At 32.9% G+C, this 57,671-nt stretch carries 58 protein-coding genes and 1 tRNA gene (2 of these 59 cut by a window edge); 25 read left to right on the top strand and 34 right to left on the bottom strand.

Features of this window, described 5'->3' with window-relative positions; translation table 11 throughout:
- The 3 genes from VOI25_RS13610 to VOI25_RS13600 form a co-directional block, all read left to right on the top strand.
- On the top strand, positions 1-196 hold the end of the coding sequence (locus VOI25_RS13610; RefSeq protein ID WP_323789627.1) for an alpha/beta hydrolase. The gene continues 668 nt to the left of window position 1, outside the view; 196 of the gene's 864 nt are visible here — the last part of the coding sequence; its start codon lies off the left edge, out of view; it ends in the stop codon at positions 194-196.
- Positions 197-271: 75 nt separating this feature from the next.
- Entirely contained in the window at positions 272-1,195 is a 924-nt protein-coding gene (locus VOI25_RS13605) for a hypothetical protein (RefSeq protein ID WP_323789626.1), read from the top strand.
- Positions 1,196-1,239: 44 nt separating this feature from the next.
- A complete protein-coding gene (locus tag VOI25_RS13600; protein WP_323789625.1) occupies positions 1,240-2,160 on the top strand; it encodes a glycogen-binding domain-containing protein in 921 nt (306 codons plus the stop codon).
- On the opposite strand, the gene VOI25_RS13595 is transcribed toward VOI25_RS13600, so the two are convergent.
- Positions 2,161-4,479, bottom strand: a complete 2,319-nt coding sequence (locus VOI25_RS13595) for an ATP-dependent helicase (protein ID WP_323789624.1) — start codon at positions 4,477-4,479, stop codon at positions 2,161-2,163.
- Positions 4,480-4,616: 137 nt separating this feature from the next.
- Here VOI25_RS13595 and VOI25_RS13590 point away from each other — a divergent pair, with 137 nt between their 5' ends.
- From VOI25_RS13590 to VOI25_RS13580, 3 genes are read left to right on the top strand one after another with little or no spacing between them, the layout of a single operon-like run.
- A complete protein-coding gene (locus tag VOI25_RS13590) occupies positions 4,617-5,888 on the top strand; it encodes an amidohydrolase (RefSeq protein ID WP_323789623.1) in 1,272 nt (423 codons plus the stop codon).
- On the top strand, positions 5,889-7,466 hold the full coding sequence (locus VOI25_RS13585; protein WP_323789622.1) for an FMN-binding glutamate synthase family protein: 1,578 nt from the start codon (positions 5,889-5,891) through the stop codon (positions 7,464-7,466). It abuts the gene before it with no gap.
- Positions 7,467-7,484: 18 nt separating this feature from the next.
- Positions 7,485-8,003: a hypothetical protein gene (locus VOI25_RS13580; RefSeq protein WP_323789621.1), complete on the top strand. Its 519-nt coding sequence runs from the start codon at positions 7,485-7,487 to the stop codon at positions 8,001-8,003.
- A gap of 7 nt (positions 8,004-8,010) precedes the next feature.
- Here the strand turns inward: VOI25_RS13580 and VOI25_RS13575 are convergent, their stop codons facing one another.
- Together VOI25_RS13575 and VOI25_RS13570 are read right to left on the bottom strand one after the other, a co-directional pair.
- Positions 8,011-8,907 carry a patatin-like phospholipase family protein gene (locus VOI25_RS13575; protein WP_323789620.1) on the bottom strand — a complete coding sequence of 299 codons (897 nt, stop codon included), beginning with the start codon at positions 8,905-8,907 and terminating at the stop codon, positions 8,011-8,013.
- Between the two features lie 149 nt (positions 8,908-9,056).
- Entirely contained in the window at positions 9,057-10,433 is a 1,377-nt protein-coding gene (locus VOI25_RS13570; RefSeq protein WP_323789619.1) for a peptide-N-glycosidase F-related protein, read from the bottom strand.
- Positions 10,434-10,502: 69 nt separating this feature from the next.
- On the opposite strand from VOI25_RS13570, the gene recG reads away from it, so the two are divergent.
- The 3 genes from recG (at position 10,503) to VOI25_RS13555 (ending at position 13,857) form a co-directional block, all read left to right on the top strand.
- Complete coding sequence (recG, locus tag VOI25_RS13565; protein ID WP_323789756.1) at positions 10,503-12,641, top strand: ATP-dependent DNA helicase RecG; 2,139 nt, start codon at positions 10,503-10,505, stop codon at positions 12,639-12,641.
- A 105-nt stretch (positions 12,642-12,746) separates the two neighbouring features.
- On the top strand, positions 12,747-13,328 hold the full coding sequence (locus VOI25_RS13560; RefSeq protein WP_323789755.1) for a tRNA-(ms[2]io[6]A)-hydroxylase: 582 nt from the start codon (positions 12,747-12,749) through the stop codon (positions 13,326-13,328).
- Positions 13,329-13,344: 16 nt separating this feature from the next.
- Positions 13,345-13,857 carry a DUF3124 domain-containing protein gene (locus VOI25_RS13555; protein ID WP_323789618.1) on the top strand — a complete coding sequence of 171 codons (513 nt, stop codon included), beginning with the start codon at positions 13,345-13,347 and terminating at the stop codon, positions 13,855-13,857.
- A 56-nt stretch (positions 13,858-13,913) separates the two neighbouring features.
- Here VOI25_RS13555 and VOI25_RS13550 read toward each other — a convergent pair whose 3' ends face one another.
- Both VOI25_RS13550 and VOI25_RS13545 read right to left on the bottom strand, forming a co-directional pair.
- A complete protein-coding gene (locus VOI25_RS13550) occupies positions 13,914-15,017 on the bottom strand; it encodes a DUF2911 domain-containing protein (protein ID WP_323789617.1) in 1,104 nt (367 codons plus the stop codon).
- Between the two features lie 137 nt (positions 15,018-15,154).
- Positions 15,155-16,372 (bottom strand): TlpA disulfide reductase family protein, encoded by a 1,218-nt coding sequence (locus VOI25_RS13545; protein WP_323789616.1) that lies wholly within the window; start codon positions 16,370-16,372, stop codon positions 15,155-15,157.
- Between the two features lie 121 nt (positions 16,373-16,493).
- Between VOI25_RS13545 and pheT the strand changes: the two genes are divergently transcribed.
- Positions 16,494-18,920, top strand: coding sequence for a phenylalanine--tRNA ligase subunit beta (gene pheT, locus VOI25_RS13540; protein WP_323789615.1), 2,427 nt, complete (start codon positions 16,494-16,496; stop codon positions 18,918-18,920).
- A gap of 59 nt (positions 18,921-18,979) precedes the next feature.
- Here pheT and VOI25_RS13535 read toward each other — a convergent pair whose 3' ends face one another.
- Positions 18,980-20,263 carry an ammonium transporter gene (locus VOI25_RS13535; protein WP_323789614.1) on the bottom strand — a complete coding sequence of 428 codons (1,284 nt, stop codon included), beginning with the start codon at positions 20,261-20,263 and terminating at the stop codon, positions 18,980-18,982.
- 261 nt (positions 20,264-20,524) lie between these two features.
- Between VOI25_RS13535 and tpx the strand changes: the two genes are divergently transcribed.
- The 6 genes from tpx to ribB all read left to right on the top strand — a co-directional run bounded on the left by tpx (position 20,525) and on the right by ribB (position 28,212).
- Positions 20,525-21,025, top strand: coding sequence for a thiol peroxidase (gene tpx / locus VOI25_RS13530; RefSeq protein ID WP_323789613.1), 501 nt, complete (start codon positions 20,525-20,527; stop codon positions 21,023-21,025).
- Positions 21,026-21,103: 78 nt separating this feature from the next.
- Positions 21,104-21,475 carry a diacylglycerol kinase family protein gene (locus VOI25_RS13525; protein ID WP_323789612.1) on the top strand — a complete coding sequence of 124 codons (372 nt, stop codon included), beginning with the start codon at positions 21,104-21,106 and terminating at the stop codon, positions 21,473-21,475.
- Between the two features lie 97 nt (positions 21,476-21,572).
- On the top strand, positions 21,573-23,966 hold the full coding sequence (locus VOI25_RS13520; protein ID WP_323789611.1) for a DNA translocase FtsK: 2,394 nt from the start codon (positions 21,573-21,575) through the stop codon (positions 23,964-23,966).
- A gap of 35 nt (positions 23,967-24,001) precedes the next feature.
- Entirely contained in the window at positions 24,002-24,634 is a 633-nt protein-coding gene (locus tag VOI25_RS13515) for an outer membrane lipoprotein carrier protein LolA (protein ID WP_323789754.1), read from the top strand.
- 14 nt (positions 24,635-24,648) lie between these two features.
- Entirely contained in the window at positions 24,649-27,012 is a 2,364-nt protein-coding gene (locus VOI25_RS13510; protein WP_323789610.1) for an LptF/LptG family permease, read from the top strand.
- A gap of 39 nt (positions 27,013-27,051) precedes the next feature.
- On the top strand, positions 27,052-28,212 hold the full coding sequence (gene ribB / locus VOI25_RS13505) for a 3,4-dihydroxy-2-butanone-4-phosphate synthase (RefSeq protein WP_323789609.1): 1,161 nt from the start codon (positions 27,052-27,054) through the stop codon (positions 28,210-28,212).
- Here the strand turns inward: ribB and VOI25_RS13500 are convergent.
- The 4 genes from VOI25_RS13500 to VOI25_RS13485 all read right to left on the bottom strand — a co-directional run bounded on the left by VOI25_RS13500 (position 28,209) and on the right by VOI25_RS13485 (position 32,195).
- The gene (locus VOI25_RS13500; RefSeq protein ID WP_323789608.1) at positions 28,209-29,771 is read right to left on the bottom strand and encodes a family 16 glycosylhydrolase; all 1,563 of its coding nucleotides are present in this window, start codon (positions 29,769-29,771) and stop codon (positions 28,209-28,211) included. The two genes, ribB and VOI25_RS13500, sit on opposite strands and share 4 nt — an antisense overlap.
- A gap of 101 nt (positions 29,772-29,872) precedes the next feature.
- Positions 29,873-31,072: a DegT/DnrJ/EryC1/StrS family aminotransferase gene (locus VOI25_RS13495; RefSeq protein WP_323789607.1), complete on the bottom strand. Its 1,200-nt coding sequence runs from the start codon at positions 31,070-31,072 to the stop codon at positions 29,873-29,875.
- A 1-nt stretch (position 31,073) separates the two neighbouring features.
- The gene (locus VOI25_RS13490) at positions 31,074-31,496 is read right to left on the bottom strand and encodes a hypothetical protein (RefSeq protein WP_323789606.1); all 423 of its coding nucleotides are present in this window, start codon (positions 31,494-31,496) and stop codon (positions 31,074-31,076) included.
- 69 nt (positions 31,497-31,565) lie between these two features.
- Entirely contained in the window at positions 31,566-32,195 is a 630-nt protein-coding gene (locus tag VOI25_RS13485) for an NAD(P)H-dependent oxidoreductase (protein ID WP_323789605.1), read from the bottom strand.
- Positions 32,196-32,374: 179 nt separating this feature from the next.
- Here VOI25_RS13485 and VOI25_RS13480 point away from each other — a divergent pair.
- Both VOI25_RS13480 and VOI25_RS13475 read left to right on the top strand, forming a co-directional pair.
- Positions 32,375-32,459, top strand: a tRNA-Ser gene (locus VOI25_RS13480).
- Positions 32,460-32,734: 275 nt separating this feature from the next.
- Positions 32,735-33,748 (top strand): 2-hydroxyacid dehydrogenase, encoded by a 1,014-nt coding sequence (locus VOI25_RS13475; protein ID WP_323789604.1) that lies wholly within the window; start codon positions 32,735-32,737, stop codon positions 33,746-33,748.
- Here the strand turns inward: VOI25_RS13475 and VOI25_RS13470 are convergent.
- The 4 genes from VOI25_RS13470 to VOI25_RS13455 are packed head-to-tail and all read right to left on the bottom strand — an operon-like array spanning position 33,745 to position 36,551.
- On the bottom strand, positions 33,745-34,692 hold the full coding sequence (locus VOI25_RS13470; protein ID WP_323789603.1) for a L,D-transpeptidase: 948 nt from the start codon (positions 34,690-34,692) through the stop codon (positions 33,745-33,747). The genes VOI25_RS13475 and VOI25_RS13470 overlap by 4 nt on opposite strands.
- Positions 34,689-35,426 (bottom strand): peroxiredoxin, encoded by a 738-nt coding sequence (locus tag VOI25_RS13465; RefSeq protein WP_323789602.1) that lies wholly within the window; start codon positions 35,424-35,426, stop codon positions 34,689-34,691. The genes VOI25_RS13470 and VOI25_RS13465 overlap by 4 nt, the downstream gene beginning before the upstream one ends.
- Before the next feature lie 4 nt (positions 35,427-35,430).
- Positions 35,431-35,700: a heavy metal-associated domain-containing protein gene (locus VOI25_RS13460; RefSeq protein WP_323789601.1), complete on the bottom strand. Its 270-nt coding sequence runs from the start codon at positions 35,698-35,700 to the stop codon at positions 35,431-35,433.
- A 59-nt stretch (positions 35,701-35,759) separates the two neighbouring features.
- On the bottom strand, positions 35,760-36,551 hold the full coding sequence (locus tag VOI25_RS13455; protein WP_323789600.1) for a patatin-like phospholipase family protein: 792 nt from the start codon (positions 36,549-36,551) through the stop codon (positions 35,760-35,762).
- A 139-nt stretch (positions 36,552-36,690) separates the two neighbouring features.
- On the opposite strand from VOI25_RS13455, the gene VOI25_RS13450 reads away from it, so the two are divergent.
- From VOI25_RS13450 to VOI25_RS13435, 4 genes are read left to right on the top strand one after another with little or no spacing between them, the layout of a single operon-like run.
- On the top strand, positions 36,691-37,473 hold the full coding sequence (locus VOI25_RS13450) for an ABC transporter permease (RefSeq protein ID WP_323789753.1): 783 nt from the start codon (positions 36,691-36,693) through the stop codon (positions 37,471-37,473).
- A complete protein-coding gene (locus VOI25_RS13445; protein WP_323789599.1) occupies positions 37,470-38,231 on the top strand; it encodes an ABC transporter ATP-binding protein in 762 nt (253 codons plus the stop codon). The genes VOI25_RS13450 and VOI25_RS13445 overlap by 4 nt, the downstream gene beginning before the upstream one ends.
- A 2-nt stretch (positions 38,232-38,233) precedes the next feature.
- Positions 38,234-39,226 carry an MlaD family protein gene (locus tag VOI25_RS13440; protein WP_323789598.1) on the top strand — a complete coding sequence of 331 codons (993 nt, stop codon included), beginning with the start codon at positions 38,234-38,236 and terminating at the stop codon, positions 39,224-39,226.
- Positions 39,227-39,246: 20 nt separating this feature from the next.
- On the top strand, positions 39,247-39,735 hold the full coding sequence (locus tag VOI25_RS13435; protein WP_323789597.1) for a hypothetical protein: 489 nt from the start codon (positions 39,247-39,249) through the stop codon (positions 39,733-39,735).
- Positions 39,736-39,742: 7 nt separating this feature from the next.
- On the opposite strand, the gene VOI25_RS13430 is transcribed toward VOI25_RS13435, so the two are convergent.
- From VOI25_RS13430 to VOI25_RS13390, 9 genes are all read right to left on the bottom strand, one after another.
- Positions 39,743-40,834, bottom strand: coding sequence for a DUF6544 family protein (locus tag VOI25_RS13430; RefSeq protein WP_323789596.1), 1,092 nt, complete (start codon positions 40,832-40,834; stop codon positions 39,743-39,745).
- Between the two features lie 328 nt (positions 40,835-41,162).
- On the bottom strand, positions 41,163-41,660 hold the full coding sequence (locus tag VOI25_RS13425; protein WP_323789595.1) for a nicotinate-nucleotide adenylyltransferase: 498 nt from the start codon (positions 41,658-41,660) through the stop codon (positions 41,163-41,165).
- Positions 41,661-41,833: 173 nt separating this feature from the next.
- On the bottom strand, positions 41,834-42,346 hold the full coding sequence (locus tag VOI25_RS13420) for a flavodoxin domain-containing protein (protein WP_323789594.1): 513 nt from the start codon (positions 42,344-42,346) through the stop codon (positions 41,834-41,836).
- Between the two features lie 38 nt (positions 42,347-42,384).
- On the bottom strand, positions 42,385-42,843 hold the full coding sequence (locus VOI25_RS13415; protein ID WP_323789593.1) for a DinB family protein: 459 nt from the start codon (positions 42,841-42,843) through the stop codon (positions 42,385-42,387).
- 10 nt (positions 42,844-42,853) lie between these two features.
- Entirely contained in the window at positions 42,854-43,138 is a 285-nt protein-coding gene (locus tag VOI25_RS13410; RefSeq protein ID WP_323789592.1) for a hypothetical protein, read from the bottom strand.
- A 17-nt stretch (positions 43,139-43,155) separates the two neighbouring features.
- A complete protein-coding gene (locus tag VOI25_RS13405) occupies positions 43,156-43,620 on the bottom strand; it encodes a hypothetical protein (protein WP_323789591.1) in 465 nt (154 codons plus the stop codon).
- 86 nt (positions 43,621-43,706) lie between these two features.
- Entirely contained in the window at positions 43,707-44,474 is a 768-nt protein-coding gene (locus tag VOI25_RS13400) for a GNAT family N-acetyltransferase (RefSeq protein ID WP_323789590.1), read from the bottom strand.
- A complete protein-coding gene (locus tag VOI25_RS13395; RefSeq protein WP_323789589.1) occupies positions 44,471-44,875 on the bottom strand; it encodes a nuclear transport factor 2 family protein in 405 nt (134 codons plus the stop codon). Before VOI25_RS13395 ends, VOI25_RS13400 begins: the two co-directional genes overlap by 4 nt.
- 4 nt (positions 44,876-44,879) lie before the next feature.
- Entirely contained in the window at positions 44,880-45,950 is a 1,071-nt protein-coding gene (locus VOI25_RS13390; protein WP_323789588.1) for a hypothetical protein, read from the bottom strand.
- A gap of 227 nt (positions 45,951-46,177) precedes the next feature.
- Here VOI25_RS13390 and VOI25_RS13385 point away from each other — a divergent pair, with 227 nt between their 5' ends.
- The 3 genes from VOI25_RS13385 (at position 46,178) to VOI25_RS13375 (ending at position 48,148) form a co-directional block, all read left to right on the top strand.
- Positions 46,178-47,026 carry a C-GCAxxG-C-C family protein gene (locus VOI25_RS13385; protein WP_323789587.1) on the top strand — a complete coding sequence of 283 codons (849 nt, stop codon included), beginning with the start codon at positions 46,178-46,180 and terminating at the stop codon, positions 47,024-47,026.
- 64 nt (positions 47,027-47,090) lie between these two features.
- Positions 47,091-47,372: a 2TM domain-containing protein gene (locus VOI25_RS13380; protein WP_323789586.1), complete on the top strand. Its 282-nt coding sequence runs from the start codon at positions 47,091-47,093 to the stop codon at positions 47,370-47,372.
- A 104-nt stretch (positions 47,373-47,476) separates the two neighbouring features.
- Positions 47,477-48,148, top strand: coding sequence for a hypothetical protein (locus VOI25_RS13375; protein ID WP_323789585.1), 672 nt, complete (start codon positions 47,477-47,479; stop codon positions 48,146-48,148).
- Positions 48,149-48,170: 22 nt separating this feature from the next.
- Here VOI25_RS13375 and VOI25_RS13370 read toward each other — a convergent pair whose 3' ends face one another.
- The 11 genes from VOI25_RS13370 to VOI25_RS13320 form a co-directional block, all read right to left on the bottom strand.
- Positions 48,171-49,625: an RtcB family protein gene (locus VOI25_RS13370; RefSeq protein ID WP_323789584.1), complete on the bottom strand. Its 1,455-nt coding sequence runs from the start codon at positions 49,623-49,625 to the stop codon at positions 48,171-48,173.
- Positions 49,622-50,035, bottom strand: a complete 414-nt coding sequence (locus tag VOI25_RS13365; RefSeq protein ID WP_323789583.1) for an archease — start codon at positions 50,033-50,035, stop codon at positions 49,622-49,624. Before VOI25_RS13365 ends, VOI25_RS13370 begins: the two co-directional genes overlap by 4 nt.
- The gene (locus VOI25_RS13360; RefSeq protein WP_323789582.1) at positions 50,032-50,670 is read right to left on the bottom strand and encodes a class I SAM-dependent methyltransferase; all 639 of its coding nucleotides are present in this window, start codon (positions 50,668-50,670) and stop codon (positions 50,032-50,034) included. The genes VOI25_RS13365 and VOI25_RS13360 overlap by 4 nt, the downstream gene beginning before the upstream one ends.
- 363 nt (positions 50,671-51,033) lie before the next feature.
- Positions 51,034-51,552: a hypothetical protein gene (locus tag VOI25_RS13355; RefSeq protein WP_323789581.1), complete on the bottom strand. Its 519-nt coding sequence runs from the start codon at positions 51,550-51,552 to the stop codon at positions 51,034-51,036.
- A 43-nt stretch (positions 51,553-51,595) separates the two neighbouring features.
- Complete coding sequence (locus VOI25_RS13350; RefSeq protein WP_323789580.1) at positions 51,596-52,096, bottom strand: hydrolase; 501 nt, start codon at positions 52,094-52,096, stop codon at positions 51,596-51,598.
- Positions 52,097-52,100: 4 nt separating this feature from the next.
- Positions 52,101-52,322, bottom strand: coding sequence for a hypothetical protein (locus VOI25_RS13345; protein ID WP_323789579.1), 222 nt, complete (start codon positions 52,320-52,322; stop codon positions 52,101-52,103).
- Between the two features lie 29 nt (positions 52,323-52,351).
- The gene (locus tag VOI25_RS13340) at positions 52,352-52,804 is read right to left on the bottom strand and encodes a pyridoxamine 5'-phosphate oxidase family protein (protein ID WP_323789578.1); all 453 of its coding nucleotides are present in this window, start codon (positions 52,802-52,804) and stop codon (positions 52,352-52,354) included.
- 2 nt (positions 52,805-52,806) lie between these two features.
- Positions 52,807-53,325 carry a hypothetical protein gene (locus VOI25_RS13335; protein WP_323789577.1) on the bottom strand — a complete coding sequence of 173 codons (519 nt, stop codon included), beginning with the start codon at positions 53,323-53,325 and terminating at the stop codon, positions 52,807-52,809.
- 323 nt (positions 53,326-53,648) lie between these two features.
- Positions 53,649-54,527 (bottom strand): RsiV family protein, encoded by an 879-nt coding sequence (locus VOI25_RS13330; RefSeq protein WP_323789576.1) that lies wholly within the window; start codon positions 54,525-54,527, stop codon positions 53,649-53,651.
- Positions 54,528-54,801: 274 nt separating this feature from the next.
- Complete coding sequence (locus VOI25_RS13325; RefSeq protein WP_323789575.1) at positions 54,802-56,769, bottom strand: heavy metal translocating P-type ATPase; 1,968 nt, start codon at positions 56,767-56,769, stop codon at positions 54,802-54,804.
- A 23-nt stretch (positions 56,770-56,792) separates the two neighbouring features.
- Positions 56,793-57,671, bottom strand: the 3' portion of a protein-coding gene (locus tag VOI25_RS13320; RefSeq protein WP_323789574.1) for an efflux RND transporter periplasmic adaptor subunit. 267 nt of this gene lie beyond the right edge of the window; the window shows 879 of its 1,146 coding nt (coding positions 268-1,146); its start codon lies beyond the right edge, outside the window; its stop codon occupies positions 56,793-56,795.

Below are 57,671 nucleotides of genomic sequence, written 5' to 3'. Positions count from 1 at the left end.
AACAATACTATTTTATGGTGGTCTAGATCCTTTGGTTCCAACCTCTCAAGGTGTCGATATGAATGCTCAATTAGAAACATTAGGCATCATTCATGAATTTACGCTTTACGAAAATGAAGGTCATGGTTGGGTTGGTTTAAACTTGCTTGACACTTGGTCTAAATTAAAACTCTTTACTGAAACACATTTAGAATAATCCACTGTAACATCTTCTTAAAATAAGCGTCTATATAATATGCGGATTACTTTCTACATATTATTATTTTGCACGTTGCCATTATTCAGTTTAAACGAAGAGACATACCAAGTACTTTCGTTTCCACAGGCTGAATTATTAAATAGTAATACGACCAGAATTCCATTTAAACTAGTTGATCATCTTATTGTTATAGAAGCACAACTTCTAGATCAAAAAGGGAACTTTATTATTGATACAGGTTCTGAATCTCTTATCTTAAACAAAAACCATTTTAAAGGTCAGAATTCAAAATTAAATCCACTCAAACAGACTACAGGTGTTATTGATGTTATTGATAACCCATTAGAAAAACAATTACGAGAGTTTATTATTGAAGATTTAGTTATTCACAACATGCATTCAGATGTAATTGATTTATCACATATTGAACTTAGTAAAAAAATGCATCTCTTAGGTATTATAGGTTACGACATATTGAAAGACTACGAGGTTTTTATAGATATGTATCTTAATCAAATTACGCTTACTAAAGTAAATGCCCAAGGCGAAAAACTTGACGACTCTGTATACCTTGAAAAAATAATAGATAGTATCGATTTCAAACTAAAAAAACACACCATTGTTATAGAAGCATCCATTAGTAATCAATCTTTAAAATTTGGATTAGATACAGCTGCTGAATATAATCAGCTCAATAAAAAAATTAACAAAGAGGCGTTGAAACAATTTTTTCCTAAACGACGCATACAATTAATTGGCGCGAGTGGAAAAAAAATTGAGGTTTTGGCAGGAAAATTGTATCGTGTAAAATTAACTGAGACCATTTACTTTGGACCTATGCAAACGATTTTGACAAATCTCAACCAAATGAACCAAGCTTTTGGAACCAATTTAGATGGTGTTTTAGGATATGAATTTTTTAGGCAACAACGAACAATTATAAATTATAAAAAAGAAAAGCTTTACTTTGTAAAGAATCCTTTATACAGACAATGACAACAAAGTCTTTATATATTATCTTTCTCTTATTCGTTAGCACGATGTGCTCTACTTTTGCTCAAAATCTAAAAGGATATACCATCGAAAATGACAATGTTGTATTTACATTTCATAGATCCGATTACGACATATTATCACATGATTCTCACGGAAACAGAATTAGTTTTGATGACTTAACTGTTGAAAACGTGGTGGTGTCTGGAGAATTCAATAATTGGTCAAAGTACGATTGGAAAATGACCAAAATCGATGAAAACACCTATCAATTGCAAAAACCACTAAGCAAATTTGAAGGTGAATTTACTTGGCAGTTTAAGTTTGTTGTTAATAATGAATACTGGGCAGAACCAACACATTCTGCATCTAATACTGTTGATGCAAAAGGTGTTAATGGTGAGGATCTTCATGTTTACAATCTTAAAATGTTTCCGAATGCTTATCCTGACAATAATGGCAATGTGCGATTCAGATTAAGAGGTTATGATGATGCTAAGAAAGTTATTGTTTCTGGTTCTTTTAATAAATGGAATGAACATCTGTTTAAAATGTATAAAATTGAAAATGGCTGGGAACTAAAGGTTAAAATGAGACCTGGAGACTATGAATATCGATTTATAGTCGATGGGAATTGGATGGAAGACCCTTCAAATCCTGATAAAGTTAGAAATGAATTTGATGAATACAACTCTCATATAAACGTTGGTAAATACGAAACATTTCTCCTAAAAGGCTTTCAAGATGCCAATGTTGTGATCCTTTCTGGCACTTTTAATAATTGGAATGAAAGTGAATTTCAAATGACTAAAACCGATAACGGTTATTGGAAATATAGATTACCATTACCTGCTGGGAAACATCATTATAAATTTATTATCGATGGAAATTGGATTCTTGATCCTGATAATTCTGTGAAAGAGTATGATGGCGTAGGCAATGTCAATTCGGTATGTATGATTCGATAATTATCCTAATACATCCAACTTAGCAAATCGAAGTAATAGCTTTTTTACGCCTCCAACTTCAAAATTAATTTCCGCTTTTACATCTGCGCCTTTACCTTCTATTTTTAATACTTCGCCTTTACCAAAACGAGCATGCTCTACAACATTCCCAACGGCCAATTTGCCGTCAAATAGATTCGTTTTATCGTTAGAACCAGAGGATTTAGCAACTGGCTTTAAGTTTTTAGGCGCTACAAACTTTGGAGGCTTAGCTTCCGTTTTTCGTTTTATAGGTTTTTTAAATCGAATGCGATTAGGTTCAATATCTCCAAAAATATCAGCAGAGAGCATCGGGTTTTGTCGTGGTTCATGAATTGGTGTTAACACATCTACAAATTGATCATCTATTTCCTCAATAAATCGACTTGGTTCTGCATCTATCAATTTTCCCCAACGATAACGAGATAATGTATAGGTTAAATAGGCTTGCTTTTCTGCTCTAGTAAGCGCCACGTAAAATAATCGTCGCTCCTCCTCTAACTCACTTCTTGTATTCATACTCATGGCACTAGGAAACAAGTCTTCTTCCATTCCTACAATATACACATACGGAAATTCTAGTCCTTTCGCTAGGTGAATGGTCATCAAAGCCACATGATTTGGATCTCCTTTATCGCCATCTAAATCTGTAGCCAAAGCAACATCTTCTAAAAATTCAGCTAACGTATCTCCAGCGTCAGCAATTTCAATTTGACCCTCAACAAAATCCTTAATACCATTTAATAATTCTTCAACATTTTCTAAACGGACTTGTCCTTCGGGTGTGCCATCTTTATTGACCTCTCTAATTAAACCACTAGATTTAGTCACATGTTCGGTCAAATCAAAAGCATTTGCAGTTTGATTCATCACTTGATAACTTTCAATAAGCGTAACAAAATCTTTGAGTTTGTTTTTTGTACCCTTATTGATATTAATGTCAATTTTATCAATATTTTGAAGGACTTCAAAAATAGTTCTGTTATATCCATTTGCCGCAACAACTAGTCGATCTATGGTTGTTTGACCAATACCTCTTGCAGGATAATTAATCACTCGTTTTAGAGCTTCTTCATCTGCAGGATTTAATATCAAGCGTAAATATGCAGTAACATCTTTAATTTCCTTTCGTTGATAAAATGACAATCCACCATAAATACGATAAGGAATATCTCGTTTCCGAAGCGCATCTTCAATTGCACGAGATTGTGCATTAGTTCTATATAAAACCGCAAAATCACTATTTGGAAGCTGATGCTGCATCTTGTTCTCAAAAATAGAACTCGCTACAAAACGACCCTCATCACCATCTGTCATCAAGCGGTTAACTTTTACTTTTTCACCTTCTACATTTGCGGTCCAAACGATTTTATCTAATTTCGTTTTGTTATGTTCAATCACTGAATTTGCAGCACCAACAATGTTTTTTGTTGATCGATAATTCTGTTCCAGTCGATACACTTTTACGTCATCGTAGTCCTTCTGAAAATTTAGAATATTATTGATATTAGCACCACGAAACGCATAAATACTTTGCGCATCATCACCAACAACACAAATATTTTGAAATCGATCAGACAAGGCTCGTACTATTAAATATTGCGAATGATTGGTATCCTGATACTCATCGACTAAAATATATCTAAACTTATTTTGGTATTGAGCCAATACATTTGGAAAACGCGTCAATAGCTCATTTGTTCTTAGTAATAAATCATCGAAATCCATTGCTCCAGCTTTAAAACAACGGTCGACATAATTATTATAAATTTCACCCATTCTTGGTCGTCTTGCTGCAGTATCAGCTTCAATAAGTTCAGGGTTTTTAAAATAAGCCTTAACCGTAATCAAACTATTTTTATAGGATGAAATACGACTATAAACCTGTTTGGTTTTATAAATGTCTTTATCTAAGCCCATTTCTTTAATGATTGAGCCTAATAATTTTTGAGAATCTTGTGTATCGTAAATGGTAAAATTACTTGGAAAGCCTAAATGATGACCTTCAAATCGTAAAATCTTAGCAAACACAGAATGGAATGTTCCCATCCAAAGATTTTTAGCTTCACTATCACCTACAATATCTGCAATTCTGCCTTTCATTTCTTTGGCAGCCTTATTAGTAAAGGTTAATGCTAATATATTGAACGCATCCACACCTTGACTCATTAAATATGCAATTCTATAAGTCAATACCCGCGTTTTACCTGAACCTGCACCAGCAATTATGATCATCGGACCATCTTTTTGTAACGTTGGTGCTAATTGCGCGTCATTTAACTGACTTAAATATTTTTCCAATTCATTATCGTTTTTAGAATGATAAAAATAACTATTTGCAATAGGTTTTAGGTAGTGCTTTTATCAATAATTATAAACAATCATTGCAACTCTTCTTTTTTGATATATATTTAGGTTTTTAAACAAAAAACACAATTATGAAAATCCTATATGCCTTTCTCTTATTAGGAATTACAAGCACATTTGCCCAAAATGATTTAGAAACTCAATTTATTGACATAGAATCTAAACTCATTGAATGGCGTCGCGATTTTCATGAACATCCAGAGTTATCAAATCAGGAATTTAAAACTGCTGAAAAAATTGCCACGCATCTCAAGTCATTAGGATTAGACGTTCAAACTGGTGTCGCAATCACAGGAGTTGTTGGAATATTAAAAGGGAATCAACCAGGAAAAGTTGTAGCTCTAAGAGCAGACATTGATGCACTTCCTGTTACTGAAGACAACGATTTACCCTTTAAATCTAACGTCACAACTCAATTCTTAGGGAATGAAACTGGTGTAGCGCATGCTTGTGGTCATGATGGTCATACTGCAATTTTAATGTCTGTTGCTGAAATTCTATCAAAAAATAAGGATAAAATAAAAGGAACAGTGAAATTTATTTTTCAACCTGCAGAAGAAGGTCCTCCTCCAGGAGAAGAAGGTGGAGCCAAATTAATGATTAAAGAAGGTGTTCTTGAAAACCCAAAAGTCGATGTTATTTTTGGTTTACATTTAAGATCAATGGTAGAGGTTGGACAAATTCATTACAAACCAGGAGGCGCAATGGCAGCTGTAGAACGCTTTGTGATTAATGTAAAAGGAAAACAAGCGCATGGAGCTGCACCTTGGCTTGGTGTTGACCCAATATTAATTTCTGCAAAAATTATTGATGGATTACAAACTATTATTAGTCGAGAATCTAAGCTAATTAATGAAGCGGCAGTAATTACCGTTGGAAAAATAACAAGTGGTGTTCGATTTAATATCATTCCAGAAACTGCAGAACTAGTAGGGACAGTAAGAACTTTAGATCCAGAAATGAAAGCTTTAATTATTAAGCGTATGACTGAAATGACAGAAACAATTGCCAAAGCTTATGGTGGTGAAGCTACAATCTCGTTCAGAAATCAAACTGCAATTACTTATAACGATCACGATTTAGTTCGTGACATGTTACCAAGTTTAAAAAAAGCTGCTGGTGCTGATAAAGTGATTCAGATTAAAGCAGAAACCATAGGTGAAGATTTTTCATATTTTCAAGAAGAAATTCCTGGTTTTTATTTTTATCTTGGCGTTATGACCAAAGGTAATACTGAATCACACCCACATCACACACCTAGTTTTTATGTCGATGAAAGCGGTTTATTACTAGGTGTCAAAGCATTAACTCAAATGACAATAGATTATTTAAACCAACAATAAATGGATTTAATTTTAGAAACACTTTCAAATATTCCTTGGTGGTTATGGATTATAATTGTGTTAGCAATAATTGCTATTCGTGATATCTTTTTTCAAAGGAGACATACCATAAGCCATAATTTTCCAATCGTAGGTCATATACGTTATCTTCTTGAAAGCATTGGTCCTGAAATGCGTCAATATTTTGTATCCAACAATAGAGAAGAATTACCTTTTAATAGAATTGAACGCGGTTGGATTTATGCTTCAGCAAAAAAAGAAAATAATTATGAAGGCTTTGGAACAGATCGTGACATTTATGCACATCAGCATATCTTTATAAACAATGCGATGATGCCTTATAAAATTGATGAAAATCATCCTAATACTATTGATAAAACATTTCTACCATGCGCAAAAGTTATGGGAGCATATAATAAAAGGCGTAAACCCTACCGTCCAGCTTCTGTTATTAATGTATCTGCAATGAGTTTCGGCTCATTATCTGCCAAAGCTGTAGAATCTTTGAATAAAGGCGTTAAAATTGCTCATGCATATCATAACACAGGTGAAGGTGGCTTATCTCCTTATCATAAAAATGGTGGTGATGTAGTATTTCACTTTGGAACAGGCTATTTTGGGGTTCGTGCGGATGATGGTGGTTTTTCCATGGAAAAAATGGTAAAATTAGTAGAAGACTATCCGTTTATTCGAGCCATAGAAATTAAACTCTCTCAAGGCGCTAAACCTGGTAAAGGCGGTGTTCTTCCTGGTGCAAAAATTACGGAAGAAATTGCTGAAATTAGAGGTGTTGAAGTCGGTAAAGACGTCTTATCGCCACCAAATCACAAGGCCTTCTCCAATGTTCCAGAACTTTTAGATTTTATAGAAGATATCGCTGAACAAACTGGTTTACCTGTGGGCATAAAAGCTGCTATAGGAAAATTAGATGAATGGAAAGCGCTTGCAGATATCATGGAGAAAACAGGTAAAGGTCCAGATTTTATTACCGTAGATGGCGGTGAAGGTGGTACTGGTGCTGCTCCTCCAAGCTTTGCTGACCATGTAAGCTTACCTTGGGTATATGGTTTTGGTGATTTATACAAAGTGTTTCAAAATAAAGGACTAACAGACCGAATAGTATTTATTGGAAGTGGAAAACTTGGATTTCCTGCCAAGGCTGCTATGGCATTTGCAATGGGAGCAGATTGCATTAACGTCGCTCGAGAAGCTATGATGAGTATTGGTTGTATCCAGGCCCAAATTTGTCATACCAATCGTTGTCCATCTGGTGTTGCAACCCAAAGTAAATGGCTACAAAATGGAATCAATGTGCCATTAAAGTCTGAACGCCTAGCACATTATTTTAAATTTTTTAAAAAGGAGTTAATTGAAATCACTCATGCAGCTGGACACGAGCATCCTTGCCAATTTAATATGGACGATGTCGAAGTTAATGTTGAAGATCATAACTTATCCCAAGAGTTAAGTGCAACTTTTATGTACAACAAAACAATTGTTCCTTTTACAACTATGCAAGATTTAAAAGATTGCATATTTTTGGGAGGTAATTTAAAATATTCAGAAACCGTAAATTAAAAACACATAACACCAATTATGGAATTAGACATCTTAGGCTTATTATTATATTGCGTACCTGCAATTATTACAGGAGGAATTGCTTTTTTATTTTTTAGAGAACATGTTGAAAATGAAAATAATCGTCGAAATTTTCTTATACAAAAAGACCTGCAAAAAGATGCCTTACCAATGCGACTTCAAGCCTATGAACGCATCTCTCTTTTTTTAGAAAGGATAAAGCCTTCAAAACTACTTTTAAGAGTAAAGCCAACTTCTTCAAATAAAGCAGATTACGAATCATTACTTATAGCAAATATCGAACAAGAATTTGACCATAATTTAGCACAACAAATCTATGTTACAGACAAGTGCTGGAGCATCACTTCTACTGCAAAAAATGCAACCATTCAAATGATTAGAAAATCTACATTATCTGACAAAGTAGATTCAGCAGACAAACTCAGAGAAGTTATTTTGAGCGACATGATGGATAAGCGATCTCCAAGTGACGCTGCACTATCTTTTATAAAAGAAGAAGTTTCAGAAATCTGGTAACACCAACTTACTCGGGAACATGATTTTCATGCTTGCTTTTAGCATACTCATAGCCTTGTGCCCACCATTTAACCATTAAACGCTTACTAAAAATTAAAGAGTTTTCCGTAAGACTAGTAGGCGTATAATATAAATTGAGCTTTACACCCTTATTTTTGGCAGCAAGCTTACCTATTGCTATGTCATTTTTTTCAACTTGATCTAAAAGATGACCAAACAAACTCAGCATTAAAGAAAACGGATTTTTACCTAAGACTTTTTGTTTTTTCAAATTCTCAGACTCCAACACAATAGCGTCAACCTCTGTTGCGCCACGTTCAATAGCTTCGCGAATTGGAATTACACAACCCAACCCACCATCAGCATATTCATAGCCATTTACTTTAGCTAAAGACATAAACGGAATATAATTACATGAAATCCAAATCCAGTTACAAAACTCTTCGTAATCAAATTCTTTAATAGATTTATATTCGACACGATTCATAGATAAATTTGAAACCGTAACCACGACATCTTCCTTTGTTTCTCTAATTTTATCAAACTCCTCTTTCGTGAAGTTTCGTTTAATGTATCGCTTTAATGACTTACTCTCTCCAAATGTTCGCTTCATCCTGATAAATTGCCATAATGAATTCACAAAATCAATAGACACATATTCGCGATTACCTTTCTGGCGCTGAACAAAAGGACTAACACTAAAAATATCTCCTTGCTCTACATTGGTAAAAACATTATACAACTTACCTACATCATTAACTGCCAAATGCGGAACAAGTAAGCTTCCAGTTGAAGTCCCTAAAAACAAATCATAATTATGCCCTAAATCCTTGGTTAAGTATTGTGCAACACCTCCAGCAAAAGCTCCTTTACTTCCTCCTCCTGATATGACTAACGCTTTCATTTATACCTGAATTTTAATTTCAAAATAATCGAATCATTAAATATCTAAGCAAAATACAATATTTAAGCTCTTTACCATAAAAATATTAATCTTAACAAATCAAAAGAGCACTTTTAAAACGTGCTCTTTTGATTCTTATTAAATGCTATTTAATCTGAAACCACTGGCTTACTTATTGGCGTATTACTTTTTACTACCACAAAAGTTGATGTTGCATAAAAAGCATTACCACCAGCTATATCACTAATCCAGTCTTCATAATCATATTCAAAAGAAAATGAACTTCCAGCCATAGAAGAGTTAAACTGATTTAAACGTGCAGGTACAACCATTCCTGGGCACCAACCTGCTCTATCTGGTTGCCAATTTCCAGGATTCTGATTACTAACAGGATTAGAAGCACATCCTAAAGGCGATAAATTATGTTGGAACATTGGAGCTCCATCAATTTTCACGTCATGCGTTCTATAACACCATTCAGCACATGGTCTTCCATCAGAATCATTTGGTGTTGCATGACCCCAACCTGAGATTATTGTTCTCAAATGTGTACTTTCAGTATTCGCAGGAATTGACACAGATCTTGTTAGGTCAAAACTGTGAGCTACTCCATAAGGCACACCAGAAGATGACCAATCATCATAAGCCAATACTCTCGACACTGCATAATATGGATAATCTGGCGTTCCTTCAATATAATCGAATTCTACAGAAACCTCATAACCATTAGCATTCCAACATTCTGTCCTAATTCTCAATTCCGTCGAACCCGTTAGTAACGATTTGAAATCGGTTACATCGAACTCAAACCCTCTATTTAACTGACTATTATCATTCCAATAAGGCGTTATATATCGACCAATTTCATACAATTCACCTGAAGCATCATCTTTCACTTTCACATTGGCATACACATCCCATTCATCACAACCACCTGCAGGACACCTAAGCTTAACAAACATTTTTATAGTTTCAATACTTGTTAAATCATCATGTAAATTAAAGACTTGTGTTGAAGATTGACTAAAACCTCCTCCAAAAGCAAGTCGTTCTGACACAAACGTGGAATAATTATGAACGATTGGCAAGCCCACACCAGCCAACGATACAACAATATTATCTGTTTCAGAATTAGCTACAGTTAATGTTCCTGTAACACTTCCAATTGCCATTGGCGAAAATCTGACAAATACAGAAGTTTGACCATTTACAGATTCAGATGCAATTTGCAACGAATTAGAAAAAGTCGTTCCATCTAAAGACACTTGAAAACCTTCAGTTGATGTTATATTAATTAACGACTCTAAATTGTCGCCATTAACAAAAAGTATAAATGAATCTGAATTACTGGAAACTTGAGTGCCAACAAAATTAAAACTCATATTATTCACTGACATACTTGGTGTAATAATTTGTTGCTGAACCTCATTACTCGAAGTGTCGTCACCACTGCAATTAACAATAAACAATAAGCCTAGCACGAATACAAGTATTCCAAGACTCTTTTTTAAATTTCTAGTTGTCATAAATTGATTAGATTTTAATTACAAGGTAAAGATTAAATACTTTAATATTTCTGAAAACATAAAATTAGCATTAATACATTAGAAAAAAGTGATAATTTTGAAAGAATGAGTACCAATCTTCAAACTCCAATAGATTACCTTAAAGGTGTTGGTCCTAATCGTGCTGAATTACTTCGAAGCGAATTAGGAATTCATACGTATCAGGATTTGATAAATCTATTTCCAAATCGCTATTTAGACCGAACCAAGTACTACAAAATAAAAGATTTACAAAGAAATAGCGCTGAAATTCAAATCGTTGGAAAAATTACTGGATTCAAAGAGGTAGCACAAAAGCGTGGCAAAAGACTTGTTGGAACTTTTGAAGACGATACTGGACGCATGGAACTTGTATGGTTTCGTGGCCAAAAATGGATTAGAGATAGCATAAAAATCAACACACCTTATGTAATATTTGGTAAGATCAATTGGTTTAATGGCGTTTTTAGCTTACCTCATCCCGATTTAGAATTATTGAACGAACATGAGCAAAATCTTCGCTCGTCGATGCAAGCTATTTATCCTTCAACCGAAAAACTATCAAATAAAGGCATCACAAATCGCGTAATGACCAAAATTATGCAAAGCCTGTTTATAGAAACCAAAGGACGATTTGAAGAAACACTTTCCGAAAACCTAATTTCAGAGCTCAAATTACTATCGAAAAGTGAAGCGCTTTTTAACATACATTTTCCAAAAAATCAAGAGCTTTTAGCACGCTCAGAATTTCGTCTAAAATTTGAAGAATTATTCTACATTCAACTGCAATTAATTCTCAAGAATTTAATTCATAAATCTAAAATAAAAGGGTTTCCTTTTGAATCTGTTGGAAAATATTTCAACACCTTTTACAACGACCATTTGCCATTCGATTTAACCAATGCCCAAAAACGTGTTTTAAAAGAAATAAGAAAAGATTTAGGAAGTAATGCCCAAATGAATCGCTTACTACAAGGTGATGTTGGTTCTGGAAAAACAATAGTTGCCTTCATGTCAATGATAATGGCGCTTGATAATGGTTTTCAAGCCTGTTTAATGGCTCCGACTGAAATTTTGTCAGTCCAACACTACCAAGGATTACATGAATTATGTAACAAATTGAATATCAGTATTTCACTGCTAACAGGTTCAAGCACTACTTTAGAAAGGCGAAAAATTCACGAATCACTCGAAAATGGCAATTTACAGATCCTAATCGGCACTCATGCACTGCTCGAAGATAAGGTGAAATTTAAGAATTTAGGACTTGCAATTATTGATGAACAACATAGATTTGGAGTCGCACAACGTTCAAAATTATGGAAAAAAAACACTTCTCCTCCACACATTTTAGTGATGACTGCAACACCAATTCCGAGAACTTTAGCGATGTCTGTTTATGGCGATTTAGACATCTCAATTATTGACGAATTACCACCTGGAAGACAAGCCATAAAAACGGTACATCGATATGATAAAAATCGACTCAAAGTCTTACGTTTTATTCGTGATGAAATTGACAAAGGCAGACAGGTTTATATTGTTTACCCTTTAATTCAAGAAAGCGAAAAATTAGATTACAAAGATTTAATGGATGGTTATGAGAGTATTGTTAGAGAGTTTCCAATGCCAACCTATCAAATTTCAATAGTTCACGGAAAAATGAAGCCTGCAGATAAGGATTATGAGATGCAACGCTTCGTTAAAGGGGAAACCCAAATCATGGTTGCCACAACGGTTATTGAAGTTGGCGTTAATGTTCCTAACGCTTCTGTTATGATTATCGAAAGTGCCGAACGCTTTGGTTTATCACAGTTACATCAACTTAGAGGTCGTGTCGGTCGTGGAGCTGAACAGAGTTATTGCATTTTAATGACTGGACACAAATTAAGTCAGGATAGCAAAGTACGTTTAGAAACTATGACTAGAACTAGCGATGGTTTTGAAATTGCTGAAGTGGACTTAAGACTTCGTGGTCCAGGTGACATTATGGGAACCCAACAAAGTGGGATTTTAAACCTAAAAATCGCAAACATTATTAAAGACAAAGACATATTGCAAAGTGCTCGCTTTTATGCGAAGCGAATATTGAATGCTGACCCTTCCCTTGCCTTAAACGAAAATAAAATTATTCTATACACGTATAGACAACTCAGCAAGTACAAGAATATCTGGAATTATATTAGTTAGTTGTTTAAATAAAACTAACAAAGCACAATCAAATTCTCGATTAATATACAATCAACTATATAGAGATTTTCTATCTTTACACAACTTAAATAGCAAAGAATGAGCATGCTACACCTAAAACTAGAAACCGATCCTCGTTGGGCTACTATTGCCGAAGATAATATTGAAGAAATCCTTACAGATCACGCTTGGTGCGAACAAAAAGCTGCAACTAATGCCATTACTATTATCACTCATAATCCGCAGTACGAAGATTTAGTAACCGATTTACTAGAATTAGCCAAAGAAGAGCTTGAACATTTTCAAATGGTTCATGATATCATCAAAGCGCGTGGCTACAAATTAGGAAGAGAGCGTAAAGACAGCTATGTTAATGAGCTCTACAAATTTATGAATAAAGGTGGAAACCATTTACAGAGCATGGTAGATCGCTTATTGTTTTCAGCAATGATTGAAGCTAGAAGTTGTGAGCGTTTCAAAATACTATCTCAACGGATTAAAGATCCTGAATTATCAAAATTTTATTTTGATTTAATGGTTAGCGAAGCTGGACACTATACGACTTTCATTACATTTGCTAGAAAATACGGTAAAAATATCGACGTTGATCAACGCTGGAAAGATTTAGTTGAATTTGAAGGCGAACTCATTAAAAGCTATGGAAAATCAGAAAGTATTCACGGATAAATTAATTCAATTAACTATGAAAGTATTTATTTTATGCCTTGTTTGTGGTGCCTTAATTTTTAGTTGCGATGAATCAAATCAAGAAATCAGCTCAATAAATCCTGAAAACTGGGCAAAACGAGCTATTAAGATTAATACAACTGACAGCCTTCTTTACGGAAAAACCTATCTTTCAATTTACTCTCAAATTTATAGTCAATCGGAACACAAAACACACAACCTCACTGCAATGGTGAGCTTACGAAATACCAGTGATAAAGACACCATTTATCTGTTAAAGGCTGAATATTTTGATACGCATGGTAAGTCTGTAAGGACATATTTCAACACTACTATCTATCTGGCTCCTTTAGAAACTACTGAAATTATTATCAATGAAAAAGACATTTCTGGAGGTACTGGCTCTAATTTTATTTTTGAGTGGAACATTCCAAAAAATTGTCCAGAGCCGCTATTTGAAGGTATTATGAATTCTACAATGGGACAACAAGGTTTATCATTTGTGACTCAAGGTCATCGCATCAAATAAAAAAAAGCTCAACATTCTTAAAAAGTTGAGCTTTAAAAACGAATACTGATCGTTTTCTAATTGATGTCTTCATTTTTTTCAAGCTTGTCAATATTAGCTTGAACTCTTCCTTTACTAGCCTCATTTGGTGCATTTACTAATGCTTTTCTTAAATGCTTTAAAGCTACTTTATATTCGCCTTTTGCAGAATAAGCTCTAGCTAAACCATAATGCACTGGCCACGTATCTTTATTTTTTTCTGCATTCATAGAAAACACTTCAAGCGCCTTGTCTAATTGACCTTTAGTAATTAATGTTCTTCCATATTGATGCACCTGAAAAATGGTAGCAAGTGGCAAAGCCTCATCCATAACTGCCGTAGCTTCATTTGTTTTTCCAAGTTTATCTAAAATCTGTGCTTTGATTTGTAAATTATTAAATGTCTTCTGGCTAAAAAATTGCCCAGCAATTGCACTATCAATCCATCCTAAAGCTTCAGTTAAATTACCTCCATTGTTAAGAGCAAAATTTGCTGCTTGTTCCCAGTTTTGTCGTTGAAATCCTGCTTGCCCTTTAGCCTTTGCTCTCCAATCATTTAATACAATAGGTGTCACATCGAAAGACACATTAAGTGGAAATCCTTTTTTCTCCCAAGCCAATGTTGCTATTGCAGAATTTGATGTAACTTCATTAAATTCAAAAGTCAATAATTCATGATGAGGCACCGTTGTCGTTGTTATTTCTGCACGCAATGCATCTTTGCTTTGATCATAAAAAAAACTTCCCCAAGCATTTGCATCATGAGATAAAATTAAAGTTGCCTTATCATTTGGCTTCACTTCTATATGTAAGCCGTAAGTTCCTGCCTTAATCTCCTTTCCTTCTACTTTTGCGTCATGTGAAAATGTAATCGTTGTGTTTTCATCTGCTCCAGCTCGCCAAGGCGCAGCCGTTGAAGTCCCAAATCCGAGATTATTCATTCCATATGGTACAAGGTTTCCCCAAACAGGTCTGTCATTTACACTTGGTCTTGAATACTTAATTGTAACGTCTGATATGCCTATCCGTTGAGAGACTTTAGCTTTTGGACTTGCGTTTGGCGTGTTGATTTGTGCATTTGTATGGACACCTACGAATAGGCAAATACACACCAATAATTTAATTGAGTTGAATTGTTTCATTTTGATTGATTGTTTAGTTTGTTGTTTACAAGTTAGACAGGTTTGTAAACGGAAGTTGTTAGCGTTTCGTTAAAAAGCCTTGACAGACTGTTAATTAACATTATTTAAGAAGCCAGTAAAGTTATATAAGGAAATGACTATTCTTTAACCAAAGCATCAACAAATTCAGCAAACTCAGCTTTGAACTCATCATATTTTTCACCAGTTGCTGGTCCGTTAAATCCTGTATGAATCTTACGAACTTCACCTTGCTTGTCTATATAAATTGAAGTTGGATAGGATAGCACATGATTAAGCATAGGTAACTTTTCTTGTGCTTTAAATTTATCTGAAGTCCCAAATTGGGCTAATAATATGGGGTAATTAATAACTAAATCTGCTTTTAAGCGATTAATACTTTGGAATGCTTTCTCTTTCGTTTTTGCATATTCAAAAGCAAGCGCAATAAATTCAATATTGGTATTGCTTCTTGTATTGTAATATTCTGAATAGTATTTACTTTCATCTAAACAATTTGGACACCATGTTCCCATGATTTGAACAATAACGACTTTATTTTTAAATCTATCATCTGCTAATGAAACCATGTGATCATTAGTTTCAGGAAAGGTGAAATCTATAGTATCATATCCTTGTTTCAAAAAGGTGAGATCGTTTGCATTTGGCAATTCATAGGTCTCATTTCGCTTTCCAACAAAAGGTTCTACCCAATGATTTCCGGAATAAAACATACCGTTCATTGTATCATCATTAATTTCCGCAGTAAACAAAAACGCATGAGCACCATCAAAGGTAGATAGCCTCATCACGTTACCGTCCATAACACCTTCTAAATACCTATAATCTCCTGTTGTGGTTCTAAATGTACCAGTAATCTTATTGCCTTTTTGTTCAAAAATGCCTTTAGCGATATACCTATCAGCTTCATTATCTGGACTAAAAACAACTTCCCAATTCCCTGAAACATCTTGATTAACTATATTAGTTTCAGCTACAAAACGCTCATTACTTCCAAATTCAGCAGAAAACGGAACCACACGATTTAAACTTTCTTTTATAAAATTTCCTTTTAAATTCCCATTACTAACAACGGCCTCGACATAACCTTCAAAAACAGGTGTTTTAAACACAATTGTATCGTTTGAATATGAAATATCATTCACTAAAATCACTTCTTCAGCATTAAAAATTTTAAGAGATTGAGCAGAGGTTACTTCAAATATAAAAGGCAATACTTCATCTTGAGTGACTTGCAATTCTGCACGCCAAATCCCGAGCTTCAAATCATTACTCTCTTCCTTTTTACAAGAGAAAAGGATAAGAAAAATACAGAAAAATATAGCGGAATATTTCATATTGTGGAGATTAATGACCTAATAGTCATAACAAATTTAAAATTCTTACAAAGAAAACACAATTATCGATTATTATAACTACATAGTATTATTATCTTTGTGGCTTGATTAAAGTACACAAATGAAGATTTCATATAATTGGTTACAACAGTTTTTGAAGATTAACTGGCCTGCAGAACAAACTGGCGAGCTTCTTACTGATTTAGGTTTAGAGATAGAAGGCATAGAGTCGTTTCAATCGGTTAAAGGTGGATTGCAAGGGATTGTAGTTGGTGAAGTTCTTACCTGTAAGCAACACCCAAATGCAGATCGTTTAAAGATTACTACAGTTAATATTGGTCAAGATGACCCCTTACAAATTGTATGCGGTGCACCAAATGTTGCAAAAGGACAAAAAGTTCCAGTCGCTACAATTGGCACAACGTTGTATACTGCTGAAGGTGAAGCTTGGACCATTAAAAAAGGTAAAATTAGAGGCGAAGAAAGTCACGGAATGATTTGCGCTGAAGATGAATTAGGATTAGGCTCCTCTCATGAAGGTATTATGGTTTTAGAACCTGATACAAAAATTGGTGCAAAAGCTGCTGATTTATTTGATGTTGAAAAGGATCAGGTATTTGAAATAGGCTTAACTCCTAATCGCGCAGATGCCATGAGTCATTTTGGTGTGGCTCGTGATTTGAAAGCAGGTTTATTACAAAAAGAAATTAGCACTGAATTAATTACACCTTCTGTGAGTTCTTTTCATGTTGAAAACAGAACACTCAAAATAGATATTGACGTTAAAGATAAAACCTTAGCACCTCGCTATTGTGGTGTAACGATTTCTGGACTTAAGGTGGAGGAATCTCCAATGTGGCTTCAAAACCGATTGAAAGCGATTGGCTTAACTCCTAAAAACAATATCGTTGATGTCACTAATTATGTATTACACGAATTAGGACAACCATTACATGCTTTTGATGCAGCAAAAATTGCTGGAAACAAAGTCGTTGTAAAAACATTGCCAAAAGGCACAAAGTTTACAACACTTGATGATGTAGAGCGCGAATTACATAAAGAAGACCTTATGATTTGTGATGCCGAAAAACCTATGTGTATTGCAGGAGTTTTTGGTGGTGCAAATTCTGGGGTTTCAGAAAGCACAACGAGTATTTTCTTAGAAAGTGCTTATTTTAATCCTGTAAGCATCCGTAAAACGGCAAAACGTCATGCCATGAATACAGATGCGTCTTTTAGATTTGAAAGAGGCATCGATCCAAACATTACTGAATACGCATTGAAACGTGCAGCACTATTAATTCAGGACATAGCAGGAGGTGATATCACTAGTGATTTGATGGATTTTTATCCAAAGAAGATTGAAGATTTTCAAGTACGAATGAGCTTTGATAGTGCAAAGAAATTAATTGGTGAAGAAATTCCGAAGGAAACCATAAAAAGTATCTTAACATCTTTAGATATAAAGGTAAATAATGTTACAGAAACAGGATTGGGATTAACTGTTCCTGCATATAGAAATGATGTGCAACGTGAGGCTGATATCATTGAAGAAATTTTAAGAGTATATGGTTATAATAACATTCGCACTACTGAAAAGCTAAATGCCTCAATTTCTAACACCTCAAAATTTGAAGATTATAAACTTCAAAATATTGTAGGCAATCAATTAAGTTCTCAAGGGTTTTTCGAAATGCTTTCTAATTCATTAACGACTCCAAAGTATATTGATTTAAGTGAGCAATTAAAAGAAGAACACAATGTAGAAATGCTAAATCCGCTAAGTAACGATTTAAGTGTAATGCGTCAAAGTTTATTGTTTTCAGGTCTGGAAGCCGTAAACTATAATATTAATAGAAAACGTGATGACTTGAAGTTGTATGAGTTTGGAAAAACGTATCATAACTACAGTGGAAACCGAGAAGAATATAAACGACTCTCTATTTTCTTAACAGGTAATAAAACTAGTTTACGATGGAATTCTCCAGTTTATAAAAGTGATTTCTTCTACCTAAAAGGCATTGTGAATAGTACGCTGGAACGCCTAGGACTTAACAACCATAAAGTGTCACCTATTAAAAATGATGTATTTAGTGAAGGCATAAGTTTATCAATAGGAAAAACTAAACTGGTTGATTTTGGCATCATTAACAAGAAAGTTTTAAAGCATTTTGGAATTTCGCAAGAGGTCTTATTTGCTGAATTCGATTGGGATAATATCGTTGATTTAGCAAAACACCAAGACATCAAATTTAAAGATATTCCTAAATATCCTGAAGTTCGTCGCGATTTCGCCTTATTATTAGACGAACAAATAACTTTTGCAGACATTGACAAAATTGCAATGCAGACGGAAAAGCAATTACTTAAAGATGTAGACCTATTTGATGTTTATCAAGGCAAAAACCTTCCTAAAGGAAAGAAGAGTTATGCTGTGAGTTTTACAATTCAAGATGAAAAGAAAACCTTAACAGACAAACAGATTGATAAAATCATGTCTAAGCTTCAGACTAATTTTGAAAAACAATTAGGAGCTGAGTTGAGATAAAACATAAAAGCCTTTTCGAAATGAAAAGGCTTTTAATATTCTTTAAATCTATAAATAAACTATTCAATATTTTCACCATGCTGCGACAAGTCTAGTCCTCGCTCTTCTTGATCTGAACGAACCCTAAGTGGCAAAATGATATCTACAATTTTGAGTAATAATAAACTCCCGAAGAATGTAAATAGGGCAACACCTACTAAAGCAATTATGTGATGTGTAAACGTGGTGTATTCGCCATAAATTAACCCAACATCCTTAGCAAGTACTCCAGTTAATACCATACCAACTATTCCGCCTACTCCATGACTAGGAAACACCTCTAAGGTATCATCAATCTTAGACTTCTTATTCAACTGAATGGCAATATTACTTACAATTGCCGCAACAAAACCTATAAAAACACTCTGACCTATGGTCACAAAACCAGCAGCTGGTGTAATGGCTACTAAACCTACAATAGCACCTATACACGCACCAAGAGATGACATTTTTCTATTATAAAAACGTTCGAAAAACAACCACGTAATCATACTCGTAGCAGAAGCAATATTGGTGTTTGCAAAAGCAATAACAGCATCTGTGTTAGCACCAAGAGCAGAGCCGGAATTAAATCCAAACCAACCAAACCAAAGCAAACCTGTTCCTAAAATTACGAATGGAATATTAGCAGGCTTTTCAATAGTATGTTTTCGTTTTCCTAAATACATTGCTGCAGCTAAGGCTGCAAGTCCAGCAGACATATGTACAACCGTTCCTCCAGCAAAATCTAGGACATCCCAATTTCGCAGCAAACCATCTGGATGCCAGGTCATATGTGCCAATGGTGAATAAATAAAAATTGAAAACAATACCATAAAAAAGATATAACTTCTAAATCGAATGCGTTCTGCAAAACTTCCTGTAATTAAGGCTGGTGTAATAATTGCAAATTTTAATTGGAACAATGCAAAAAGTAAAAACGGAATGGTTCCTGCAAAATCAGGATTAGGAGAAACCGATACATCTTTAAAACAGAAAAACGTCATTGGATTACCGATTACACCACCAATGCTGTCTCCAAAAGCCAGACTAAATCCAACTATCACCCACAAAACACTTATGACTCCCAAAGCCACAAAACTCTGAAGCATTGTAGAAATCACACTTTTCTTATTAACCATTCCTCCGTAAAAAAATGCTAATCCTGGTGTCATTAGAAACACTAATGCAGAAGCAACAATCATCCATGCCGTATCGCCAGTATCAATAGCATCAACATTATCCAAAATTTGGTATTCTGTTCCACAAAACAGTACAACAAAAACCAGAATAGCCAGTATAATGAAGTTTAATTTTTTTCCCATAATAAAATGAATTTACATTTCAAATTTATAAAACGACTATAAATAACTACCATGAGAATTAGCAATAGTCACAAAAATTACGATATTCATAAAAATGATTACTATAATTTATATTAATCATAATTTCTTTTTGGCGGATAAGCATTAAATTAATTGTTAGGGAAAAATCTTTGTGTTAAACTATTGCAAAATATTGTACTCGCTTATGCTCTAAGATTCAAATATTACTTAAATTTAACATTCATAAAAACGACATAAAAAATGGCAACAGTTACATTAGGTGGCGACACAGTACATACATCAGGAACACTTCCAGTAATAGGATCTCAAGCTCCAGATTTTAAACTTACAGCAACCGATTTATCAACTAAATCTTTATCCGATTTCTCAGGTCACAACTTAGTTTTAAACATTTTTCCTAGTGTAGATACTGGGACTTGCGCACAATCTGTAAGAACATTTAATAAAGAAGCTAGCACACTAGACAATACAAAAGTGCTTTGTATTTCTAAGGATTTACCTTTTGCAATGGCCCGATTTTGTGGTGCTGAAGGATTAGAAAACGTTGTAAGCCTTACTGATTATAAAAATGGTAGTTTCGGAACTACTTACGGACTAGATTTTACAGATGGTGCATTTGAAACTTTATTATCGAGATGTATTATCGTCATCAACAATCAAGGCAAGGTTTTACATACAGAGCAAGTTAGTGAAATTGCTGACGAGCCAAATTACAAAGCGGCTTTAGATGCTTTGAAATAAATCTAAGCAATTACAAAGCGGCTTTAGATGCTTTAAAACATAACGAAGTAATTACTATGCACCTTTAAGGATGTTTGCATGACGCAGAAAAAAGACTCTTTTTTAGTAAACCGATTAAAAAGTGTAGGCTATGCTTTTAAAGGCGCTGTTTTTCTTGTAAAAACAGAAGCAAGTATAAAAATTCAAGTATGCATTGCTATTGCTGTGACCATAGCTGGGTTTTATTTTGACATTTCTAATACAGAATGGCTTATCCAAATTGCCTTTATAGGCTTAGTAATGAGCTTAGAAGCCATGAATACCTCTGTTGAATACATATCGGATTTCATTCATCCTGAGAGACATGAAAGTATTGGTCGAATTAAAGACATAGCTGCAGGAGCAGTATTTATTGCTGCCGTTTCGGCAACAATAGCAGCTCTGATAATTTATATTCCGAAAATATTTTAAGGTTCATAACTCCGTTAATATCTAATGTGTTTAAATACTTTTAAGTTAGGATAAACGTTAGTAATTTGTATTTTTGTTTTACACTAAGAAACCTTTAATGGCGAAGAAAAAAACCAAGACTAAAAGCAAAGCTAAAACAACGCCTAAACTGAAAAAACCAAGTTTTAAATTATCAAGTCAGCAGAAGTTGATTTTTGGTAGTTTATTAATAATTCTTGGTGTCTTGTTATTTATAGCTTTCTTATCCTTTTTCTTTACTGGACAAGCAGACCAAAGTACACTTACTGAATTAGCTTCTAGAGATGTTGAAGCCAAAAATTGGCTCAATAAACTTGGTGCTTGGGTAAGCGACTTATTCATCAACAAAGCATTTGGTGTCTCTTCGTTTATTTTCTCGGGATTGTTGTTTCTTTCAGGAGTTTATGTCACATTAGATATTAATAAATCAAAGTTATTGAAGCATTGGATTTGGGGAACACTTATAGCGATCTGGCTATCTGTTTTCTTTGGTTTTTTTGCTCACAAATACGATTCACTAGGTGGAACGATAGGTTTTGAAATGAATAGTTTCTTTCAGGATTATATGGGCAAAATTGGAACCATACTCCTTCTTGTATTCATTTTAATTGTGTATTTAGCTATTCGTTTTAAAGTCACTGGAGACTCCATTGTGTCACTTTTTAAGAATGCAAATAAAGAATTTAAAGCTGAGATTAATTCTGATAAAGAAATAGATCAAGACCTTATAGTTCCTTTAGACAATGATTTATCTGCCGAAGCTGAAGACATTAAAGCTGCTTTTGAGTTAGATATCGAAGAGCCTAAACCTACTATTGAAAATCACTCAAAACCAGACGTAAAGGTTGAAAAACCAAAAGTAGAAATTACTAAGCCAGAACCAGAGCCTGAATTAAATATTGAAATTAAAACTATTGAGGAAGAGGCTTCAGAAACTGATAATCTTTCAAATAAATTAGTTGAAGATTTCGGGCAATTTGACCCAACATTAGATCTGAGTAAATTTGAATTTCCGCCTTTAGATTTATTGAAAAAATATGATACTGAAGGTATTACCATAAATCAAGAAGAATTAGAAGAAAACAAAAACCGAATCGTAGAAACCTTAAACAACTACAAAATCGGAATTGCAAGTATTAAGGCAACTATTGGTCCGACAGTAACACTTTATGAAATTGTACCAGAAGCTGGAGTACGAATATCAAAAATTAAAAACCTAGAAGATGATATCGCCTTATCACTTTCAGCTTTAGGAATTCGTATTATTGCTCCTATTCCTGGCAAAGGAACCATTGGAATTGAGGTGCCAAATAAAAATTCTACCATTGTATCGATGCGTTCGGTTATTGCTTCACAAAAATTTCAGAAAACAGATATGGAGCTTCCTATTGCTTTTGGAAAAACCATTAGTAATGAAACCATGGTTGTCGATTTAGCCAAAATGCCTCACCTATTAATGGCTGGAGCAACAGGTCAAGGTAAATCGGTTGGGCTAAATGCGGTATTAACTTCATTACTCTATAAAAAACATCCGGCAGAAGTTAAGTTTGTATTAGTTGATCCTAAAAAAGTAGAATTAACACTTTTCAATAAAATCGAACGTCATTATTTGGCTAAACTTCCAGATAGTGAGGATGCGATAATTACTGACAATACAAAAGTTATCAATACATTAAACTCTTTGTGTATTGAAATGGATAACCGTTACGAAATGTTGAAAAACGCCTTATGTCGTAACATTAAAGAGTATAATACAAAATTTAAAGCACGTAAACTCAATCCTAATGATGGACATCAGTTTTTACCTTATATAGTTTTGGTGGTCGATGAGTTTGCCGATTTAATTATGACAGCTGGTAAAGAAGTTGAAACACCTATTGCTCGTTTAGCTCAGTTAGCACGTGCTATTGGTATCCACTTGATTATCGCGACTCAACGTCCATCAGTTAATGTTATTACAGGTATTATCAAAGCCAATTTCCCTGCACGTATTGCTTTTAGAGTAACATCTAAGATTGATTCGAGAACCATTCTTGATGGTTCTGGAGCTGACCAATTAATTGGTCGTGGTGACATGCTTTACACGCAAGGAAATGATATAATTCGAATACAGTGTGCATTTGTTGACACGCCTGAAGTTGAAAAAATTACAGATTTTATTGGCTCTCAAAAGGCTTATCCTGAAGCTTACCAATTACCAGAATACGTAGGTGAAGAAAGTGGCACAAGTCTTGATAATAATATTGAGGATAGAGATAAATTGTTTAGAGAAGCTGCAGAAATTATTGTCACCGCACAACAAGGTTCAGCCTCACTATTACAACGAAAACTAAAACTAGGATACAACAGAGCAGGACGCTTAATAGATCAACTTGAAGCCGCAGGTATTGTTGGTGGATTTGAAGGCAGTAAGGCTAGACAAGTATTGGTTCCTGACTTAGTAGCTCTCGATCAATTATTAGCAAACGAATAATAAATACGAATTTTAAATTAACTTTTATATTGATGATGAAACAGATAGCAATAGTCCTAATTGTTTTAATAAGTTCATTAGGTTTTGCACAAGATGCAGAAACCTTGCTTAATGACGTGTATAATAAAACTAAATCTTATGAAAATATTTCTATAGATTTTAAATATGTGCTCCAAAACACAAGTGAAAACATTAATCAAGAAACTCGTGGAGATGTTGCCATGGAAGGCGATAAATATGTCTTAAACATTCTTGGCATAACTAGGATTTATGATGGAAAGACTCTCTACACAATTAGTCCTGAAGATGAAGAAGTAACTATTTCTTCCGATAATATTGAAGAGGAATCGACAATTACACCAAGTAAAATGTTATCCTTTTACAAAGAAGGCTATACCTACGAATTGGATATTGTTCAGAATGTAAAAGGACGAAAAATTCAATATGTAAAATTAACTCCAATTGATACAAACTCTGAAATTGATGAAGTATTATTAGGAATTGATGCCAACACCAAGCACATTTATAATCTGATAGAAATTGGTAAAAACGGAACAAAAACTACCTTAACTGTTAATTCTTTTAAAACGAATGAGCCGTTCTCAAAAACCTTGTTTACTTTTGACAAGAGTAAATACAAAGACTATTATTTAAATAGACTAGACTAGGCCAACAACCATCAATGAAAATACTAGATAGGTACATACTAACGACCTACTTAAAAACTTTTTTGAGCGTGTTTATTATACTCATGCTCATTTTTGTTTTACAATCTATTTGGCTATACATTAGCGAATTAGCTGGAAAAGACCTAGCTGTTGGAGTCATCTTAAAATTCTTATTGTACGTTACCCCTACGCTAATTCCATTAATATTACCACTTACAATTTTACTAGCTTCTATTATGGTTTTCGGACAATTTGCTGAAAATTATGAGTTTGCCGCTATGAAATCTACTGGTATTTCGCTTCAACGTGCTATGAGAAGCTTAAGCGTTTTTATTGTACTGTTAGGAATAACGACTTTCATATTCTCAAACAATGTGATTCCTTGGGCCAATTACAATTTCTATAACTTAAGAAAGAATATAGCTAAAGTTCAACCAGCGATGGCCATTGCCGAAGGTCAATTTAATGACATTGGAGATTATAATATTAAAGTTGAAAAGAAAAGTGGAGATAAAGGACAGTTTTTACAAAAAGTAGTTATTCATAAAAAAGGAGTACGTCGCGCAGGAAATAAGACAGTTATCATTTCTGATTCTGGTGAACTAAAGAGTAATCCGAATTCAAATATTCTGCAACTTGTATTATTTGAAGGCCATTATTATGAAGAAATTTTTAATAAAGACCCTAAACAACGATTTAAAAAACCTTTTGCAAAAAGCTATTTTGAAGAATATACAATCAATGTTGATTTAGAAGGATTAAATGATGTAGATATTGACGATAAAAACTACGACAATCGTTACAATATGCTTGACGTAAGCAGTCTTAGTTATACTATTGATAGTTTATATCAAAAGCAATCTGATAATTTAAAAGACTTTTCTAAAACGCTTTACACACGTTCTAATTTTGAAAATTTAGATCACAATATCACTCCAAAAAAAGATTCTGTTTTTAACGGTGATATTTTTAGTTTATTTAAAAATTCCACTAAAATACAAATGCTTACTCTTGCTGCTAATACGGCATCGAGCACTAAACAAATCATAGCAGCAAATAAAAAAAACGTATCTGCATCGACAAAATGGTTAAGCAAACATGTGATTTCCTTGCATGAAAAATATCTTTTAGGAATAGCATGTATCATTCTATTTTTCGTGGGTGCACCTTTAGGAGCTTTAATTCGAAAAGGTGGAATTGGTTTGCCTTTAGTAATTGCTATTTTATTATTTCTGACCTATCATTTTATTGGGATATTTGCTAAAAACAGCTCATTAGATGGCACTTTAAATCCTGTTTTTGCGACATGGCTATCTACCTTAATTATGCTGCCTTTAAGTATTTACCTTACTCGAAGGGCAACTAAAGACAGACAATTATTTGAATCTGAAGGCTTACTTGATCCACTAAAAAAATTATTTGGTATCAAAAGTAAAATGCTCATATCAAGCACTAACGCATTAGACATTAATTCTGAAGATTATCAAAACTTAGAGAATTACGACGATAATAAATTGATTGATATTGTCAAACATTACAGACAGTATAATTATGGAATAGAATATAAGAATTCTTCATTACAAGTATTAGAATCAAGAGGAATTACACAGCAACAGTTAAAATTTGCTGGGAATTTAACTGATTATTCTTACGAAGAAGCTTTAAGGTTAAAATATTTATATGAAGAAAACTCAAAGTTAGCATTTGTTCTTTATGTAATTTCATTTATTCTAATTCTTCCTGGATCAATCCTTGAAAATAATGGTTATCCAAAATTAGGTTCAGGCTTATTCATAACAGGGAATATTATAGCATTATTCTACATATTTGCACTAGTTAAATCGTTTATAGACAGCTCAAATCTTAATAAGCAACTGGGTAAAAACAATATTTCAAACGCCTTAATTTTTATCCTTTTTGGATTGCCTTTATATTTTGTATTCTACTTTTTTCAAAAGAAAAAAATTAAGGAAGATTTAAAAACAACTATAACCGATAATCAATCGGCAAATAGTACTAATTCGAAGTCCATAATTTCTGAAACAAAAGAATTAGAGACTAGTTATAATGATTATAAAGCGTATTCAAAATTTGCACTTGTATTTTATATAATAGGTCTAGTTCTATTCATTTTAGTCTTGGTATTCAAGAATAATAAGCTTCCAGCTGCACAATCTGCGGCATTCGAATTATCGGTAATTTCTGGGTTGTTGTTTCTGGTGTATTCCATAGCTTCGAGTATAGCTTTCAAAAAAATGTACAACCAAATAAAAAGCACACCTGCTTCTTACCTTTTATGGTCTATTTTAGGATTAATCATTTATCCTGTGGTATATTTTAAAAGGCGAAATAAAATATCTGAAGACTTTTCAGCGTAGAAAAAATAAGCCATATCTTTGCAATTCTAATTTATCATTATGATTACAACAATGTCAAACACAAATAATTCAACAAAAATAGAACTTAACACCATTTCTGAAGCCATAGAAGACATTAAGAATGGAAAAATTATTATTGTTGTTGATGATGAAAACAGAGAGAATGAAGGTGATTTTATTGCTGCTGCTGAAACTGTAACACCAGAAATGATAAATTTCATGGCAACTAATGGTCGTGGTCTAATTTGCGCTCCATTGACTGAAGATCGCTGTGAAGATCTGGATTTAACCATGATGGTACAAAACAATACGGTTTTACATCATACACAATTTACAGTTTCTGTTGATTTAATTGGTCATGGTTGTACAACAGGAATTTCAGTTCATGATAGATCAAAAACCATAAAAGCTTTAGTTAATGACGACACTAAACCTCATGATTTGGGTCGTCCTGGACATATTTTTCCACTAAAAGCAAAAAATGGAGGTGTTTTAAGACGAACAGGTCACACGGAAGCTGCTGTTGATTTAGCTAGACTGGCTGGATTTAAGCCGGCTGGTATTCTTGTTGAAATCTTAAATGACGATGGAACAATGGCAAGATTACCTCAACTAATTGACGTTGCTAAAAAATTTGATTTAAAGTTGATCTCTATTGAAGATCTTGTTGCTTATAGAATGGAACACGACTCATTAATAGAGAAAAAAGAAGATTTCAACATCGAAACTAGATTTGGAAGTTTTCGTTTAAGAGCTTACCAGCAAACCACTGACAATCAAATACATATAGCTTTATCAAAAGGATCTTGGTCTCAGGACGAACCAGTACTTACACGTGTGAATGCGACATTGGTTAATAATGATATTTTAGGTACACTTACCAATAATGCAGATGAGAAATTAGACGATATGTTTAAAGTCATCAATGATGCAGGTAAAGGTGCTATTATATTTATCAATCAGCAGTCGCAATCTATGAATCTTTTAAAACGCTTAAACATTTTAAAAGACTCACAAGTTGAAGGCAAGGTTATCAAAGCGCCAAGAATTGATATGGACAATAAGGACTTTGGTATTGGAGCTCAAATACTTCATGATTTAAACATACATAAACTAAGACTTATTTCTAATACTATGCAAACCAAACGAGTTGGTATGATTGGCTATGGTTTAGAGATTGTAGATTACGTAAGTTATTAGTTGATAATTACTCGCTTTGTAATAAATTGATTGGTACTATATATCTTCAATAGATAAACACCAGACCTTATATTTTCTACATTAAGATGCTTCAGGTTATTCTCTTTATGTAACACAACTTTTCCTAAAACATCATAAAGTTCAATACTATCAATATCCTGATTAGAAGAAATATTAATATAATCTGAAGCTGGATTTGGAGAAACTTTAAAAGCATTGGCAAAAGTGTCATCGATACTTAATGCGTTTTCTTGATATACTTTAACATAATCTATAACCATACTACTCTGACTAAAGTTTGGATCAATTGTACCAGCTACTCCTCCCATTGCTATGTTTAATAATAAATATTGGTCTTCATAATAAGGCCATGTTGAATTATCTTTTACCGCTGGATTATAAGTATAGAAACCGACGTCATCAATTAAAAATGTAATTTGATCTGGAGACCAATTTACTGAGTATACATGAAACTCATTTGCTACATCATTTAAAATATATGATTGATAATTCATCGTAGCACCAAAACATCCTTCACACGAATTATGCAATGCACTGCTAACATGATTTGTAGCTCCAAGTCCATGTTCCATAATATCAATTTCACCACAATTAGGCCAATTTGTAGTCCCAAAACCCTGATTATCCCAATAAGCACCATCTTCATTGATGTTTTTTCCAAGCATCCAAATTGCAGGCCAAGTTCCATCTCCAAAGGGGAGTTTTGCTCTTACATCAACGCGACCGTATGTGAAAGCAAATTTTGAGTTTAATCTGGCAGATGTATACTCTTTTGTTTCTCCTTGATCTGTAAAGGTTTCATTAATAGCTACAATATTTAAAAACCCGTTGTCAACAAAAGAATTCTCAATACGATTGGTATAATGCTGTTGCTCTCCATTAAACCAGCTTCCGCCAATTGGTAATTGCGTTTGATGAAACCAATTACTGCTGTTTATTGCTCCATTTGTTTCAAATTCATCAGACCAAACTAATTCTGTATAAATAACATCTAATTCAAACGGATCTACAGGCTCTACTCCATCATCAATATCATCAATCAAATAAGTGCCTGGTGATGCTATTCCTCCATCTATAAAGATTACCAATCTTGTATAGCTACCAGTAGCATTTACAGTATTTCCTGTACCACTAATTGTAGCATTAGAAAAGTCAAAAATTAAATCATTAGCCCAACCTGAGCCTGATGTGTTTTGTACCACCTCCACATCTGGATCGATACCATTTTCGAGTTTCATATAAATATTGTGGGCATTTGGATCAAATTGATAGAACGACAATGCTATTTGTTGCTGTTGACTTAAATCTATGGGAACTGTTAAGTCTAAATAAAACCCTTGCCAGGGTTCACTACCATCATTAAAAAATTGTCCAACAGAATTACTAGCATCTTCCGGATCGGAATTGAACGAAAACCCACTATTAGCAAAAGGAATAAACGTGTCGTTGGCATCAGAAAAATCAATGGGCATTTGTTGAGCAATAGATAAATGCACCACAAGTAGAAAAATGTAAGAAAAATTATAACGAGGCTTCATAAAATTAACTTTTGTGCAATTTATGAATCCCTAAGTCCATCCTAAAATTATTAACCTATACAAAAGCACAACAACAAAAGAAAAGGCAATAAATCCTTTTATTAATTATCTAAGACCTTTTTAATCGAAGCTACCATTTTAATCGCTCGATCTTTTACCTCTTCATCTGTCCAAGATAGTTTAATTAAGCACGATATGTTACGACCAATATAATGATCGGATTGCTCAAATTTCTTGTTCTGAAGGCTTTCTAAAGCCTGTTTCATTTCCGAAGATAAGGGAAACAATGATTTTTGTGTTTTGAGATGATCCCATTTTCTAATGTAATGCCAGTTATTATCGTAATAATTCCAACACGCATCAATCTTATTTGTTTTAAAGGCTTCTGAAACTTTACGAGCAATTTCTAAATCTGGTAAAAAGAAATTCAGAAACGCATAACTTTCTTCTCCACCATTTGGAACTTTTCGAAATGTTACACCAGGAATTTCGGAAATAGCATTACGCAAAATGGCATAGTTTTTTTTCTGAAGTGCAATAAATTCAGGAAGTCGTTTAACTTGCGCTAAACCAACAGCTGCATGCAATTCTGAAATTCTAAAATTATAGCCAAGAAATGGGTGTGTTTCAGCTCCTCTATCATTACCAATATGATCATGACCATGATCGCTGTAATGGTCAGCATTTTTATAATACTCAGGATTGTTCGTAATGACGGCACCACCTTCTCCACAAGTAATGGTCTTTACAAAATCGAATGAAAAACAACCTAAATCGGCAATACTTCCTAAAGGTTTTCCTTCATAAGTTCCTCCAATTGCTTGACAAGCATCTTCCACAAAAAGGAGATTATGTTTTGTACAGATGTTTTGAAGTGCATTCATGTTTCCCATGCTTCCACACATTTGAACGATCATTACGGCTTTTGTTTTTTCAGTAATAGCCTCTTCTACTGCTTTAGGATCTAAAGTAAGTGTATCATCAATATCGACTAACACTGGAATGGCTCCTAACATCATTATCGCTTCAAAACTAGCTACAAATGTAAATGTTGGCATAATGACCTCATCACCTGCACCAACACCTGCCGATGCTAAAGCAACAGATACAGCTGCCGTTCCGCTAGACACTAATTGTACATGGTTTGTTTGGAATGTATTCTGTAGTTCGGCTTCTAATTCCCTCGCCTTCCAATGGCCTTTTCGCATACCATCAAAGCCATAGCGCATTAGAACTCCATTGTCTAATACATCATTGACTTCTTTGCGCTCTAAGTCGCCAAATAATTCAAATCCTGGCATATTAGTATTTCGTCTTAGTCTTTAGAAAAGTCATAAAATCTGAAACGCTTTTAGAGTTTATTTCAGTTAAGGCTTTTTCAATTGTATTTCCTGTTTCATCAACAAGAGCTAAAGCAGGAACTACCTCACTTTTAGTATAGTGAAACGCTAAACGTTTGTTGTAAGAATCAATTGAAACATCTAATTTTAGAAGTACAAAACTCGTAGCATATCTTTTAAATTCGACTGAATTAAAAATTTCATCTTGCAGTAGATTATAGTTTTCACCTGAAGTATTATCGGTAACAAAAACTAAAATTGGATTATTGAGTGTTTTAGATGTCTTTATCGCTTCTTTATAATCAGTTAACCATTTATTTGATTCAGTTTGTGCTGTAAGGTTCACACTAACTATAAGTAGGATTACTAAGGTTAATTTTTTCATGGTATTATTATTAAAGTGATTGAAACAAATATAAGATATAAGTAATGTCGTTCAAAACTATATTAAATATTATAACGTGATAACTGCATCATCGATAGTTTTTCTAACTTTTTTAAATGAAGCAAATTTATCGTCTTCTGCCCTATATCCTATAGGAAGTAAAAGTACAGATTTTAAATTTCGCTCTTTTAAATTTAATATAGTGTCATAAGTTTCAGGAATAAATCCTTCCATCGGACAAGAATCAATGCGTTCAATAGCACAAACAGTCATTAAATTACCAAGAGCAATATACGCTTGCTTAACTGACCATTCTTGACGTTCAGCTTTAGACATATCGTGCATCATAGTTTTTAAATCCTTTCTATAAGGCTCCAAAATATCTTGTGAAGTTTGTCTCAAATCGGCGACAGAATCAAACAAATTATCTACATCAGTATCTGAAATATCATCTTGAATACAAATAACTAACAAATGAGAAGCATCAACAACTTGCCTCTGATGGTAAGAATGTTCGACCAATTGTAACCGTTTGTTCTTATCTGAAACAACCACTAAACTAATTGTTTGTAAACCAAATGAGGTTGCCGTAAGATTAAATGCTTCTTTTATGACTTGTAATTTTTCTTCGGATAAATCTCTTGAAGTATCGAATTTTTTGGTAGCATAACGCCATTTTAAATGATCTATGGTATTCATAATTATCATAATTTGAGTTGCAAAAGTAAGCTTTGATATTTATAGTTAAATCACTATTATCATTTATAAAATCTATATCAATATAAATTGCATTAAAAATATCAGGTTTTATTTGAAAGAATTAAAAAAGGGTTCTATATTTGCACTCGCATTTAGGGAATACCTAATGAGACACTACTGGAGAAATGGCAGAGTGGTCGAATGCGGCAGTCTTGAAAACTGTTGAGGGTCACACCTCCGGGGGTTCGAATCCCTCTTTCTCCGCTTAAGAAAACCGTAATTACTTAGTTGATAAGTTTTTACGGTTTCTTTTTTAGTCTATTATTAAACTTTAAACTAATACTATTACCCTACAAGTAAAAAAACAACAATTAGATTTTCAATTAACATCACACTAACAAAATACTGTTTAATAACTTTTTCTATTCCACATTACCTAAATACTTCTTAATCATTATCTGCCAATAAATGATAAATATCATTGATAATTAACTAGTATCCAGATATTTTAGCATTGTATAATCAGAACAGTATTAATTATGAAAGTACTTGTGTACAGTGCCAAAGATTTTGAAATCCCTTTTATAGAAAAAGCTAATATTAGAAAACATAAGCTCATCTTTACAAAAAAGGCATTGTCCTCTGAAACCGCAATGATGGCTGTTGGCTTTGAAGCCATTTCCATATTTTCTGCAGATGAGGCTTGGGTTACAACTATTGAAAAACTTAAAGATTTTGGTGTAAAATATATTACCCTACGTTCTGTTGGTTACGATAATGTAAATTTAAGGGCTGCATCGAGACTAAATATAAAAGTTGCTAATGTTCCTGCTTATTCTCCTAACGCTATTGCGGAGCATTCTGTTGCATTGCTATTAACTTTAAATAGAAAGTTAATCGAATCTAATTCCCGAGTAAAACGTCATAATTTCAACTTAAATAATTTAGTGGGTTTTGATTTAAACGGCAAGACAGTTGGTATCATTGGAACGGGAAAAATAGGCACGGTTATGACTAAAATTATGCACGGATTTGGTTGTCAACTATTAGGCTATGATATTGAAGAGAATGAAGATCTAACCAAGCTGTATAACCTACGATATACAACAATACAAGATTTATGTGAACGAGCAGATATTATTTCTATACATGTTCCTTTAACTACAGAAACTCATCAACTCATCAATAAAGATTTAATTTCGGAAATGAAAAATGGTGTTATTATTATTAATACGGCTAGGGGTTCTGTTGTTAATACTGAAGATATTATTGATGGTCTAAAAAAAGGAAAGATCGGAAGCTTAGGAATTGATGTTTATGAAAACGAGAAAGGTTTATTCTTTAATGATCATTCTCAAGAGATTCCAAATGATGACCTTTTTATTCAATTAAATGCTTTCCCAAATGTCCTTATCACTGGACATCATGCGTTTTTAACTAATGAAGCTTTGACCAATATTGCTGAAACAACCATCTATAATTTAGATTGCTGGGCTTCTAGTAAAGATACAGAAAATGAATTAACGGAGATAAACAAAAGTCTCCAAAACTAATCCTTCTTGTTAAAGTCATAAATATCCTTTAACTCAAGGCTACCACCAACTTCGTTTAAAACGTTTAAATCATATCGTATAGAAATTCCTGTTCCAATTGAAGCGTAATAATAAATAACCCAAGCATCAGCTTCTCTAGTGCCAATACAACCATTTGAATAGGCTTTCCCTAAAGTTACTGGATTGGTTGTGGGATGAATTAATTGTCCGTAACGCAATCCGTTGATTTCAGCTTCAATAAAAGGAATTTGAGGCAATTTCGTCACCTTTTTATCATCTCTATTTGTAACAAAATATTCTTGATTATTTGCGGGATTAACATATCGTGGATTCTTTTCATAGGCTATGATATGACCTTCGCCTGTTTTTGTTTTTAAATCTTCTACTCTACCTGACATTCCAAGATATTTCTTTTCATTCCTACCTACTCGAATAGGAAATTCATAAAGAAGCACAGAATCCTCATAAATTCTAAGCTTAAATTCTGGAATATTAATATCTATTCTAGATTTTTGAATTGAGCTAGATATTTTTTTCGCGTGCAAAGAATCAGGAAGAACTATAGAATTCCCTTTTGGTAGTGCAATCATTTTTTTCTGATCATAAACAAATGAATCACGAGACATCATCCTATAATAATCGGTATTCTGAAGTGTGTCTAAAATCCAAGAATTAGAACGAACTATTAGATGCTCAGTTAACTTATAAGGTGTTATTGAGTCATATCTTTTGACTAACGAGTCCATAAATTGAAAATAATTCTCAATAGTTATGTCTCTATCAATAGTAACCAAGTTTACAATCTCCTGATGATTGTAAACTTGATTACTTTTGTTTGTCTTTTTTGATAATGCAGAAACATCTTCTTTTGAGCCAGATACATTCACAGAAATTATATATAGCAAAAGAACAACAGCATGTATTATTAAAACCCATCGCTTCATTCGGTAAGTAGTTTAGTTTTCTTGAGAATTTTATCTAATACCTCTTCTTTATTCAGTGGTTTAGTGCAAAAGAACCAATCTTCACATTTCAATTCGTTAGATGATGTCATTCGTTCTTCGGCAACACCACAAGATCCAGCAGGAGAAATAATAACATCATCTCCAGGATTCCAATCTGCAGGAGTCGCTACAGAAAACTTATCAGAGGTTTGCATTGCAATTAATGCACGATAAATCTCATCAAAATTTCTTCCTAAACTCAAAGGATAATAAATGATTGCTCTAATTAATCCTTTAGGATCTACAAAAAAAACAGCTCGAACTGCTTGTGTCTTGCTTTCTCCAGGCTGAATCATACCATATTTTTTGGCAACTTCCATGGTAATATCTTCGATTAAAGGAAATTTTACTTCAATATCTTTCATGCCCTTAAATTCAATTTTTTCCTTTATAGTTCGTAACCAAGCAATATGACTATAAAGACCATCTATTGAAAGTCCAATTAATTTACAATTGGCTTTTGCGAACTTGTTTTCAAGGTGTGCAAAAGTGATAAATTCACTAGTACATACAGGAGTGAAATCAGCTGGATGACTAAAAAGGATAGCCCATTCTCCTTCATAATCTGAAGGGAAGTTTATCTCACCTTGAGTCGTTATTGCTTTAAATGCTGGTGCCTTGTCTCCTATTCTTGGCATTGCCGTAATGTTTTCTTGAGCTTGTGTTGTTTCCATTGTATTATTTTTTTAATTTACCAATAGTGCAACTCACATAAGATTGTACTTTGGTTTTTAGTTTGTTTTCTGTTCCAACTATGGGATATCCTATTCTTGACAATACGTGTTTGGCATTCTCAAAATCATGATTAGTATGATAATCGAAGGCTACTGTATTCGCTTCATAATCTACTTCGACTTCACTTATGTTTTTAACTTCAGACAACCTATTAACGATGGTGTTTTTGCAACCACAACATTTTAAGTTTTGTACATGGACTGAAATTCTCATAAGGTTTTTTTATATGTCTTAAAATTATTCCTAACCGTATCAATCTGAAATGATATTCATCAGTTTTGCTCAGGATTTGAGCATATTTGTAAAGGAATTATTGGATTATTTTTCAGTGCCTCTTTAGTTGCATCATATCCTATTCGGAATATCTTTGGAAGATGCTTCTTCTCAAAAGCACCAAAACTATCTAATTGCTTAGGCAACACAACTATATCGCAATCTTTAAACTTTGCATAATCCTCTTGTACCGATTTTAGTTTAAAAGCTCTTTCAATAACGTTATAAGAATGTTTTAAATCTTTAATCGCTACATTTTGATATCCATTTACATAAACACCTATGATTACATCACACTCCGATTTTAATTCTTCAACAGGGAAATTATTTAATGCTCCTCCATCTATAAAATAAGAGTCTCCTATTTTTACGGGAGCAAATATTCCAGGAAAAGCTGCCGAAGCCAATATGGGCTTAATCAATTCTCCCGAAGTAAACGTAGTGAGCGTTCCATTTAAAATATCTGTAGCCGTAATTGATAATGATTTTTTTAAAGCATTAAAATTATCCTTCTTTATAAAATGATTAAACTCAGGATAAAACTTTTCTGTATCAATAAAACCAGGTTTACCAAATGCATATTTTTTAAAATCTAAAATTTCAATAGTTTTAAAAAACAGGTAAATATCTTTCCAACCATAACCATAAGCGTATAAAGCACCAACTATAGCTCCTGCACTAGATCCAGAAATATGGGTTGGAAAAATCCCTTGTTCTTCTAGAGCTTTTATAGCTCCAATATGTGCCACTCCTCTAACACCACCTCCAGATAATACTAAACCTATCTTCATAGCTAATTGTTTCTTAATGCAACAAATCTAGTTTGGCAACACGTCGAATCCAATGATATATATCAGATAGAGAGCTGATTTATATCATTTTATAAACGTTCTAATTCTTCTACATTTGAAAAGACTACTACAATCAAATATGTCAGGTATTCATAAAATAAAAAATCAATTGGAGACCTTTTTAATTGAAACAGGAGGATTATCCTTTTCCTCTAGTCGCTTTTTTATAGAAACTTTTAAACGTCCTTTTGAGTTTAAAGAATTATTGAATCAATGTTACAACATGGGAAACAAATCCCTGTTGTTGGTTGGCATTACGAACTTCATTATTGGTTTAGTTCTCACTTTACAAACGAGACCAACACTTATAGAGTTTGGTGCTGTGTCATGGATGCCATCTATGGTTAGCATTTCTATTGTAAGAGAAATTGGACCGATACTTACGGCATTAGTTTGTGCTGGACGCATTGGCTCTGGAATAGGAGCAGAAATTGGCTCTATGCGTGTTACTGAACAAATTGATGCTATGGAAGTTTCTGGCACAAATCCTTTTAAATATTTAGTTGTTACGCGCGTTTTAGCGATTACCCTTATGCTCCCTGTTTTGGTAATTATTGGAGACGCCCTTGCCTTGTTTGGTTCTTTTCTAGTAGAAAATGTAAAAGGAAATGTTTCATTTGTTCTTTATTTTAATCAAGTGTTTGATTCATTAGAATTTGGAGATATAATTCCAGCGACAATAAAATCGTTCTTTTTTGGCTTTGCCATTGGAATTGTAGGTTGCTTTAAAGGCTATTACTGTAAAAAAGGCACTAAAGGTGTTGGGAAAGCAGCAAATTCAGCAGTAGTACTTTCCTCTCTATTACTATTTATCATAGACTTTATCGCAGTATTTATAACAGATATTTTTTATGATTTATGATAAAACCTGATAACATATCAAACAAGGATATTGTACTTGAGATTAAAGATCTTCATAAAAGCTTTGGAGACAATCATGTACTTAAAGGGTTTAATATGAAACTATATCAAGGAGAGAACTTAGTAATTATGGGGAAATCTGGTTCGGGGAAATCTGTTATGATTAAATGTTTGGTTGGCTTAATGGAAGCTGATAGCGGTTCTATTTCATTAATAAATAAAGACATTACTAAGTTAACTCAAGAAGCATTGGATGTACTTAGGGCAGACATTGGCTTTCTATTTCAAGGTAGTGCATTGTATGATTCTATGACAGTTAGGGAAAACTTAGAATTCCCATTACGTCGACATGCCAAAAAGTTTGGTGCACATGTAAATACTGAAAAACTCGTCATAGAAGCATTAGAGAATGTTGGTTTAGCCACTGCTATAGACTTAATGCCTTCTGAATTATCTGGAGGTATGAAACGACGTGTTGCTTTAGCACGAACTCTAATTCTTCAACCCAAGATTATCCTATATGATGAACCCACTAGTGGTTTAGACCCAATAACGGCTAAAGAAATCATTATTCTAATGCAAGACATTCAGAAAAAATACAATACTTCATCAATCATTATTACACATGATGTCGATTGTGCAAGAGTAATTTCTGATAGAATGATATTGCTTATTGATGGTATCGATTATGCTGTTGGCACTTTTTCAGAATTATCAAATCACAAAGATTCGAAAATAAAAGCCTTTTTTAAACAATAGATATGAAAAATACAAGCATTCAAAAATTTAGGTTAGGACTATTTGTTATTATCGGCACTACTCTTTTTATAGTTAGCGTATACCTGATTGGCCAACGTCAAGACATGTTTAAAAAAACATTTACTATTAGTGCATACTTTCAAAATGTCAATGGTTTACAAAAAGGCAATAATGTTCGCTATGCAGGAATTGACATAGGTACTGTTAAAGTAATACATATGGTTAACGATTCGACAATAAAAATAGATATGAATATTGATAAAAAAATCATTAGTCACATTAAAAAAGATGCGATTGCAACTATTGGTTCAGATGGTTTGGTTGGTAATATGATTGTAAATATAGTTCCAGGGAAAGGTGGTTCAGAAGTAATTAGCAATGGCGATATCATTGATTCTTACAGTAAAATTGGAACTGACGATATTTTGAATACGCTTAACACCAGTACTGAAAATGCAGCGATACTTACCGCAGACCTTTTAAAAATCACCAATAATATTACCAAGGGTAAAGGCACGATAGGCGTTTTGCTTAATGATACTTTAATGGCAAAAGATTTAAAGCAATCTATTTCTAATCTTAAGACTGCCAGTTTTGGTGCTTCGAATACCATTTCCGAATTAAATGACATCATTACATCGATAAAAACAGATGATGCTACGGTTCTTGGTATGTTTATAAATGACACTATTTCTGGTAAAAAATTGAAAACTATAATCAATAACCTAGAGACATCAAGCTCAGAAATTGAAAATGTTGTCAGCAATATTAATGCTGTAGTTGAAGATTTCAACTCTAATGAAGGCACTTACAATTATATTATGACTGATACTACTTTAGTAAATAGCTTGAAATCAACCTTGCAAAATATTAATGAAGGCACTGACAAGTTCAACCAAAATATGGAAGCCTTAAAGCATAATTTTTTAACTCGTGGATACTTTAAAAAGTTAGAAAGACAGGAAAAAAAGGAAGCTAAAAAACAACTCAATTAACAATCTTAAAGGCTGTGAATATGAAAATAGAACATTTAGAAGAACGAATTAATGATTACAAAACATCAATCAAAACAGTAGTCGATAAAAAAACGATTTGGCAAACTAAAACAAAAACCCTAATAAGTGATACGTTAAAACGGATTTGTGATCTATATGATATTGGATGGAAAGTGCAAGAACTCAATTGGATTGGCACAAATGAAGCCATAAATATTACTTTCGATTCTTTTCCAAAAGAACTTATAGATTGTACTAACAAAATTCCTGCTTATCAATTTATACAAGGTGGTGCTTTAGTGTTTTCTCAATCCTATAGTGGTGATATTCATACCTTCATTTTATTCCCATATGTAGAACAAATTTCATTAGAAAACAGCAGTATCGAATTAGATATTTATACACCAGAAGGTATTACAGAAAAATTGATTATTGAAAAAGTAGATGAATTTTTAAAGGAAATGATAAAGTGGGAAGTTCCTTCAACTCAAACTAAATTAGGATATTAATACAGAATCAATTTAGTATATTATAGTCTATGTGTTTTATTTGAACAGTTAACCAATGAAAGTCACCTTCAGCTAGTTTCCAAGTAACCTTGCTTTTATTAGGAATTTTTAAACCACTAAACTCTTTAAAAGATAAAGTCTCAACAAACCATTTTTCTAGAGTTGCAGTTTTACCTCCTCCATAATAGCGATCAGCTTCAAACGAAATAAGCTCACCAAATCTTGTAAATCTAAATACTCCAGATACAGATTGATCATTAAAAGTAAAAGTTGCTTTTGCTGAAGTTTCATTTATATTTTCCCATACTATATAATCGTTAATAGCCGCTGTTGGAAACCAACAAATTTCACTAAGAAAACGAATCATTGTTCCTGAATTTATTTTATCATTATCACTTTCATTAACTACTGGAATTAATCCTTCTAGCTTGATAAGCATTTCTCCTTCTCCATTTAACAACTTATCACGACCGATCATATTTAGAAATGGCATATACTGAACAGTTGTAGACCAAACAAAAGATGGATTTTGCACATTAAAATATTGAGTGGCTTCAAAGGGCATCCATTTACCATTTGGTTTTATACGCATACGTCCTTGTTGCTTCAATTTTACTGATGTAATAGTTTTTTTATCTAAAACACCTGAATTTGTTAACCAAAGTTGTACAATTTCAGGTAGATTATTAATATCGTTTTTTGTTATAATTCTTGAATTTGAATCTACACTTTTTAATAGGATTTCTTTAGATTCTTTTTGTACCATTTTTTCAAATCGATGCCTACTATATTTTGATAAACTGACCATTAAAACTATAACATTTAAGATCGTTCCAAATTTGGTTTCTTTCCAAAATAATAGAATTAAAAACTGAGAAATAATAACCGCTATTAAGGCAATATAAAACCAATTTTTACCTGTAAAAAATTGAGATGATGCTATTATAAATAAAACACAAACTATTAGCCATAAAGCTCCAATGGGTTTTGAGATGCCCAATACTTGCATATTAATGTCAGTAGTATAAAAGGCATTTACAAAACCCATTAAATGAATTAATCCGTGTAGACCTAATACTATGGTAAATAGATATTTCATATTTAATAATTAGAGTGACATAGACCTTCCCAACACAATAGAAATGCAATTTAAATCTACTTTTATGGTTTGGTCTAGTACTAGTACTAATTTTGTTCAAAGTAAACGTCACCTTAGTATCGGTCTTAAATTCCAATTTTGACCTAAACTATAGTCTAAACCTTCTTCTAGTTGCCAATCCAAACCATGACCAGAATCATCTATACGATTTCCATTGTTATTCTCTAGCTTAAATATTTATAGCCTACACCTCCTCTTATTACAAAGGAAAGAGGGTCTGAAGTGCTAAAGGATGATTAAATTGTAATTTATTTCCTGAAATTTATCCTTATTGAAAAACACCACGATGATTCAATTTAACTTTTATCCGTTGGTCTCCATTCTCAAGGGTAAGTTTGTATAGTTTTCTTACTTTCCCAGTTTCATGATAATTTACCAAGTATACATTTTTAGATATGGACCATTTTGGAAACCTACGACCAATGGCTTCCAATACAGTTGAAGGTACATCAATGTCCTTATACCTTTCAATTGTTCTTAATAGGTTGCCATCCTTGTCATAAGATGCAAGTATTTTTCCTTCTGGAATAAAAAAATACACATCGTAAAACTCATATTCATCCGAATAAATATCTAATTCTTTAATATTAAAATCGCTTACCTTCAATTGTAATTCTTTAACAGGTATGGCTTCTTCACCTATACCAACATCGCTTAAGTATTTATAGTTATGAACAATAACGACTTCTGGCAGATGTTCCAATTCCTGAGCAAACATTTGGGTGGTTAATCCCATTAAAAATAAACCTAGAAATAATTTTTTCATCATTTTAAATTTTTAAAATTTATTATGAAATAAAGTTATAGATGTCTTTTAATTTAGGAAATGATATAAATCAGATTTAAGAATTAATCACCATGATTTCATTTTAAAAACTAAACCGTTGCAGAGCCAGAATTGCGTTTCAAACTTTTTCTATTGGAAAAACAATAATGTAATTACGAAACGTTTTTAGATTTAATTTGCTGCACCATTTTTACAATGGGCTCTATACTCGATTTATCCATATAATCGAATCCTTTAAGTTCTTCTTTCCTGGCAATAGGATCTGGATTTTTCAATCCACCAATTATCAACATAAGTCTGTCATACCACCTAAGTTCTTTAGGGATTTGTCGACCTCGCAGCGCATAGTGTTTTGTTTGAGATATTAAACTTTCAGGTAAGCTTTTAGCAAACCACTTATCTAATTTTGGCCCAGCAGCTGCACCAGAAACAGTAAAAAATAGGATTGGCTTATTATTAAAGTTTGACATATTTTTTACAAACCATTTGTAATTATAAATCTTGTAATAAATAATAGGGCTACCAAGAACCAAAAAGTCATAATCAGACGGTTTGCCCTGTTTATCTTTTACATTAAATACAGGCAAACCTGTTGCTTCGCCAATCCAATTAGCATATTCGCCTGTACTACCATATTTACTTGAAAAAAAAATTGCGCCTTTCATAAAAAACCGATTTTAGCTAGTTTAGTTTCTTTTCATTTTTAAATACTTCCATATTTATTCACAATTGCTAATTGTCCAGCATGATATGTGGTATGTGATATAATTCTCCCGAAGGCTTCCGCTTTGGTTTTAGTGCCAAACTCTTTAGTTGTAATAGTGGTTTCCCAGTCTGAATCGTCTTGTTTTTCGACTATAGATTGCAATACTTCAAATGAATGGTTGACATAAGCTATCAATTCATTGAGATGCGTCCACTCTCCAGAATCTTTTTGTGCCATCACTGTTTTGGCTTTGACTTTTGTTTCACTTGCTCCAAATACGTTTTTAGCAAAAAGCAATTCAACATCTCCAATGTGACGGATAAGAAAACCAATACTATTTGGAGAAGGCAGAAGTTTTTTTCTTAAATCTGCTTCAATTAAACTTGGTAATTGATTGGTAAATCGTGTTCTGGCTTCCTGCCAAAGTTGTAATAGTAACTCTGTTTTAGTTTTCATAATTAAGTAATTAGCTGTGTTTCAATTTTAAAATGATATTGATAGATTCCTTTATTAAAGAATTTTCAGGAGAAATACAAAGATTTCTTAAGTCCATTAATGTGTAATGAGTGGAGGTCCATTTTGGTTGGTAGAAGGCTTTTCCCCAATGTCCTTCTGGTTTTCGTTTTGACAAGAATTGTGCACCAAAACCTTCTTTTTCTATTCTTTGCTGAAGGTCTTCACGATTGGTAAATTGTAAATCACGATGGACTTGATATTGGATGGAGACATCGCCTTCTAATAGCCATTTCATTATGTTTTTATTTGATTTTAGCTTTTCCATATATAATTAAAATCCTTTTTCTTTAATACCATATATGCAGCAATAGATACCGTAATTGAAAATGGAAATGCAGAACCAACCATTAAGGGCACGATAGCCAATAAGAATAAAATAATACCTATACAGGCAATTTTCACCATCAACCCTTTTAACAAAATACCTATGGCAATTAAAAACTGACCTATGGCGATTATCGGAACAATTATACTCACATACTTACTAAACCATCCATAAATAAAATCCCTATAAAGAGGAATTGCTAATTCTCCATATTCCAAGTAATCATTGGGTTTTACTATACCTAAATACATATTAAAGCAAGAAGCCACGAAAAATAATAAAGCAAATAAAATACGTCCAGCCTTAGTATATTTCCAAGCAACAATGAGTATGATAACACTCACAATTTGAGATATGAAGTAAGGAATTAAATAGTCATTGAGCCCTATCATAAGCTATTTATAAAACTGTTTCTATTTTTTGTAGCCAAATCATTTTACTAGTTTGATTTTAAAGAGATTATACTAAAAATTTAAGCTTATTTTGACTTTTCAACACTGAGTTCTTTCTTTAAAATATTCTTAAATCGTGTTGCGCTTAAATAATGATCTTCTAAAAGTTTACCGTCATGTAAAAGATTAAATACTCCAAATCCTGAAGGTGCCTGTTTTGCTTCTTCTACTGAAGTTATTTTAGTTACCTTCAAATCAATACCATAATCCATGGCTGCATTCAATAAATCAAATGCCGATTTTTCATGCCAAGGACATTGGTCTGCATAAACTAAATTCCATCCTTTATATTTTTTTTGCTGTAAAGTCCAATCGTATAATTTTGGATTAGACGTCTTATTATCCCAAGTCTTTGATAACAATTCAAATCGACCTCTACTGTCGACTTCTTCAAAGCCATATTTTTCAAAAACTGATTTTTTAGCAATCCATGAACCATTACTGGTCATAACACATATACCAGACATATTAAGACTTTTAGCTTCTCGCTCTGCTTCATCAATTAACATTGACCCAAAACCTTTCTGTCTATCTTTTTTTGAATAAACAGCTAAACAATGAATGAACATAAAATTATCAGCATCAACAGGTCTCCATGCTTTAGAAGCCGGAGTGAATTCTATAAAACCAACCATTTTATCACCTTCATCTTTTAAGATTCGTAATCGTAAACCTTCTTTATAGCGCTTTTCAAACCATTTACGTTTGCTATCAAATCCAGGTTTTTTAATGTCCTTGATACAGAAAAGTGTTTCTACTTGGACATTTTCTGGAGTTACCTCAACTATTTTCATGATTTTTCTTTTAAAGTTTTAATCACTTTTGCTGTATGAACTATAGGAATATCCCAAGCTTCTTTAATCTGACCATCAATAATACACCATACTACAATAGCTTCAATTTCCATTGGTTTGCCTTCTAAAGACATCCTGTCTTTAACATGTGTGATGAGTAGTTCATCTCCCATTGGTGTTATAGATATGGGATTTACTTTAAAGGAACCACTAGTACGACCTGCTATTTTTTGAAAGAAATCTTTCAAACCCGTGAGGCCAAAATAGTCTCCTTCTAACTCGGATAGCTTCGGATTGATATAATGCCAAACGAAATCATCTGATAATACATCAGCTAGAGTATTGGGATTTGCCGGGTTGAACCTCTTTAAAATACTGATATTTGGATGTTCTTTATTCATGATATTAATTTCTAACTAGTTTCTTTTTAGAGCCAAGTACCTTCAGAGTCAAAGCTCCATAAGTTATTGCTAGGATAACCACAGAAATTAATATTCCCACAAATGGAATAATTGTAAATAAGCGCAATAGGATAGCACACAATAATGCTAGGAATGTAATACTCCAAAATCCCCAATCCTTTTCTTTTTTATGCTTGAAATAATAGGCAACTAGTAAAGCGGCGATTAAATGACCAAACAAAAGACTAAATAAAAAAATGACTGTTGCAAAGAGTCCCAAAGGGATCCCAATAATCATTAGTAAGGCAACGATAATTAATAATGGGATACCAATTAAATAAATCAATCCTACGCCAAAACTTTTGAGCCAATTATTCTCTAAGCCATCAACAGCGGTTGAAAAGGCATTTCTGAAGAGCGCATGTAAAACTAGTATGACTAAAAAAGCAGACAAAATATAGTACATCCATAATTTAATTGAATTAGTCCCAAAGCTTGTCAAAGAAAAATGTGATTTCTCTTCACCGAGATCTTTATTAAATAGGGCTGAAGTATTCACCAACGAGTTTTTAAAATCTATTTCTCCATCGGTATTCCAATATTCAACTTCCTTATAAAATTTGGCATTTGACCCAATGGTAACATCTTCACCTACAATTTTTGAGGCTTCTTTTATAATTCCATTGATAAGAACGTCGGCTCCTTTAATGTCGAGCTTACCATTCACTTCGCCATTTATTTCAATATTTCCGGCAAAACAATAAAGGTTTCCATGTATGACAGCATTTTCAGTAAGAATAACTTCGCCACCAAAAACAACTAAATCGTCACCTACTTCTGAGTCAATAGTCGTCCTTCCTACTGCTATACGAACGTCATCTGCTATATAACTGTTGAGATATAATTCTCCACCAGCTGCAGTCAAGTCTCCATTAATACTATCATTAACAATGAGATTTCCTCCAGCGATGACCAAATCTCCTTGTACCACAGCATTCACCATGATGGTTTCTCCAGCATGATAGGTATCATCCAGCTGTTCCTTATTAATTAAGATCTCCCCTTCATTCTCCATTTGGCCAAAAGAGACCATTGAGCAAAGTGAGATCAATAAAATAGTAATAGTTTTCATGAGTGCTAAATTTTTGATTAGAACCCTAAATCTACTATCTATCAGCTATTTAAAAAATGATATAAATCATTATTACGCTCAAAACTTAAGATTGTGTCTTGGAATGACATATATCATTGTTAGCATTTTTTATAAGTATTACTTTAAAAATAAATTTAATTATGCACAAAATGAAGACGTCTATAAAAACCAAAAATGATGCAAAAGAAGTTTTTAAAAAATGTCAAACATGCTCTAGGACTTTTGCTTATTTATTAAATCGTGAATTTGAGCATCCAATGGAACATGAGGAGCGTGCTCTTAACCCGTTAGCAGGAGGTATTTTAAATCAAGGTCATCAATGTGGCATGCTTTGGGGAGCAGTATTAGCTATTGGCGCAGAATCATTTAAAATACATAAAGATATAGATAAAGCCACTTCCATTGCCATTAAGGCGACACAAGATATTATGACATCTTTTGTAAAAACATCTGGAGCTACAGATTGCAAAGACATAATTGGTTATGACCTCACAAGTATTTTAGGGATGACAAAATTTATGATTAAAACCACACTTCAAGGTATGGACAATAGTCTCTGTTTTAATCTTGCTGAAGAATGGGCTCCAGAAGCCATCAAAATAGCTACAAAAAGTCTATCTGAAAATGTTACAATTATCAAACAACCTTTAAGTTGTGCGTCAGAAGTTTTGAAACAGATGAATGCTAGTGATGAAGACATGGTAATGGTTGCAGGATTTGCTGGTGGTCTTGGATTGAGTGGAAATGCTTGTGGTGCTTTAAGCGCTGCAATTTGGAAACGTATGTTAGATTGGTGTCGCGAAAACCCAACTAAAAACCCACCTTACTTTAATAATAAAAGGGCAAAAAAAATACTGAAAGCTTTTCATAAAACAACCGGTGATAAAATGTTATGCAGTGATATTTGTGGAAGAAAATTTAAGGATTTAGAAGATCACACCCAATACATAAAACAAGGTGGATGCAAAAAGCTTATTGAGGTATTGGCTAGTTCATAACTTTCATTTTACATTTTAAAGATTTCATGCACAATTTAATAACAGTTAATTAAAACTCAATATTATGGAAACTAATGAAGCATATGAAAATGCGAAACGTAGAGTAAATGCTAAGGTTGCATTAAGAAATCACATATATGTTTATGTATTTGTAAACCTCTTGCTTATTATCATTAACTTAAATGAGGCTCCAGGTTATTTCTGGGCAAAATGGCCAATAATAGGTTGGGGAATTGGTCTGTTTTTTCATGCATTAAAAGTTTTTGTTTTTTCTTCTGAAAAATTTTCAATTAGTGAAAAAATGATCGAAAAAGAAATGCAAAAAGACACAAATAAAAGTTATTAATCTAATGCATAATTAAAGCTAGCACCTCTACTCTTTTATCACGGCAACAAGTCATGGCTTAAGCTGCATAATTGGCTAAGAAAACATTTATTTAATACAATATTATGAAAGCAAAAACTGGTTTTATCAAACCTATCATAATGCTTTTGCCTTTTGTGGGAATTGGATTATTTGTGCTTTTCTATACGCTTTCAGCACTAAATTATCCTGGTGGCTCTTGGAATTTCTCCAATCAAACTGGATTTAGTTTTTGGCATAATTATTTATGTGATTTGCTCGATGACTATGCGATAAATGGCGAGGTAAATAGTGCTCGTTTTTTTGCTCGAATCGCACTTGGAGTTTTATGTGCTAGCCTTATTTTGATATGGCTCTCTCTACCAAAATTATTTACAATAAAGAGTTTCAATCTTACCATCATGAGGTTGGCTGGGTTGTTGTCTATCATTGTGACTCTATTTCTAGCGTCAGGTACTCATGATTTTATTTTACGTATTGCTGGAATTTTTGGAGCTATTGCTATTATAACCTGTCTGGTGGAACTCTATAAAATCAAGTATGACAAGCTTTTAATGCTAGGAGTATTTTGTCTCCTTGTATTTCTTGCGAATTATTTCATTTATGAAACAAATTATTATATAAAAATACTTCCTGTGCTTCAGAAATTAACTTTTATATCTTTTATTGTATGGTTTGTGTTTTTAGATATTCAGGTATATAGAAAATTGCGATTTCTTAATGAAAACCGAACTGCTAATCATGAAGGTTTAAAATAATCAATGATACCACAATTTATAATTAGCCTTTCACAACTGCTAGTGGACGTAACTTAGCTACCTTTTTTGCAATGCCAGAATTTTGAACCGTTTCTACAACCAAATTAACATCCTTGTAAGCTAGTGGTGCTTCTTCAGCAATGCCTTTAAAAGAACCTGATTCAACAAAGATGCCTTGTGCTCTTAATTCTTCTTTAAGCACTGGTGCATTAACCAGTTTTTTGGCAGCTCTTCTAGACAAACGCCTTCCAGCACCATGGCAACAAGACCCAAACGTGAGATCTTTACTTTTTGCAGTTCCGGCTAACACATACGAACAAGTGCCCATACTTCCTGGAATAATTACAGGTTGACCAGCACTCATGTAATCTTTTGGCAGCTCTTCAAATCCAGGTCCGAATGCTCTTGTTGCACCTTTACGATGCACAATTACTTTATGTTTTTTAGTATCGATTATATAATCTTCAATCTTTGCAATATTATGAGCAATGTCATACAATAGTTTCAATTCACCACCTTCATCACCAAAAATATTTTTCCATGCTTTTCTCGCTTCCCATGAAATAACTTCTCTATTACACCATGCATAATTAGCAGCTGCACACATGGCCTTAAAATAGTTTTGACCTTCTTCAGAATTAAAAGGAACACAGGCCAATTCTCTATCTGGTAATTCAATATTGTATTTTGGCATGGCATTCATCATTATTCGTATGTAGTCTGTTGCAATCTGATGACCTAAACCTCTTGACCCAGTATGGATAAGAATTACAATCTGACCTTTTTTTAAATTATAGGCTTTAGCGATTTCAGAATTATAAATATCTTCGACATAATCTACTTCAACAAAGTGATTACCTGAACCGATAGTACCTAATTGATTTCTACCTCGTTTTTTAGCAAAATCAGACACGAGTGATGGATTAGCTTCTGTCAACTTTCCATGGCTTTCCATATACTCCAAATCTTCTTTTTTACCATAACCATTTTCTACTGCCCATTCTGCTCCTTTAGTGAGCACTTGGTTTATTTGGTTTTCGGTTAAGGTTATTTGTCCTCCTTTACCCATGCCAGAAGGTATTTGAGCATACATTTCTTTTGACAATGCTTCCATCTTATGTTTTACGTCTTCGTATTGAAGATCAGAAATAAGAAGTCGAACACCACAATTAATATCGTAACCAATACCACCAGGCGAAATCGCACCATTAGGATAAGACGTCGCTGCGACCCCTCCAATCGGAAACCCATAACCTTCATGTACATCTGGCATTACAAAAGATGCTTTTAGGATTCCAGGTAGCGTTGCTACATTCACTAACTGATTTAATGATCGGTCTTCGATAATATCATCGACAATAGATTCGCTTGCTAATGCCCTTGCGGGAACGCGCATATCCTCTCTAAAAGATTTTGGGATTTCCCACAAATAATCTTTTAGCTTGTTAAGGTCTGCTTTTTTAACTTTCTTCTTCATATATCAAAAATTATGGAGGTACACCAAAATCCTTCATCATTTCTAGAGACATTGGCTTCGTGATACGTAACCGCTTTTATCTCTTCGTCAAACGTTTCTACTTGCGTTCCTGATAATTTGGCTCTAATTTTATATTCTATAAGTTCAATGATTTCAATATCCCAAAACACAACATTTTCGATGTAGGATTGTGCAAGTATATCAGATAAAAAGTCGATAAGTAAGCTAGTGTTATCGGTAGCTGCTATCTCGATCATTACTTTAGTATCAATCTTATGCGAAGATTCGCAAAACCCTTCTTTTAATATATTGCACATGCCTTTTACTCCATTTTTAAATAGTCCTTCTAGAGTCTCAGCATTGATAAGCATCTTTATATCTGCGGTATGAGAGAGGTATTCTATACTCATTTTTTAATAGCTTTAACGACCACAAAAGATCCTTCTCCATAATTGGGTTTTGTTATTTGCACTTCATCAATATCGTCTATATCACCAAATAAAGTTTGATTAAACTCTAAGGATTTAAATCCTGCATTAGACAATAACTCCTTTACGCGCTTTACTGAATAAAATGTGGCTTGTTTAAAAAATGTACTACGATGTCTTTTATCTTCGTATCCTTTAGCAATAGCTTGATTTTTATCTAAAAACCCAATGATAATCGAACCTTTATGTTTTAATACACGATGTGCATGCTTTAGTGCTAACTTTACATTATCTAAATGGCAGATGGTCACGAATAACACAAAATCGAATTGTAAATCACTATAAGGTAAATTTTCTGCATAACCTTCCATTATTTCTATACCTCGCTTTATGGCTAATTTTGCCATTTCTTCTGAAGGTTCAATCCCTTCTTTTATTCCTAAAGGTTGGGCAAATCTACCTGTGCCAAGACCAACTTCTATACCTCTTATATTTTCCGGTAATTTTAAAAGTTGTTCTCTAATCGCTGCCAATTCAGATTGGTAAACTTCAGGATAGTTATCGTACCAAGCTTCGTATTCCCCTACATTAGTATCAAATATTTCTTTTTGTATCATGATTATTTTGATTTTGATTTTGATTTTGATTTAAAAGTTATTGGTTTTACAGCTCTTCTGAAATGACAAGGATCAGTTCATGTGAATTGATAAACATCAGACCAATTATTTTTAATCCCTTTTGAAATTAAATGTCTAATTAAACAATGTGCTTTAACAAAAATATTCTCAAATGATATACCAGTTAAGGTCGTATATGATTCTGAAGTTATACATTGATATAAAATCATTGTGTTCAAAAATGTACTATTGTGTGGTATTGAAGAAGCATAAAGTTTAACAATCAACAATAACATAATCCAAATTGGTAATTGTATTACTAGTATGGCATCTAATTTAACAAAAAGCATAAGGTTTTAAACTTTACTGGTCTATAGCAACAGATAATGAAGCCATACCTTCACCACCCATGACTATAACAATAAAATCATCCTTCTGTGCTGTAATATGACTTTTTGTTTCTCCCATTGTAATTGTACTGACTTTAAAACCATTCTTCTTAAGTTCAGCTTCATAATCATCTAATGAATTATCAGAAATGTCCTCAAAAAGTAAGGTCCAGTTTTTAGCTTCATCTACAAATTGAGTAGAAACATTAACTATTTTACCATCTTTAAATTCTGGCACATCATCTGGTATTGTTTTAGGCCAACTTTTAATGGTAGCATCAGAGGTAAAAGTACCTTCATCTGTTTTAATGGTTATTTTTTCATCATCAATATCAACATTTGCGTTATCACCAATTGTTGTTTCTATCAATTTTTCGCTAGTTTTTTCAGCTGATTTTTTACAGGAACTAATCATAGTCATTAGAGCAAAAACCACAAAAAAAGTGGTTGCCAGTAACACTTGCCTATTGGTAATTGAAATAATTGTTTTCATTTTTATTATTATTTTTTGATTAATAGATTGATTTCTGTGTTATTTAAACTTTAGCAAACAAGACCATATAATTATGACCAAATTTTTCAGCGCATTTTGGGCAATAGGCATAATGCACATAATAATCTTTTGCTTTTTTGTTTTGTTTGTTTAAATAAGTATCCATCTTTTTTATGAATTTGGGAATGGCTTTATATGGACCATCAAAGACTTTTGCCATGAAGGTTCCTGAAATTTTTTTATTCTTCGCATTAGGAACATCATCAGTTACAGAAAGATATATATCTGATTTAAATGCATGAGGATCGGTGAATAACATTAGGACGTCTTCAGTGTTTTCCTCTAACTTTTTTGAAACTTCTGCTTTTTGCATTAAAGCTGTTATTTTTTTTCCCAAAAGTTTTCGAAAAGGTATATGAAATAGAGTCGGAACGGAAGTTTTAATAAAATGCTTATTCGTCCAATTAAATGTTTTACCGTCCCATTTTTCTTGATGAAATTGTGGGCAACATTCATCTGTTTTTTGTTTATTTTTTGTTTCCATAATTTTAATTTTTTCGTTTTTCATAAACATCGATTATGGCACCAACTAAGAAACCGATTGAAAGCCCTAAAACACCACCTATTGTCATTCCTACATTTAGGTCTTTATTTGAAATTAAGAAAATAATAACTCCAATCATAACACCACTGGGTATACCAATTGCGATGGTAAGTGGCATTTTACTTTGTCTATATTTTCCTATTTTAAAATAATCTTTAAATTTCATTTTAAGTTTATTAACAACCCGTTGAACAATTATTTTCTTAGACGTCCAAATAGTTCTTCTATTTCTATATTAAAAACAACAGGCGGACCTTCTTTGTAAATTTTACTCGAAAAATCACTGATATAATTCAAATCTTTACCTTCTATATTTCTTATGGTTTCTTTTACCCCATGTATAAACTTATGTAGGTTCATTACTGCTGTACTACCTTCGAATTCATGATATATTCCTTGGACTAATACAGATTTCCAATTATTTACAGAATCAACTTCAGAAACTTCCATGGACACAACTCTATTCATCCGCATTGCCTTTATTTTATGCCCTTTACCAGAATACCCAATAATGGAGTCGGTCGTACTATCGTAGAAATAGGTAATAGGAATCACGTATGGTTTATTGTTAAAGATGTAAGACAAATGACCAATATAATTTTGACTTAACAATAGTCTGCAATTTGATTTATTGAGTTTTTGAATCATAATTAACTGGAATTAATGTTTAATATAGATTCTAAACGTTTTGTAATTTGATTTATATAACTGCTTGAGTTTTCTATTTTTGATTCACCAGTGATGGCATCGATACCTTCCATTTTATATGAACCCTCTCCTGATGTTGTTAGAACAATAATTTTATTTTGAATGTTTCTCGTTCTATTGATAAACAATTCTACATCTGCAGGTGGTTGCCAATTTTCCCAAGTATGAATTACCACAATGGCATTATAGTCTGCCGGATCAATGTCTGCTAATTTTGTTATGTCAATAACCTTGATATAAAAAGAATCTTTTTCGAAATAATTTACGATCCCTTTAGAAACTTCATTTTTGAAGTCACTACCTTGCGTCGCAATAAGTAGTTTTTGGCTATAGTTTGGCGAATTCACTTCAAATTCTTCAATTATATCCATGGAATATTCATACTTATACCAGAAGGCTAATATTAAAAACAATGCACCAAGTACTAAAACAAACCATATGAATCTACCTTTTCTAGTCATAACCAAGAGCGTTAAATTTATATGCTAATTTATTTCATAAAAATGCTTTAATCAATGATACAGATCAGTTTGCATGGTCTTGATATTTGTTTTTGTGCTCCAGCTCATCGGAAGTTTTATAATTCTCAATACTGCTAACCACTGATAGTAACGATTATAAAACATCTACCACATTTGGCTATAAAACACATTTACTTGTAACACTTGTACCTTTAAAACCTCTTCATTTTTACCGTTTACTTTAGTGTGCCTAGGCAGTAGTTTAAGTACCTATACTATTCAAATAAAAATTAGACTTAGAATGGTAATTGATGCGATAATAATTAAAAAACTAACGGATTTAAATCATGTTTCTTTAGGACTGACAAGACATCAACAAGTTGAAGCTCTATTGAATAAGTGCCTGTATAAGATGGACACATGACACAATCGTCAAAGTAAAACTCCACATTAGTTTCATTAAGAACGAAGTTGTTTTTACTTTCTAAAAAATCTGTTGTAGATAATTCCCAACAATCATAATACAAACCTCCTTTTTGTATTTTCTCATTTATTTTCTCATTTATTATAACCAACAATTCATCTTCTGATCCATCAGTAAAAAAGTCATTATAAGTCATAAAAACACCTCTATTTAAATCAAAATTGAAACAATCAAATGAAAAACTGGGATGCATTGCTCCGGAATAAAAATTTTCTTTGTAAAACAGAATGCTCACCAGTTTATCATCTACATTATAGATTTTATAATCGATAAACCGTTCTTCTCTAAAGTTTTCAGCTTCTAGACTATCACAAAGCAATTTAGCTTCTATAATTTCATTTTCTGTTTTAGTTACATTTGCATAATACTCATTTATAAATTCATTAAAATTTGCATTTGTAGGTTTATAGGACTCATTAAGCAAAGGAAAATTAAAATTGATGGTATAATCTTCCTTTTCTATAACATACCTTTTATCAATAATTAATTTTTGAAGTTCTTCCCTTTCATCCTCTTTTTTAATTAATTTTTTTTGCTTTATTTCTATGGCAATCGTTTTATCTAGAGATTTGATATCTGTATCATCTATCTTAAGCGTATCCTGTATAACAGGCTTAATCGTTTGATTTTCTTCTATTTCATTACTGATATCCTGTTGTTTATCATCTTTACAATTTGAAAACAAAAGGGCAAGGATTAATAGGTAGAGGTATTTCATTTGTTTAATTCTGAAATTAATTGCGTTTGCGTTTTCCCTTCGTCATTCCATCTAAATTTAAATAACCACAGGAAAGTCACCAATACAGTTTTAATTGAAAACTCACAACAAAAATCTAGTTTGCCATGTTCATTTTTAAGTATTTACGCTAATTTATGTAGAATGTGATTTGTAAACTATGATTTTAATCAGTTTAAAAAACCGCTTTAATCTTATGTTTTATTTTGACCTTCAACTATTAAAGTCAAGTCATTAAACCTGCAAATGAAAAGTGTTAGTTATACTTTAATAACCTCAAAGCATTTAATACTACTATGATTGTTGAACCTTCATGAAAAGCTACAGCCAAACCAATATTTGTAAGTCCTAAAATAGTAACTGGAACCAATAAAACAACCACTCCCAAACTTATAAATATGTTTTGTTTAATGATACGTTTAGATGCTCTACTCAAGCCAATAACAAATGGTAAATTTTCAATTTTATCAGACATTAATGCTACGTCTGCTGTTTCTAGAGCGACATCGCTTCCAGCAGCTCCCATGGCTACACTTACTGTGCTTAAAGCCATTGCTGGTGCATCATTTACACCATCACCAACCATGGCTACTCTACCATCACGTTGTAATAATGTCTTGATAACAGTTACTTTATCTTCTGGAAGTAAATTCCCTTTCGCTTCGGTTAATCCTATTTGATTAGCGATTGTATTCCCAACGTTTTGATGATCTCCCGTGAGCATAATCATATGTTTGATGCCTATCTTTTTCAAGCGTTGTAATGTATTTGAAGCTTCTTTTCTGGGAAGGTCCATGACACTTATTAATCCGATAATTTTATTTTTAAACGCAACGAGCATTACAGTATGCCCATTTTGCAAGAGGCCATTCATTTCCTTAATTATCGCATCTTCAACCACAATACCTTCACCATGTATCAATTTTAAATTGCCAATAAACACTTTCGTCTTGTTATATAAAGCGCTAATACCTTTGCCTTGAATAGCTTCGATGTTTTCGGCTATGCCCTTAAAATTTAAGCTATGAAAATTTTCAATATCTTTTGTAATAGCTTTTGCCAATGGATGATTGCTTAAACTTTCTACCTCTAAAACTAGTTGTAGAAATTCTTTTTCATCAAAATTATTAAAAGCAATTGCGTTAGTAAGTTTTGGTTTTCCTTCGGTTAATGTTCCTGTTTTATCAAATGCAATTGTGGTTATACTTCCTAAATCTTCTAATGCTTTTCCTCCCTTAATTAAAACACCTTTTTGCGCTGCTCTTGCAATTCCGCTCAGTACTGCGCTTGGTGTAGATATTGCCAAGGCACAAGGACTTGCTGCTACTAAAACGGTAATTGCTCTGTACAAACTTTCATTAAAACTTTCATCTATTACTAAGTATGAAAAACATAAAACTACAACTACAATTAACACAATTGGCACGTACCATTTTTCAAATTTTTTGGTTAAGCGTTGTGTAGGTGATTTTTGAGTTTCTACCTCACTCACCAATTTAATTAATCGTGCTACCGTAGAGTCTTGACTCAACTTTAAAACTTTTACCTCTATATTATTATCTCCATTTATTGTGCCTGCAAAAACAATATGATTTTTATTTATGTGTTTAAATTCTGGTAAATTTTCTGCAGACGCAATAGCAGTCTTATCTACAGGTATACTTTCTCCAGTAATTGGAGCTTGGTTTATACTACTATTTCCTGAAACAATTACACCATCTGCTGCAATTTTAGTGTTAGGTTTTACCACTATAATATCACCAATTTTTAGGTTTTCAATTGGCGTTTCAGTAATCTGCGTTCCTATTTTTACCAACGCAATTTTCGGAGATATATCGCTTAAAGCTTCAATAGACTTTTGCGCTTTATTCATAGCGTAACTCTCCAACGCATGACCTAAACTAAATAAAAACAAAAGCAGAGCACCTTCTGCCCAGCTACCAATGTATGCTGCACCAACTGCCGCAGCAATCATTAAAAAATCTATATCAAAACCACCCTTGGTAATTTTACGGTATGCTTCGATAGTAATAAAATAACCTCCAAAAAAATAGGCCATTATATAACTCAATAATGAAATCCAACTTGGAGAATTCGTAAATTTTACAAGAGTAAAACCAAGAACTAAAAAAACACCGCAAAGGATAGCAAAATAGAGTTCGGTTTGTTTGCCAAAAATTAGACAGTGACCATGATTATGTGCTTCTGTTTTTGAGTTACTCATTTATTTATCAAAACAATTATAGATTAATGACTGTGTCCTCCTTCGCCATTGTTTAGCAACATAGTTGTTCCTTTCACAATTATTTGTTTGTTGGTTAAAGCTTCAGAATTAAGAATTTCTACGCTGGTTTCTGTTTGTTTTCCAATGTCTAATTTCACCTTTTCAAAGTGAAATTCATCTGCATTTTCTTCTACTAAAATTAACACAAAAAAATCATCATCAACTTCAATTAGAGCTTCTTTTGGTAAACCCATTGCTTTAGTACTATCAATAATAATATCTGCTTCTACAAACATTCCTACAATAAAATTTTCCTTTTCATTATCAACATGTCCATGAACTTTAACTCGTCTCGTTTGTTCATCAATAGTAGTTCCAACTAAATGCACATCCGCTTCAAAGGTTTTATCTGAAGCTTCAGGAATTGTAAACCTAATTTTTTGATCTTTTTTCACTTTCATTATATCCTTTTCAAAAACAGCTAATTCTAAATGAATATGATCGATATCTACAATTTCCATAATAACATCACTTGGCGAAATATAACTGCCATTGCTTACGTTAACTTTAGTAATATGACCATTCATTGGTGCATATAAGTTTATGGTTGAAGATATTTGACCTTGTTCAACACTACTTGGGTTAAGATTCATCATTTGCAATTTTTTACGTAATCCGTTGTAATGCGCAAGGTTACTTTTGTATGTGCTTTCAGCTTTTAAATAGTTTTTTTCTGATGTAATATGTTCATCATACAATGTTTTTTGTCTATTAAATTCTGACCGCAAGTAGTTTAATTGCTCTGCAACTTCTAAATAATTTTGCTGAATCTCAACAAATTCTGGGTTTTCTAAGGTTACCAAAAGTTGACCTTTTTTTACGCTATCACCAATTAACAAAGG

Origin of the sequence: Psychroserpens sp. (assembly GCF_034670085.1) — a bacterium.
Classification (GTDB): Bacteria; Bacteroidota; Bacteroidia; order Flavobacteriales; family Flavobacteriaceae; genus Psychroserpens.
Note: the sequence above shows the minus strand (reverse complement) of the source record. Positions and strands in the feature narration are given on the sequence as shown.

Excerpts from the sequence above, each read along its gene's own strand:
- VOI25_RS13490 (WP_323789606.1), bottom strand. The coding sequence starts at position 31,496 with ATGAAAAAATTAACCTTAGTAATCCTACTTATAGTTAGTGTGAACCTT.
- VOI25_RS13475 (WP_323789604.1), top strand. The coding sequence starts at position 32,735 with ATGAAAGTACTTGTGTACAGTGCCAAAGATTTTGAAATCCCTTTTATA.
- VOI25_RS13520 (WP_323789611.1), top strand. The coding sequence starts at position 21,573 with ATGGCGAAGAAAAAAACCAAGACTAAAAGCAAAGCTAAAACAACGCCT.
- VOI25_RS13400 (WP_323789590.1), bottom strand. The coding sequence starts at position 44,474 with ATGAAAATAGTTGAGGTAACTCCAGAAAATGTCCAAGTAGAAACACTT.
- VOI25_RS13435 (WP_323789597.1), top strand. The coding sequence starts at position 39,247 with ATGAAAATAGAACATTTAGAAGAACGAATTAATGATTACAAAACATCA.
- VOI25_RS13420 (WP_323789594.1), bottom strand. The coding sequence starts at position 42,346 with ATGAAAGGCGCAATTTTTTTTTCAAGTAAATATGGTAGTACAGGCGAA.
- VOI25_RS13555 (WP_323789618.1), top strand. The coding sequence starts at position 13,345 with ATGAAAGTATTTATTTTATGCCTTGTTTGTGGTGCCTTAATTTTTAGT.
- VOI25_RS13440 (WP_323789598.1), top strand. The coding sequence starts at position 38,234 with ATGAAAAATACAAGCATTCAAAAATTTAGGTTAGGACTATTTGTTATT.
- VOI25_RS13350 (WP_323789580.1), bottom strand. The coding sequence starts at position 52,096 with ATGGAAACAAAAAATAAACAAAAAACAGATGAATGTTGCCCACAATTT.
- pheT (WP_323789615.1), top strand. The coding sequence starts at position 16,494 with ATGAAGATTTCATATAATTGGTTACAACAGTTTTTGAAGATTAACTGG.
- VOI25_RS13560 (WP_323789755.1), top strand. The coding sequence starts at position 12,747 with ATGCTACACCTAAAACTAGAAACCGATCCTCGTTGGGCTACTATTGCC.
- VOI25_RS13345 (WP_323789579.1), bottom strand. The coding sequence starts at position 52,322 with ATGAAATTTAAAGATTATTTTAAAATAGGAAAATATAGACAAAGTAAA.
- VOI25_RS13325 (WP_323789575.1), bottom strand. The coding sequence starts at position 56,769 with ATGAGTAACTCAAAAACAGAAGCACATAATCATGGTCACTGTCTAATT.
- VOI25_RS13470 (WP_323789603.1), bottom strand. The coding sequence starts at position 34,692 with ATGAAGCGATGGGTTTTAATAATACATGCTGTTGTTCTTTTGCTATAT.
- VOI25_RS13380 (WP_323789586.1), top strand. The coding sequence starts at position 47,091 with ATGGAAACTAATGAAGCATATGAAAATGCGAAACGTAGAGTAAATGCT.
- VOI25_RS13395 (WP_323789589.1), bottom strand. The coding sequence starts at position 44,875 with ATGAATAAAGAACATCCAAATATCAGTATTTTAAAGAGGTTCAACCCG.
- VOI25_RS13570 (WP_323789619.1), bottom strand. The coding sequence starts at position 10,433 with ATGACAACTAGAAATTTAAAAAAGAGTCTTGGAATACTTGTATTCGTG.
- VOI25_RS13495 (WP_323789607.1), bottom strand. The coding sequence starts at position 31,072 with ATGCCAGGATTTGAATTATTTGGCGACTTAGAGCGCAAAGAAGTCAAT.
- VOI25_RS13545 (WP_323789616.1), bottom strand. The coding sequence starts at position 16,372 with ATGAAATATTCCGCTATATTTTTCTGTATTTTTCTTATCCTTTTCTCT.
- VOI25_RS13590 (WP_323789623.1), top strand. The coding sequence starts at position 4,617 with ATGAAAATCCTATATGCCTTTCTCTTATTAGGAATTACAAGCACATTT.
- VOI25_RS13585 (WP_323789622.1), top strand. The coding sequence starts at position 5,889 with ATGGATTTAATTTTAGAAACACTTTCAAATATTCCTTGGTGGTTATGG.
- VOI25_RS13580 (WP_323789621.1), top strand. The coding sequence starts at position 7,485 with ATGGAATTAGACATCTTAGGCTTATTATTATATTGCGTACCTGCAATT.
- VOI25_RS13550 (WP_323789617.1), bottom strand. The coding sequence starts at position 15,017 with ATGAAACAATTCAACTCAATTAAATTATTGGTGTGTATTTGCCTATTC.
- VOI25_RS13485 (WP_323789605.1), bottom strand. The coding sequence starts at position 32,195 with ATGAATACCATAGATCATTTAAAATGGCGTTATGCTACCAAAAAATTC.
- VOI25_RS13600 (WP_323789625.1), top strand. The coding sequence starts at position 1,240 with ATGTGCTCTACTTTTGCTCAAAATCTAAAAGGATATACCATCGAAAAT.
- VOI25_RS13340 (WP_323789578.1), bottom strand. The coding sequence starts at position 52,804 with ATGATTCAAAAACTCAATAAATCAAATTGCAGACTATTGTTAAGTCAA.
- VOI25_RS13405 (WP_323789591.1), bottom strand. The coding sequence starts at position 43,620 with ATGATAGGGCTCAATGACTATTTAATTCCTTACTTCATATCTCAAATT.
- VOI25_RS13335 (WP_323789577.1), bottom strand. The coding sequence starts at position 53,325 with ATGACTAGAAAAGGTAGATTCATATGGTTTGTTTTAGTACTTGGTGCA.
- VOI25_RS13385 (WP_323789587.1), top strand. The coding sequence starts at position 46,178 with ATGAAGACGTCTATAAAAACCAAAAATGATGCAAAAGAAGTTTTTAAA.
- tpx (WP_323789613.1), top strand. The coding sequence starts at position 20,525 with ATGGCAACAGTTACATTAGGTGGCGACACAGTACATACATCAGGAACA.
- VOI25_RS13455 (WP_323789600.1), bottom strand. The coding sequence starts at position 36,551 with ATGAAGATAGGTTTAGTATTATCTGGAGGTGGTGTTAGAGGAGTGGCA.
- ribB (WP_323789609.1), top strand. The coding sequence starts at position 27,052 with ATGATTACAACAATGTCAAACACAAATAATTCAACAAAAATAGAACTT.
- VOI25_RS13500 (WP_323789608.1), bottom strand. The coding sequence starts at position 29,771 with ATGAAGCCTCGTTATAATTTTTCTTACATTTTTCTACTTGTGGTGCAT.
- VOI25_RS13510 (WP_323789610.1), top strand. The coding sequence starts at position 24,649 with ATGAAAATACTAGATAGGTACATACTAACGACCTACTTAAAAACTTTT.
- VOI25_RS13430 (WP_323789596.1), bottom strand. The coding sequence starts at position 40,834 with ATGAAATATCTATTTACCATAGTATTAGGTCTACACGGATTAATTCAT.
- VOI25_RS13365 (WP_323789583.1), bottom strand. The coding sequence starts at position 50,035 with ATGAGTATAGAATACCTCTCTCATACCGCAGATATAAAGATGCTTATC.
- VOI25_RS13390 (WP_323789588.1), bottom strand. The coding sequence starts at position 45,950 with ATGGAGAATGAAGGGGAGATCTTAATTAATAAGGAACAGCTGGATGAT.
- VOI25_RS13575 (WP_323789620.1), bottom strand. The coding sequence starts at position 8,907 with ATGAAAGCGTTAGTCATATCAGGAGGAGGAAGTAAAGGAGCTTTTGCT.
- VOI25_RS13415 (WP_323789593.1), bottom strand. The coding sequence starts at position 42,843 with ATGAAAACTAAAACAGAGTTACTATTACAACTTTGGCAGGAAGCCAGA.
- VOI25_RS13465 (WP_323789602.1), bottom strand. The coding sequence starts at position 35,426 with ATGGAAACAACACAAGCTCAAGAAAACATTACGGCAATGCCAAGAATA.
- VOI25_RS13410 (WP_323789592.1), bottom strand. The coding sequence starts at position 43,138 with ATGAAATGGCTATTAGAAGGCGATGTCTCCATCCAATATCAAGTCCAT.
- VOI25_RS13515 (WP_323789754.1), top strand. The coding sequence starts at position 24,002 with ATGAAACAGATAGCAATAGTCCTAATTGTTTTAATAAGTTCATTAGGT.
- VOI25_RS13375 (WP_323789585.1), top strand. The coding sequence starts at position 47,477 with ATGAAAGCAAAAACTGGTTTTATCAAACCTATCATAATGCTTTTGCCT.
- VOI25_RS13370 (WP_323789584.1), bottom strand. The coding sequence starts at position 49,625 with ATGAAGAAGAAAGTTAAAAAAGCAGACCTTAACAAGCTAAAAGATTAT.
- VOI25_RS13460 (WP_323789601.1), bottom strand. The coding sequence starts at position 35,700 with ATGAGAATTTCAGTCCATGTACAAAACTTAAAATGTTGTGGTTGCAAA.
- VOI25_RS13525 (WP_323789612.1), top strand. The coding sequence starts at position 21,104 with ATGACGCAGAAAAAAGACTCTTTTTTAGTAAACCGATTAAAAAGTGTA.
- VOI25_RS13425 (WP_323789595.1), bottom strand. The coding sequence starts at position 41,660 with ATGAAAAAATTATTTCTAGGTTTATTTTTAATGGGATTAACCACCCAA.
- VOI25_RS13445 (WP_323789599.1), top strand. The coding sequence starts at position 37,470 with ATGATAAAACCTGATAACATATCAAACAAGGATATTGTACTTGAGATT.
- VOI25_RS13355 (WP_323789581.1), bottom strand. The coding sequence starts at position 51,552 with ATGAAAACAATTATTTCAATTACCAATAGGCAAGTGTTACTGGCAACC.
- VOI25_RS13360 (WP_323789582.1), bottom strand. The coding sequence starts at position 50,670 with ATGATACAAAAAGAAATATTTGATACTAATGTAGGGGAATACGAAGCT.
- VOI25_RS13535 (WP_323789614.1), bottom strand. The coding sequence starts at position 20,263 with ATGGGAAAAAAATTAAACTTCATTATACTGGCTATTCTGGTTTTTGTT.
- VOI25_RS13330 (WP_323789576.1), bottom strand. The coding sequence starts at position 54,527 with ATGAAATACCTCTACCTATTAATCCTTGCCCTTTTGTTTTCAAATTGT.
- VOI25_RS13450 (WP_323789753.1), top strand. The coding sequence starts at position 36,691 with ATGTCAGGTATTCATAAAATAAAAAATCAATTGGAGACCTTTTTAATT.